Origin of the sequence: Funiculus sociatus GB2-C1, assembly GCF_039962115.1 — a bacterium.
GTDB classification, from domain to species: Bacteria; Cyanobacteriota; Cyanobacteriia; order Cyanobacteriales; family FACHB-T130; genus Funiculus; species Funiculus sociatus.
On sequence record NZ_JAMPKJ010000038.1, the window covers coordinates 1 to 57,671 of the forward strand.

A 57,671-nucleotide genomic window follows, 5' to 3' on the forward strand; every position below is an offset into this window, starting at 1 on the left:
TATTAGCGCTGTGGAACCACACCGACTCCATCCCGAACTCGGAGGTGAAACGCGGCTGCGGCGAAGATACTTGGTGGGTGACTGCCTGGGAAAATAGCTCAGTGCCAGGTTATATTTTCAACATAAAGGGTCGCTCCTAGGAGCGACCCTTTTATCATATTATTGAGCTTATGCACGCTGCTATCGCTGCTATATATTTTGTGGTGTCAGGTGTCACCTCCTGTCGCACTCTGGCAGTAGCAAGCTGGCTTGGTTAGTAAATGCTATTTTGGCTCTAATAGATAGCTGGGGTATGGGATATGGCAAATCACTCTTGCGTGGCAATTGGCATTAATCAATATCAGTTTTTTCAACCCCTTAGCTATGCCCAAGCCGATGCACAGGCGCTGTGGCAGTTTTTGCTTGAGGAAGCTGGATGGTCACCAGACCAGTGTTTGCTGTTAACCGATACCTCGCCGCCGATTGGCGATCGCTCAGCGTATCCTACGAGGGAAAACTTGCTGGACTGGATTGATGAATGGTGCCAAAGTCCAATAAGTGCTGATGATTCGCTTTGGTTGTTTTTCAGTGGCTATGGTGTAACGCTGGATGGAGAGGATTACTTGATGCCTAGTGAGGGTAATCCAGCGGAAATTGCTGAAACTGGAATATCCGTGCGATCGCTTTTTGCCTCTCTCAAAGAGTCCCGGTCTGAAAATATCTTGGTGTTGCTAGATATGAATCGCTCTCAAGGCGGTCAATCTGGTGCTAATGTGGGGACGCAGACTGTGGAATTGGCTAAAGAGATGGGCATTGCCACAGTGCTTTCCTGCCAACTTGACCAGTTTTCGCACGAAACTTCCTCTCTGGGTCACGGATTGTTTACAGCAGTGCTGCTGGAAGGACTGCGCTCTAGCCAAGGCAAGACATTCGAGAGCCTGGTAAGTTATCTGCGATCGCGTCTGCCAGAGTTGAGCCAACACCACTGGAAACCCGTTCAGTCACCCTTGATTGTGATGCCCTCCTTGGCTAGTCACCATCAGCTACCAACCCTGCCAGAACATGTTAGGAATTGGAATGGAGCAATAGCTTCTGATACGGTTCCAGCAGCTATTTATAACTCTGGTAGAGATAACGTCAAAGACAAAATAACTCGTCAGGAGGCTGCTCCTGATCGGGCAAGTTACAATAACGCACCAACGGCAGCCTCCTTTAGGAAGATGCCGAGTTCTACACCACCAGAAACAAACTTAAGCCGCGCTGCTCTTGTCCCCGTCACAGGTGGAAACACTACAGAGGTAGCAGATGAGACCCCAGGTTGGCTAAGTTGGCTTTTATTGGGCGGCGGTGCTGCACTGCTAGTGGCATTGATAGGGGGAGTGGTTCTCCGTAACCAAGCAGCATTTATGGGTCAGCAGGCACTGCTGACGCCAACAGATACCAATACTGTGGGTTCCATACCTCAAACTGTGAAGTTACAGTCGGCTCCTTATGGTTCTGAATCGCAGACTAAAACAGTAAGTCAAGAAACTCAACAACAGGCTAATCAAGCGGTGTTGGACAAGGCAAGAACTTTGATTGTACCGAATCAAGCTTCTCAGTTTAGTCAGGCGATCGCAGTTGCCCAACAAATTAAACCGGACGAACCGCTATACCAACAAGCGCAGGATGACATAGCACGCTGGAGTGGGGTAATTCTAGATTTAGCTGAGGGACGGGCAAAACAGGGGCAGTTTGATAAAGCGATCACTACGGCGCAACTGGTTCCCCAAGATAATCAGTCGATTTACAATCAGACTCAGCAAGCGATGGCTTCCTGGCGGGAAAAGGCACAGGTGCAGCGGACGAACAACATAATCATCCAGGGAGCTAAAGGATTGATTAAGCCCGGACAGGCTTCTTCTTACAATCTTGCCATCCGCGCCGCCCGCAAAGTACCGCCGAATCAGCCTGGCTTTGCTGAAGCTCAGCAGTTAATTTCCCAGTGGAGTCAAACAATTTATCAAACAGCTCAGTCTCGCGCATCTCAGGGTAGGCTTGATGATGCTATTCAGACGGCGGCCTTAGTTCCGGAAAATACACCAGCTTATACGCCAGCTCAAAAGGCAATTGTGCAGTGGAAAAAGAAGGCAGCCGGAACAAAGTAAAAGCCTTTACCATCCTTGCATTGCCACTAAATCAATACAAAGTTGATTGATAGGCTCTCTATCTACACTTCTCGGTAGGCTAGATTTAGCGTAAGCTTCATCGAGTCCTTTGTAGAGGGCATTAGCGATCGCCATCACTTCTTCATAGCTAAATTCGCCACTTTTAATAGCCAGCAATTCCTGTACATCACCTGTCTCTCGGCGATCCACGATCAATTTTTGTGTCTCTAAAATTTCGATTCCTGTTCTTAATAATCGGATAGCCTGCATAGCAAATTTAGAGTCATACCCTACTTTCGCTTCCATTACTGCTCGTTATGGATTACGATTTTTCTTCTATTGTTGATAGTTTTCATACTCTCTACGGCATTCTGATACTGCTGGCTTTTTTGCAATAGTTTAATAAAATCTGGCGAACTATTGCTAAGTTGGCGCGTATATTCTAACGTTTCTTCTGGTAACGTGTATTGCTTCAATATTCCCTTGAAATCAATATACCGCAGTCAGTAAATTATAAAGCTGCTGCGCTTCTTCTAAAAACTGAATCCTATCTCTAATCAACAGGTATAAATATTCTAAAAAGGAATTAATTTCCCCCACACTTAGCGGTTGATTTCGCTCCAATTCAAAATCTTCTGGCTCAGGTTTTCTTGTAGGTGGTTCCAGTAACCAGCGGCGGTGAGACTCTAATTTTTTGATTTGGGCATAACCGTATCCTGCATATGTATGTTTCACGTTTTTCGAGAGGAACATCTGCTTATACTCTTTCAATATTTTGCCGATTTGAGTTATATGAACGTAGTCTTTAAACCACAAAAGCTCTAGAATATTGGGGTTGTTGTCAGCAGATAGTTCTAAAAACTTTTTTAGCTCATAAATGCTAGTATCTTTGGTAAGATACGTAAAATTTCCTGGTTCTTCTGCCCAACCTTTGTCCTTTTGTTCTATTTGCGAAAAGCCCAAATAATACGGTTTGGTGGCGATAAAAATGCCGCGATAGTCATAATCAGAGGTTTCAGTTGATAATCCGTAACCTCTGGAACCAGTTAAGGCAATAATAATAGTTCTATTTTCAACTTCTTGACGATTCATAGATTAATTACCCCTGGCTGATTGTTAGTAATTATTGGAGACATCTTGTATGCGCTACGCCTAGTAAGGAAAATTGGTCGTGGTTGCATTGGTTTTGAGCAGGGATTGCGATCGCGCTAACCTGTTGAGCGTCGCTTCCATCACAGCTGTAGTTTGACCGGAAACAGTAAACACCAGCGCCTCGCGGTAGACTCGCTGCGCTGCATGGCGGCTGTAGTTTGCAGCACCACTGGAAACGGTTACAGCAGCATGGGCGCATCGCACTGCTATGTCAATTGCCCAAACTCGAATTTGCAAACGTTCTGTAAAAGGCTCAGGGGGATGCCTGATAGCAGTTCTACAGTCGTTAAGTTCCCGATCGAGGGCTGCTAAAGCTTCGGTAATAAAGGCATTTTGCTTGGATTGGGAGGCACTTTCCAAGATATCAAGGCCTGCTCTGGCGCATCCCAAAGCAAAAAATCCCTGGTAGAGGACATTCTTTTTGTCGTTTTCGTGTATCCAACCCGCAGGCTTGACAGAAACGATATGCGATCGCATCAAAAACCAACTTTTTAACGTTGCGGTGACAGTGTTGGTTGAAGTCATTGCTGCTAGTTCCATTGGCTTACTGAATGTTATTGAACCTCCAGATTCCTGATACATTTCCGCAAAAGGCAAAACGCCGAATACAGCACCACCATCGGGGAGTGTTGCAGCAACAATAAACTCTTGAAATAAATTCCAACCTGTTACCCAAGGCACTTGTCCATCTAACAGATATCCCCCTTCGACTTGCAAAGCTTTCACAGTTGCTTCGCCCTGACGACGCAGTTGCGAGAATCCGACACCCACTAGAATCTCACCGTTGCTCATGCGGGGAAGATACTCTTGTTTTAGGGAAGAGTTTTCACTGGCGACGAACATCCCAGCAGCACTTTGATGTTGAGTTTGTAAGAACGCCAAAGCCCCAGAATATCTTGCTACTAGCTCTTGGAAAGTCCGAAAAGTCTCTTCACTAATTTCCGCACCTCCCCACTGTTCGGGAACTCGCAACGCCAATAAGGAACGTTCGCCGAGTCCTTTTAATGCCTCTCGTAGTGCTTCCGGGTTGCTATCAATTTCTGCGGCTAATGGTGCAACTGATTTGTGCAGGTAAAACTCAGCAATGTCTAGAAGGTGTGGCTGTTTATCCATGCTTATAAGTTAGCAATGTGCCTACTTCGTCCACAATAATCTCAGGCGACTTTTAAAGCCACCACGTTCGGCGCGTCGTCTTTCTTGTTCTGCAATAATTGAAGAAGTATTTATCTGATATTCTGTACATAATGTATCAATGACTTCGTAGAGATCAGCTAGTTCTTTCACTAAGTCTTGAGGAGTGGCAATAGCTGCTTCTTGCGCTTCTTCGATAAGTTTATTTCGTAAAGCCTGAAGGTACTCTGTCTGTGACATCACCTCGACTTCGCACTGCTTCCCTGCTTGGTGGATAATTTCGGGAATACGGTCTCGCACTAGCTTATTGTACTCTTGACGCATACAGGGTAATGATAATTATGAAAAAAATCTTACTAGGAAAATATCTTACTCTAGATTATTTTTGCACTTGTACTCAGACTTATCAAAAATACGCCACGCAAATCAATCCTTTCCCTCAAAATAGTGAACAAACGCTTCCTGCACTGCAAAAATTAAATGAATTTATTTTAAATCCGATTATTGATTTTTTCGGTATTGATAATTTTCAGTTAACGTATGGTTTTTGCTCTAAAAATTTGAAAAAATATCTAGAAAGCAAAGATCCAGTTACAGGTCTGAAAAATGGGCGTGTTGCTCCTGAACTAGATCAGCACATGGCGCATGAAGTGAATAACAATGGTAAATATTATTGTAAACGGCCGGGTGCTGCTTGTGACTTTTTTATTTTGGGTTCACCTAGTAATGAAGTAGTAGATTGGATAGTCAGCGAAAAATTACCGTTTGATTCTTTATACTTTTATGGAGTAGATAGACCAATTCATATCAGTTATGGTTCTCAACACAAGAGAGACATAAGGACGTTCACGCCATCGGGACAACCGACACAAAAGGGAATTGAACATTGGGTTAAGGTAGCTAAGGAATTGCAAGGATAGCTTAAGAATCGTATAGAAATAAATGCTTGAGGAGAGGCCCCTGCTTCGCGTTTCTAATTCGTAAAGTTGATGACATATAACCTAGTTATGGGTTATACGTCACTCCATAAATGGAGGCGGTCGTCTTCAGAAAGACATTCCCAGGCAGTAGGTTCCCAACCCCCTTACCTAAAAAGAACTACGAGAAAATTTACTCCCCTCCCCTTGTAGGTGTTGGGTTGGGGGAGAGGTCAGATTGGATTAAATCTAAGATAGAACCGCTATAATTGGCTTTTGTCTTTTGTCTTTTTTTACGATAAGATTGTACTAATTTTATCTGATAGGGATCGGCATCTTTGCGCCAATAAAGACGATAATTCTTAATTTCCGCACAGTTTTTTTCTAGAATATGCTGCCAACCTTTAAGATTTTTAATCGCACTAGGATCGTCTAAAAGTCCCCAATTTTCTTCTTGCTGAGTAAGCCTGACAAATTTTTTGTAGTTTGGATAGTCGGGAGTGACTAAACTTTCTTTTCGGTGCAGAATTGGAGGGTCGTTGATTTTTTTATAATTCTTATGTCTGACGCTTAAATCTCTGAGATCAATCTGCATACTGGTGTGCAGAATTGGATGAGGTTCGGCGTCAAATTCCGGGTAAAATAAGTAAGATATTTTTGGTTGGTTGGTGTAAAACTTGATTAAGGTGGCTCCATCTAATCGGCCGATTGTGCGATTGGCGCAGCCTTCGTAGAGGCGCAACAAAGGGTCAAGTTCCGAAAAAGCTGATATGTGAACTAGAAAGGAACTGGGAAAAAGGGGAGCGTGTTTAAACCCGGTGGTACAGCCAACGGCGCTTTGTTGGCAACAGTTAGCAATTACACCAGGGTCGCCTAAACTAAATAGCATTTCTTCAGCCATTTCCCAAGCTTCTTCGTAGGTGTCAAATAAACCTTTTATGTCATTTCGGATTTCTGATGTAATGTGTTTGGATTTGTGCGATCGCGCAAATTTACTGAGTGCAAGATAAACTAGAAGGTCGAGGCGGCGTTTATGCGCGATTGCATCCCACTCTTTTTGGTCGGTAGCTTGTAAAATTACCTGAAATGCACGACGAAAATTACCAAATTCTGCCCTCAAATCTTCTAACTCTGCTACTTCACTTTTTACTGGCAAACGGCCGCGTTCAGTTACAAAAGTCATTAGCGGCGCTAACATTTCCTGGTAATCTTCAAATCGCTTGATGTTGGCGCGAACTCTGGGAGTAGTAGCGCGGGAACGAAAGCGCGAAGCGCGGTATGTTTCGGCAAGGCTTTCATCTCGAAAAACAAAGTAAATTCCCAGCGCAACTGGCACCGAATCGACACTAAGAACCTGGTCAATATAAGTTTTAAGTTCTTCCTGTTGGTAGTATTTCTGAAAAGTATGGCGGCGAGTTATCACTCCATCGCCATAAGCAACTTGTCCCGTTTCTCTATCATCAATTAAAACAAGTGCGGCAACAATTAAAACTTTTCCTGTTAGTTCCCACGCTTTTATTAACGCTTCTCGACGCTCATCTGTGCGTTCAATTACATTGATTACATAGCCGATATTGACGATATCTGCTGGGGTAAGAGGAGTATCAGGAGAATAATAAGGGTCCCAACCTGCGCTGATGTAGCCTTTTTCTGAGATGTACGTGATATCGCTACCATGACCACAACCATAATCAAAAAAAGTTGTATCTTGATTAAATAAGTCAGCTTCCATTGCGAGACGCACCGGACGGGAAATATTTTTGCGGATAATTGCGGCTTTGTGGCGTTCTATTTTTGGCAGTTGAAAGGGCGATATTGGCGCTAGGCGAATAATTTGATGTCCCTGAATTTCGACCCCATAATTTTCTAAACATTGCAACCAACCCCGAAGAGTTCCAATCGAAGAAGTTTTGTTTAAAAGCCGCAATTCTTCTTCCTGGCGGGTGAGGTTAGCGAATTCTTGGTAGTGGGGATAGTCTGGGGTAACGAAGGTTTCTTTACGGTGGAGAATGGGAGGATTATCGCTGGTGCTGTAGTCGCGATCGCTTATACTCCTATTTTGGATGTCAACCTGGATGCTGGCGTGTAAGGCGGGATGGGCATCAGTATCAAATTCAGGGTAGAACAGGTAAGATATTTTAGTCGGCTGCTCTATGTTGAACTTGATAATGTTAGCGCCATCAATACGATTAAAAGTACGCCTTGCATAGCCTTCGGAGAGTCTCAGCAGTGGATGAAGGTGCGAAAGTGCTGATACATGAACGTAGAGCGCTCCGGGCAAGAGTTTACCAATTTCACTGACTTGGCAACAGTAAGCAATGATACTGGATGCGATCGCATCCAACAAAATTTCAGCAGCAGTCTCTCCAACTTGCTCGTAATTGTCGCGCAAGGCATTAAGATCAGTTTCGACAGCGGCGGCGATGTTTTCGAGTTGGAAGCGATCGCTAAAATTGTGAAGGGCGAGGTAAATGAGGATGTATTCGCGCCAATGTGCTTGAGTCAAGCATAGAAACAGCAACGCATCCCACTTTTCAACAACTTTATTTCTCATGCTCTCACCATTTCCCCGAAAAACATGATACATACACTGTAAAATCAATGTGTTAATTAAGACGTTGAAGAATTATTAATTGCTCTTAAATAATCTTTTCAAATCGGAAATACGTAGAAAAGCTTATCAATTTATACTCCCTTACTTGCTCTCTTTCTCTACCAGTCACAGAGATCCTGATTCAAAGTATAGAATTCCATAAAACAATCAATCAGTATTTTCTTCCACAATTAGTAAAGAACTTTAAAATGCAAATTCAAGCATTAGCAGCCCAGCAGCAAGGGGCAACTCTCCAGCCCTACGAATTCGCCGTCGAACCCCCACAGGCGCACGATTGCGTCATCAAAGTGTTAGCGTGCGGCATCTGTCACTCAGACCTGCACATGATTGATAATGACTGGGAGACATCCAACTATCCCCTAGTGCCTGGTCACGAAGTCATTGGCGAAGTAGTGGAAATTGGTTCGCAGGTGAATCATATCAAAACGGGAGACAGAGTAGGTGTTGGCTGGCAACGTTCCTCCTGTCTGCAATGCCGCGATTGTCTCAGAGGAAATGAAAATCTGTGCGACGAAAATCAAGGATTAATTGTCACCGGGCCTGGTGGCTTTGCTGACTATCTGATGGTGGATTCTCGCTTCGCCTTCCCGATTCCAGCAGGCATTGAGACAAAATTAGCAGGGCCCTTATTGTGCGCCGGAATCACAGTCTACTCCGCTTTACGCAGTGCGGGAATGACCTCCGGGCAAGAAATTGGCGTGATTGGCGTTGGTGGTTTGGGTCATTTGGCGGTGCAGTTTGCTAGCCGTTTAGGTAACAGCGTCACCGTCTTTACTACCTCAGACGACAAAGCTGAATTTGCCCATCAGCTAGGGGCGCGTCACACAGTTGTTGTCCCTGCTGGAACGCCACCAGCACCCACCCAGAAGCTGAACATTCTGCTGAGTACGGTTCCTGCTTCTCTTGATTGGGCAGCTTATCTGGAACACCTTGATTCTGATGGAACTTTAGTTTTGGTGGGCGTTCCCTCTGAACCGCTAAATGTGCCTATCGGAGCAATGCTAAATAAGCGTCGCCGAATTATGGCATCTCCAATTGGGGGACGGGCAATGATGCTGGAAATGCTTTCTGTGGCGGAGAAATATGGGATTCAACCGCTGGTTGAAGTGTTTCCTTTTGAACAAGCTAATGAGGCAATGCAAAAGGTGCGCGATAACAAGGTGCGTTATCGAGCTGTGCTGGCGAAGTAATAGAATTTAGAAGAGTTATGAGTTATCGCAATTCTATTTGATTTCTAGAGACGTTGTATGCAACGTCTCTACCTTTTTTAAATGAACTGCCGAGGACCAGAGGAAGAGAAAGGAGAAGTTTACCAATGAGTTAGAATGGCTATAGGAGCTTTGAATTAATAGCTATTAAGTCCCTGTTTTAAGAATTTTCCAGTTATGTTGCTTTGAGCGTGTAGGGTTTTGTTCCTGTATTAAATTTTTAGTTACTAATTACCAATTACCTTGCCTTGAGTTACTATTGCCTACAGAAAAATATTTTTGCGCCTGAATATCTCAGCAAATTGCAGGGGCAGATTCTAGCTTCTCCGTATTTTGCGGTTAACAACTTAAACCGCGACTTTGTGGAAACTAAAGGATTTTCGATTGTATTTCAGCGCTCAGGTGTTGCGGAAGTTGAGAGACTTTTTCCCTTTTTTAAACCTTATTTAAGCGTGGCTTTGCATTCGACGTGCAACGCCTTTTATCTAAATCCTTTGATGCTTAAAGAGGGTTCTCGTGTAGATCCGCATATCGACCGCAGCCTGCGTTCTTATTGCAAGACTATCGAACCGCCAGATAGAGTAAGTGTACTTTATATCCAGGTGCCACCGGATCTTGTTGGAGGGGAGTTAGTGCTACGCTCTTCAAAGCGAAATGTAGGACAAATCCGCCCCCAAGTTAATACTTTAGTAGATTTTCAGGGCGATTTAACTCACTCAGTTAATCAAGTTACAAGTCCAGGGTTTCGCCTGAGTTTGGTTTGCGAACAGTATAGTTTGTCTGAGAAGGAACTTGAAGATATTCCTGAGTTTACGATTGAATCGAGGGCGAAAAAAATGAAAAAAGAGAAATTATGAAGCTGCTAATATACGCCCACACCCTGAAGGGTGGCGCTATACAAGCAAAGCCTGTCTGTATAGCCGCGACTTTAGTCGTCAGGCATTTTTACTAAACTCTAGAATTTGCTGGGCGGTAATTTGGGGTTGTTCAAGGTGGGGAACGTGACCGCAATTTTGGAGCCAGATTAGTTGAGATTGCGCGATCGCGTTCCTAAACTTCTCTGCATCTCCCGTCCCCAAAATCCTGTCAGAGTCGCCCCACAAAATCAGCGTTTGCTTGTCAATTTTGGCAATTTTATCGCCCAAAAAGTTGTAACCGCCACTCTTGGTAAAGGCAATTAAAGCATCGTGCCAACCAGCAGAATCTAGGTGCAAAGCGGCACACAGTTGGGCATCGAGGGAGGCAAGAGTTTGATCGTGGTAAGCATTGCGTGAAATGCGATCGCGTACTTTCGGATTCCGCAAAAATGAAGTAGCTAGATAGGCGATGGGCGGAACTAAGAACCTGCCAATATTGGGCGCACTGGCAAAACCAGCGCTATCAATCAGCACCAACTTTTGCACAGCTTCCGGGTAGGTAAGAGTAAAATCTATCGCCGCCGCGCCTCCCATAGAAGCACCCACCAAAATTATTGGCTCTTTGATCAGCGTTTTCCAAAAATAGTAGAGATGGGTTTTAATAGCAGATGGGCTAAAGGGTAATTTGGTCAAGCGTTCTGTAAACCCGAAACCCAATAAATCCAGCGCCCACGTCTCATTTTGAGCCGCCAGCAGCGGCAAGAGGCGGCGAAACTCGAATACAGAGCTATCGAAGCCGTGAAGTAGCAAGATCGGCGTGCCACCGCTACCCTGGTGGACGTAGGTAGTAGCGATCGCTTGTTGCCCAAGAGGAGTAGCGATCGCGTGACACTCGATGCTTTGAGCCAGCGCAATCGAGGTAGATTCAGAGAGTTGCGCGATCGCGGATGGTAGAGAACTGGTAAACATGAATTTTAGTTTACCGTGGAGAAGGGCGATCGAAAAGTCACCCTAGAAGAAATGGAGATCAAACCTTGAAAAATCAGTATTCGCAGAATTGGCAAACACTCGTAGCAGGGATTCTTGCAGCATTAGTGCTTCTCATTGGTCTCAATTCTTTTATTATCATCACCCCAGGCCAAGCCGGAGTAATCAGCATTCTCGGTAAAGCCCAAGATGGAGGTTTGTTAGAGGGAATCCACATCAAACCACCACTGATTTCAGTAGTAGACGTGTACGATCTGACAGTGCAAAAATTTGAAGTTCCGGCGCAAAGTTCCACCAAGGATCTTCAGGATTTATCCGCTAGATTCGCCATCAACTTCCGCCTCGACCCGATAAAGGTAGTTGAGGTAAGAAGGAAACAAGGAACCTTAGAGAATATCGTCTCGAAAATTATTGCGCCCCAGACTCAGGAATCCTTCAAAATTGCCGCCGCCCGGAGAACAGTTGAAGAAGCAATTACCAAAAGAAATGAACTGAAGGAAGACTTTGATACTGCCTTGGGGGAACGGTTAGATAAGTACGGGATTATTGTGCTAGATACCAGCGTAGTTGACCTAGCTTTCTCCCCAGAATTCTCTAGAGCAGTCGAAGAGAAACAAATCGCTGAACAGCGGGCGCAACGAGCCGTCTACGTAGCGCAGGAAGCTGAACAAGAAGCCCAAGCAGAAATCAATCGCGCCCAAGGTAAAGCGGAAGCTCAAAGACTCCTCGCTGAGACACTTAAGGCACAAGGGGGTGCATTAGTTCTTCAGAAAGAAGCAATTGAAGCTTGGAGACAGGGAGGTTCCCAAATGCCAAAAGTTTTGGTAACGGGTGGTAACTCTAATAGCAGTATTCCATTCCTTTTTAACCTGGGTAATCTTCAGGATACATCCGCCCCTCAGTAGATAGTGTTAAAAGATTTACACAATGTTTGACTTTTTCGATTCAGATCCCTCCTTTTAAAGGGGGACGAGGGGAGCTAGAGCCTATTCGCTTAACGTTTTGCTCCCCCCAACCCTCTTTTAAAGGGGGCTAAGAAAATTTGTAGGGTGGGAATTATCCACTCTGAAAAATGCTGAACAATTAAACTGAAATTATGAGCATCTTCACACTACAATCTGTTAAAAAAGACTTTGGCATCAAAGAAATCCTAAAAGATGCCAGTTTTAGCCTTGATCCCACAGATAAAGTTGGATTAATTGGCACCAACGGCTCTGGGAAATCTACGCTGTTGAAGATAATAGCTGGTTTAGAACCGATTGATGACGGTCAACTTTTAGTTAACTCTGGAGTGCGAATTGTTTACTTACCGCAACAACCAGATTTAAACGAAGATAATACAGTTTTAGAGCAGGTTTTTGCTGATAGCGGCGAACAAATGTCCCTCGTGCGGGAATATGAGGAGTTGTCAGATAAACTGGCTCACAATCCAGAGGATAGCCAGCAACTAATGTCTCGCTTCTCTGCTGTCATGCAACGCATGGATGCGACTGGTGCTTGGGAACTAGAAACGAATGCAAAAATCATCCTCACAAAACTAGGAATAGAAGATTTTAACGCTCAAGTTGGTAGTTTATCTGGCGGATATCGCAAACGCATTGCCTTAGCAGCCGCCTTGCTATCAGAACCCGATGTGTTGTTGATGGATGAACCGACAAACCATTTGGATGCTTTATCTGTTGAGTGGTTGCAGAGTTACTTAAATCGCTATCGAGGTGCAATTCTGTTAATTACTCACGATCGTTATTTTCTCGATCGCGTCACCAATCGTATCCTCGAAATCGATAGAGGAGAACTCTACACATACGCCGGTAACTATTCTTATTATCTGGAAAAAAAAGCTCTCAGTGAAGAATCTGCCATCAGCAGTCAACGCAAACATCAGGGCGTACTTCGCCGCGAATTAGAATGGCTGAAAAGAGGGCCAAAAGCGCGTAGCACCAAACAGAAAGCCCGGATAGATCGCGTCCACGATATGCAAAACTTGGAGTTTAAACAAGTTCAAGGAAAAGTTGATATTGCTACTCCTGGTCGTCGGATTGGCAAAAAAGTTATTCAGGTAAAAAATGTTTCTAAAGGCTACGATGGACGCACTCTAATTAAAGATTTTACCTACGAATTCAGTCCGGAAGACCGCATCGGCATTATTGGCGGCAATGGCGCAGGTAAATCTACTTTAATGGATATTATCACCGCCCGCATTCAACCGGATTCAGGCAGCGTTGAAATAGGCACAACAATTCACATCGGCTACTTTGACCAGCACTCTGAAGAACTACTCGAAGCTTTGAACGAAAATCAGCGAGTAATCGACTACATAAAAGAAGTGGGGGAATACGTCAAAATTGCCGACGGAACTCAGATTACAGCCTCGCAAATGTTGGAGCGTTTCTTATTTCCTGGTAATCAACAATATGCCCCAATCAATAAGCTTTCCGGTGGTGAAAAACGTCGCTTATTTCTGTTGCGCGTTTTGATGAGCGCTCCCAATGTTTTAATTTTGGACGAACCGACAAATGACTTAGATGTGCAAACCCTCGCAGTGCTGGAAGACTATCTAGAAGATTTCAACGGATGCGTAATTGCAGTATCCCACGATCGCTATTTTCTCGACCGTACTGTAGAGACTATTTTTTCTTTTGAACCAGGGGGAAACCTACGTTTATATCCGGGCAATTACTCTATATATCTGGAGTTCAAGCAAGCAGAAGAAGAACTTGAAAAGGCTGAAGCCACTGCTAATAATAAAGACAAGCAGAAAGATACTCAATCCAAAGATTGGAAGTCCCAGAGGCAAGCACCAGATAACGGCAAGCCGCGCAAGCTTTCATCAAAAGAGAAGCGCGAGTTTGAGATGCTTGAAGGTAAGATTGCCCAACTGGAATCCCAAAAATCTGAAGTAGAGAAAGAGCTTTATAATGCTCCTCCTGGCAAAATCACCCTGGTTCGGGAACTGTATGAAAAGGTGGAATCTTTAACTCAACAAATTGACGCTGCGACTGAACGTTGGATGGAATTAGCTGAGGTTGAGGCTTAACAGAATAGGAGAGGAATATTAACGTAACGCTAAACCTACACAGGATTTAGAATTAACTAACGAGCCGTTTTACGAACTATTCGGGAAAAGTGCGCTAATATTCACCACCTTCCTGAAACAGCACGCATTGTGAGAATCTATTAGCAGTTATATTACTCGCACACTGGAGGAACAATGACACCAGTAGAGATTCTTGTGTTACTGGTGATTGCCGCGATTTGCGGCAGCACTGGGCAAGCGTTGGTTGGTTACTCGGCAGGAGGTTGCCTACTTTCGATAGTAGTTGGAATTATCGGTGCATACATAGGACTCTGGGTTGCCAATGAGTTTGATCTTCCTGTGATATTTGCTCTCAATATTGGAGGTAAGCCCTTCCCCATTATCTGGTCAATTATTGGCTCAGCTATCTTTGCAGCCATTCTAGGTTTTGTAAATCGGTTAACTCAAAATAATCGGCGATGATTTGAGGAACTTAAAAACTTTTCTCAAAGAAGATTTAGATTAGCTGGTGCCGTAACTCTAAAAAAGCCTCCTGTGAAGTAGGCTTTTTTATAAAATATGCTTCCTATTAGTTCAAACTTTACTGTTGCGTTAGCAGTTAAATCAAGATAAAGTTTTAGTACAAGTCGGCTTTCTCTAATGCTCACTTAATTCTAAATCAAAAAATAAAATTGATATGACCTTGACTTGTCAACAACTTCTGCAAAAACATACTCAAGCGTGGCAAGAAGCTACGGTGCATCCCTTCCTCGTGCAATGCAAATTAGGAACTATTCAGCAGAAACAATTCAATACATGGTTGGTGCAAGATTATCTCTTTGTTGTGGATTTCACCCGAATGGTAGGGAGAATATTAGCTAACGCGCCTTCACAACATTTTGATGTAATTTTGGGCGGATTAGTAGCACTGAAAGATGAACTTAACTGGTTTAAGGAAAAAGCTGCTCTGCAAAAGCTAGATTTAGATACCCAAAAACAACTAACTTGCTCAGAATACTGTGACTACATGAACAGCCTTGCTGCAATGCCATACCCAGTTCAAGCGACTGCTTTTTGGGCAATTGAATTAGCATATAATCAAGGTTGGCAGTTGCCTGGGGTGATGCCAGAACCCTACACTGAATTTGCAGACAGATGGGGAAATCCTGGTTTTACAAACTATGTAAAACTTTTGGAACAGCAAGCTGATCAGGGGCTACAAACTGCATCAGAAAGCATTCAACATCAAGCAGAAGAAGCATTTCTAAAAGTAGCAAGATTGGAAAAAGATTTTTGGCAGATGGCGTTTAATGCAGCATAGGAAAATCCCCGACGGCGTAGGAGCGAGTTGTTTTTCCGCGCTCCTACCAGGCATTCACGGAGTTTGTTTGGCTTTGATAATATCTATAAAAATTAGATATAAAGCCTGCTGAGCCAGGCTTAGAAGGCAAAAGCGCCAAATAGCCTGAGCGCACTGAAGGCATTTTTGCTAATCGATATAATCGCTTGTAATATCAAGTTCGTCAGGGTTATTTGAAGCGATTGGGCGATCTCCAGCTATAGAAATCGTCTCATCAACGTGAAGATTAGTAGAGGCGATTGGGCGGTGTCCATCTACATCAATAGTGCCTTGAACCTGAATATCATCGGCAACAATTGGACGCTTCCCATCGATATCGACTGTTTCAAGAACCTGAAGATTACTAGGATCAACCGGACGGTGTCCATCAATGTCAATAGTGTTTTGATCCTGAATACTACTAGAGGCAATTGGGCGGTGTCCATCTATGTCGATGGTGTCTTTAACCTGCATATCATCAGAAGCAACTGGACGCTTCCCATCTATGTCAATTGTTTTAGGAGTTTGTTTGTCTTTGCCATCACTAGCAATATTTTTCTCCTCATGATTTGCAGTATTATCCGTACTCATTTTATGACTCCTTGTTTTCTTGTGTGCTAACGCTACAACTGGCTGAAAGCTGCTGAGCATTGATTGTATTATACAATTTGTACTGTAAGTATTAGTAAAAAATGATAGCTATGATTTTAGAAAGTCCTTTATATACTACAAACTATGGCGCTGCTTATATTGGCGATTCGCTGGAATTACTAGATTGCATTGAACCTGATTCAATTGACTTAGTAATTACTTCTCCCCCATTTGCGCTGCTACGCGAAAAGAGTTATGGCAATGTTGATCAAGAAGCTTATATAGATTGGCTGTTTGCTTTCTGTAAAAAGGTGTATTGCATTCTAGCACCGCAGGGAAGTTTTGTACTCGATCTTGGTGGAGCATACCAAAGTAAACGTCCAGTGCGATCGCTATATAACTATCGTATCTTAATTAAACTATGCGACGAGCTGGATTTTCGTCTAGCTGAAGAGTTTTTTTGGTACAATCCTTCCAAGTTGCCTTCGCCGATTGAATGGGTTAATAAACGTAAAATTCGAGCTAAAGATGCTGTTAATACTGTTTGGTGGTTGTCTAAAACTGACAATCCTAAAGCTAATGTGAGTAAGGTTCTGGTTCCTTACTCCGAACGAATGAAAAAGCTGCATGAAAATCCTGAAAAATATTACAAACCAAAAGAACGTCCATCAGGTCACGATATTGGAACAAGTTTTGCTACTAATAATGGTGGTGCTATACCTTCCAATTTGTTGCAAATTCCCAATACTGAAAGCAATTCTCGATACATTCAGCTATGTAAGGCGGTGGGAATTCCTGCACATCCGGCTCGCTTCCCTCAAAAACTACCGCTATTTTTTATCAACTTTTTAACAGAACTAGGAGATACAGTTTTGGATATTTTCGCCGGATCTAATACTACTGGATTTGCTGCTGAAACTGTGCAACGCCGCTGGATTGCCTTTGAGCAAAATCCCTCTTATTTAGCTGCTTCTGCTTTTCGATTTCTAGATGCTAACGAAAATAATGATGCAGCTGCAAAACTATTTGAAAAGCTTCTGAGAAGGCAAGAAAAAATCAAAATTACACCCTCTGAAACCCAGCTTCACCACAGTTTTATATAATGCTAAATTTTACAACTGAAAACCTCTACCGCACCTGCACCGAATTTCTTGAACAAAATCCTGAAAAACGGTTGCTGATACTCAAAGACCTTGGTATAGCGCGTTACGCCGATTTCTTAACCCAAATGCCATTAACTGAGGCAAATGTAGCTTGTGTAATGCGTTTTTTCAAAGATACAAGTCGGGTCAAATTTCCTAATCTTAGGGGAGCAGATTTATCTGGTTTAAATTTGGACGGCGTTAACTTTATCCGGGGAGATTTATCAGGAGCCAATTTAAGGGGAAGTCGTTTATTAGAAGCCGATTTGTTATTTGCCAATTTCGCTGGCGCAGACTTGAGAAATGCAGATTTGAGGGGTGCAACTCTGAATGAAACTATATGGACAAATGCTTTATTAGAGGGGTGCAACTTTGGCACAGGGATTGGGTTAACCAACGAACAGCGCAGATATTTAAAAATTTGCGGTGCTAATTTCAACGATTAAAGTAATGGGAAGGAAGGAAACTAAACTCGATATAAATATTTGTCTCCTAACGTTTAGTCGCCCGGCGCAACATATAATTATTCTTAACTGAAAGTACGCGATCGCGCTTATTGTCGCCTTAGCTTCAAATCAATTCTGCTTGTTCAAAAATCTGTCTTGTTGTTAGTTCTAACCCTGGAAGCAGTGTATCCACAATCGGCATAGTATCTGTGTAGGCTTGAATTCTTCCATCTGGTAAAAATACCCTAATATTCATAGGTTCAGGATCTACAACCCACACTCTGGAAATACCAGCCGCAAAATAATCTTTAGCCTTATCTTCAAATTGTTTGATAGTTTGCTCTGGCGAAATAATCTCTATTACCCATTCAGGAATGGCAGGACAAGCTTCATTACGCTTCCAACTTGCGGGTAAGCGTTCATAGGAAATGTACGTTAAATCGGGTACAGGTGCCCAATCCTGACCATTACGCTGCAACAGCACTGCCCATTCTAGAACGATTCGTCCGCGTCCTCTACACCACGCTCCGATGAGAACCCATAAAGCTGATTGTAAAGCCGAATGGAAATATTTTGGAGACACTTTAGGGACTGCTTGACCATCTACAAACTCATATATTACATCTCCTTCTGGTAAAGCCAAAAATTCCTGTAATGTGAGTTTGGTTCCCTTGCTTACATTGACCATCATCTACCTCGATTGGTGAGTAATAAATTTACGATACTAGAAGCTAATTCTGTAATTTATTTTTAAGTTATTTCGCTTTTAATACCTGTCTGTACTTTCCAAAGACTGGCATAAATTCCCCGTTTAGCTAATAGTTGTTCGTGTCGTCCTTGTTCTACTAATTTGCCGTATTCCATCACATAAATACAATCAGCATTGCGGACAGTGGAGAGACGATGAGCGATCGCGATCGTGGTGCGATTGGCGGTAATTCGTTCTAGCGATCGCTGAATGGCTGCTTCTGTCTCATTGTCTACGGCGGAGGTAGCCTCATCGAGAATCAGAATCGGTGGATTTTTCAACACCGCACGCGCGATCGCAATCCGCTGTCTTTGTCCGCCAGATAATTTCTGACCTCGCTCACCTACAATTGTGTCGTAGCTTTCGGGAAGCTGCATGATAAAATCGTGCGCCTCGGCAATTTTAGCAGCTTCTATTACTTCAGCTTCAGTAGCATCGGGACTACCGTAGGCGATATTTTCTGCTACTGTACCATGAAATAAGAAGACATCTTGGCTCACTAACCCGATGCAAGAGCGCAAATCTCTGAATTTTAAATCACGCAATTCAATCCCATCTAAGGTAATAGTTCCCGATTTAATTTCGTACAATCTCAGTAACAGTTTTACCAGGGTACTCTTACCCGAACCAGTAGAACCCACTATGGCAATTGTCTTTCCCGCCGGAATGTGTAAAGAGAGATTTTTAATAACTGGATTTCGCCCGTTATAAGCAAAAGTGACATTCTGTAATTCCACTTCGCCGCGCACTGAAGCAACGGGTAAGGAAACGTGTCCAGAATGAATCGCAATCGGTGTATCAAGCAGATTCATGACTCGGTTTGTGGAAGCCATTGCTCGTTGATACTGATCGAGAGTTTCACCCAATCTTGTTAAAGGCCAGAGCAACCGTTGTGTTAGGAATACTAATACACTGTAAGTACCTACAGAAAGTCTGCCATTTGCGGCATCCATACCTCCGATTAGCAACGTTGCTGTAAAGCCGATTAAGATAATAATGCGAATCAAAGGAACAAAGGCAGAACTGAGAGCGATCGCGCTCCTGTTACTTTGCCGATAAGCCTCACTTTCTTCTGCTATCCTGTTAGTTTCATATTTCTCTGTGACAAAACTTTTAATCGTTGTTATCCCGCTCAAATTATTCGATAAGCGACTGTTGAGCAGACTTACCTTTTCCCGAACATCAGCATAGCGAGGAGCAAGGCGATGCTGAAAAGCAATCGAACCCCAGAGAATAAATGGTATTGGCAACATTGCCATCCAAGCTACACTAGGAGCCAAAATAAAGAAGGCACCGCCAATAATTACAACTGTTGTGGCAACCTGGATCAGATCGTTAGCTCCAGCATCCAAAAAACGCTCTAATTGATTGATATCATCGCTGAGGATAGACATCAAACCGCCAGTGCTGCGTTCTTCAAAGTAGGCTAATTCCAGTTCCTGAATATGGCTGTAAGCATCAAGGCGTAAGTCATGCTGAATATTCTGAGCCAAATTGCGCCAAAGCAGAGCATAAGCATACTCAAAAATAGATTCCAGCCCCCAAATAATGAAGCTGAGAAAGGTAATTACTACAAGTTGCCCAAAGACATCTTTTATGCCGAATTTAGCAATCAGAGAAGTATCTTTTTGAACTACCACATCCACTGCTAAACCGATTAATGCGGGTGGTGCTAAGTCAAAAAGTTTATTGAGAATTGAACAGACAGTTGCTTGCCTAATAGCATCGCGATAGTTGTGTCCATATTCAAACAGACGCTTGAAGGGATGCGTCTTAGGCGACCGATTTAGGGATTGTTTACGAGCCAAGGTGATACTTCGCTAGATAGTTAAAGCTGACTTTAACCACTTTAGCAATTATCCAGCTGACAGCTTATGCAAAATGGCTGATAGGTATGAATACCAGTTGGGTTTATCGGCGCAACATTTGAATTGTTGAAACTGCCTATAGGCAAGTCTTTCAAAATCCAAAATCCGAAATGGTATAAGTCTTTACTCTTCTATTTGCGCGATCGCATCCGCTGGCGATACATCACTATAGATAACAGACATAATCCCTGGCAGGTATTCATCCATCATCGTCACGTTGGCATAAACCATCTGTTTGATTAGTGCTGAAGTGAGGCGATCGCCTTCAACATCTATACTTGTTTTGTAGCGAATTTCCCCATCGGCAAAGTCTAGCTCAAAGTTGCCAACTATCGTGCCAGAATTTGCTCTAGTGATGAACTCTGCGATCGCCATTCGCTTGTTTTCTGGGGCGTTTACTGGGCAAACTGAGTAAAAAACAAATTGCTCTTGTTTCTCTCTTACCTTGGCGTAGCAAGTCAATTTGCCATTTTCACCTTGGAAAGCCATCTGTAAAACTGGCTCTCCTTTAATCTGGTAAAAAGGCCATTCATCCTCTTTGAAGAAATTGACCATTTCCTCAAAGATTTCTCCGCTAGAAGTTGCAACTTGGGCGATCGCATCTATAGTAACATCAGCCATTTCTTGGAAGAAATCGACAATTCCCTCAAGGATGTCACTCGTGGCATTTTGAGTCATTTCCGACAGATTGGCTTCTGTCCACTCTTTGAAGAAGTTAGCGATCGCATTCCCAATTTCTTCGCTGGAAGTTTCACCATTTGCCAGAGCAGATGGATTAATATAAGCCCAGAATGTACTGTAGCCAGTTTCGCCTGATTCCTGTTGCTGCTTAACAGATAACCCCAACCAATTCTCGGTATATAGTAGCGGGTGGTCTGGCTGTTCCCCGCTAAGATTTAGGATATAGTTTGCCACTTCGTTAGCATCTGCGGCGTGTTCTACTAGATGCGGTAGTGAATCGGGTTTTAAACTAATTTCAATTTTGATATCTAGTTCGGGTTGGAATTTTCCAGCAGAGAAAGAGCCGCGTACTTCCGGCTTAAGATTAAATAGTGCCTCAGTGTCGATGCGTTGGTAGAGTTCTGGGTTGACTATTAAGGTGAAACGACACTCGATGAGTTGGTCGTCTTGTTTGGTTAGGGAAAGGGCGATCGCATGAAGGGTGAGGGGCGTAATAGTGCTAGCACGTAAAGTTAGTTCGTTGTTCAGTTGATATTTTTCTGTATTTGTCGTCATAAGCTAGTAGAATCTTAATCTCTGGCAATCGAACTCCTTTACAATCGTTCCTTTACAACCGTGATGTTTCAGCTAGGAGAAATATCAAATGGACTCACAATCTCTCCTGCTCGATTAATGTAAACTTGTTTTGCGCCTTTTCTTTTTTTTCCCTGCCCTGCAATCATCGCTGTAGTAAGTTTCCGAATCTCATGGTTGTGATAATGATCCGGAGGTGGAAGATATCCCACGAAGCTATCAATAAATAAAAATTCGGGAGAGAGTATCACCTCTCCTTGAGAGGTTAACAACCCCCATTTTTTATTTTGTCGAAAAGGAGCAATTCCATAATTAAATGAGCCGATCTCCTCGTACAATGGTTCAATTACCCATTCTCCTTTCGTATTGATGACCCCAAAGTTAGAACCCGTTTTCTTGACAATGCATAAACCTTCATGAAAACCCGAAGAATAGGCAAATCTTTCTTCAAAGGCGAGGTCTCCATTTGTTTTGATAAAACCTATTCGGTTATCTTCAGCTTCGTGGACTTCTGTAGGAAGAATAACCGGACAGAGTCCGTTTCTAAATCCATGAGTGTTGGCATTAATTTTACAGGGTACTGTTTCTAGCCGTTGACCATTTTTATCAATAAAGAAGAAACTTTCTGTTTGAGATGCTTTCAGGAGCTGACTAACCAAGGCATACCCCTCTTGGAAGCGTTTTGCTGTTTCAAATCGAACGTCAAACAGTTCTTCTCCCTCTTTATTGATGTAAGTCCATCCCTCTTCCGTCGCAACAGCAGCTACTCCTTCGCTAAATCCTAAGCTGACTTCTCCCTCGTAGTCTATGTTAAATTGAGGCGAAATTTTAAATTCTCCCGCTTGGTCGATAAAGCCAACTTTTTCACTGATATCCGCATACTGGGCAAGTCCCTCACTGAAAGATGAACAGAATGGAGTATGCCTTAAAGGAATAATTTCTTGACCGCTGGAGTTGATATACCCTTGGAGCCTAGTTGGAGATATAATTTCTTGACCATCGGAGTTGATATACTTTTGGATGCTGGATTCGATGTCTGTAGATATTTCCACTATGCAGCGATCTTCAGAGAAGCGTCCTACAAGATCATAAATAGGTTCTACTATCAATTCTCCGTCTGAATTAATAAATCCATATTTTAGGTCTTTGACTACTGGATAAAGCATAGTCTTATTTATTTTACAAAAAAAGGTGTGGTTTTATTGGATTTGATTTAGGTAATCCTGGATAATATTCCTGAATTTTTGAATGATTTGATTTTCGTTCTTCTTAGACTTGTTAGTATTATAGTAACTTTCTATTCTTTCATATAATTCACTATCATTTTTTACAATAGAAATCTGCCGTTCTCTAACCTTTTTAGGTACTGTCCCCTTTTTATTTGGATCTTTCTCGACATTTTTTGAACTGCGTGGATCTGTACCACCCGTGGTCATAGCCATAATGTTAAAAGCAGGCTGGCTAGCATTAGCCGGATTATTAAGCGCAATCAAATTAGTGATATGGGATGGGCTGTACCTGAAGGGTTCTGCTACTAGAGATGCTACTAGCATAGCTGTATTATTCGCTGGAGTAGTCCGGCTTTCATGAATATTTCTTAATAAATTTAATAAGCTGCCCACAGTCAGATTAAATTTACTATATTCATATCCCTTAACTTCTTTATCAGTAGTTATTTTTCCATCTTTTTTAGTAATCGTAGCAGCTTCTGCTGCATTATAAGGATAGACATAATTATTACGAACTGGATCTTGATCTACAAAGAATTTATTACCTCCTACTTCAATCGCATTGTTTTTGTCTGTAGTCGCACGTCCATAATCTCTTTGAATACTGGCAATTGTTCTTTGGATTCCTCTAGGTAGAGGATCACTCTCTTCATCTTCCTCACTTTTGCCTTTATAAAATTTATCGCTAACCGCTTCTAAAGCCCGTTCTATCAGATTATCAATGGGAGTATCAAGTTCTCCTTCTTTATGAAAAATTTCATAATCTTTTTCAGTATCATTAGGCTTGATTAGTACGTGAAGCTTTAATCCTGACTCCTGCTTATTGGTTTGTTTTATTTTTTCTATCTCAATAGTTAACTTAATGCCTTTCTTGAGCTGACTTGAATAGTATTTTTTGAGTTTTTTCGCTTGTTTTTGTTTCGACTTGAAGTATTGATTGAATCCCTCTGATGTTTCTTCGTCGAGTTTTAGTTCCTCATAAATCTTATTGGCAATAGCCTCATGCTTCTTGCTATCCGCCGCCTTAATCTCCCCTTCCTGCCCTTCCTCTTCCTTGCCTTTCTTGTCCCTCTTATCCTTGCCAAACCCAAGCTTACCGCCAATCTTCTTAGCAAACTTCACCGCCTGAGCAATCACCCAATCGATCGCCTTCTCAATCGGCTGGCGCACCTTCTGAACGATCGCCTGAATCTTCTCACTAATACCGCCCAAGCCCAACAGACTTGCCATAAAGCTGATTACTACGGGCAGTGCCTTAGATAGAGCATTCTCTACTAACTTCGCCGCACCACCCACAGCACCACTAGCGATCGCCGTCACCGACTCCATCACCGCATTCACCAACTCGGCAATCTGACTGCCACGCTCAATGAAGAACATGATGATGTCATAAATCGCCTTGCACGCTTTAACAAACGCACTAGCCGGGTTCAACAAACTCAGAATCCACATCACCCCACCCTTGATAATCCCATCCACAACAAAGTTCTGGATGTTATCAATCACCATCACCTTCAGGTCGCCAATCTGATCTTGAATGAACTGCCACAGGCCCGCAATTCCTTCGTTTTTCAAGATTACGAACATCTCGAAGTTTGCTTCCACGAAGTTGACGGCCTTCTCTCCCATTCTCTTCACAGCTCGTGGCCGGATATTCTCATAGACCGTCCCCAGAACCTGCGTCACCAGGCTAAAGATGCCCTTCATGTCTAAGCTTTCTGGCATCGTAATGCCCGCCCCAGCGATCGCGCCCGTCAGCCAGCCCAGCATACCCTTCTTGAGATGCTCCAGGATATTACCCATGAAGTTCTCAAAACCTTGCTTCAGCCCAGAAACTAGATTCCCCAAGAAACCAATCGGGTCTTTGATAATGTTCTCAATCGCACCCGCCGCTTTCGCCAAGACACCCATCAGCAGGTTCTTCAACTCCGCGATGGTCTTAATCACTCCACCCACAGCATCGAGCGCTTTGTCCATCCAAGTGCGATTGGATGCCTTCATCTCTGCTAGCTGGGCATCGAGTTGTTGGAGATTCTCGTTGTACTTCTGTGCCAAAGAATCAACCAACTCATTCTGCTTGTTATCGACACTACTCTCTAGCTCATCAAACTTACTTTGAATGTCCTGCGCCGCTTCCTGCCCCACTTGCCTGAGATTTTCCGGCAGTTTGGCGACGTAATCCTGAATTTGCAGCTTGCCGTCAGCGATTTTCTGTTTAGCCAGGTTTAACTGCGTTGCAACATGGTTGGCAATCTCGTTGATGGTTTTGTCCATCTCTGCGAGATACAATTCCCGCCCTTCTTTGAAGAAGGCCGTTACCTCCGACGGCACACCAAGCAATTTATCTTTTATCCAACGTCCAGCCCCAAACAAGCCGTCGTACCGTTCCTTGTAGTCTTCCATGTAGGGGGCCACGAAAGTCTCAAACTTTTGCTTAGCAGCAGCTGCACCCGCATCGAATTTACCGATGACCTCATTGTCCAAATTGTTGAGAATGGTTTCGACTTCTGACTTAGTTGTTTGGTAGAAACCATTAATCTTGGTGGCAACGTTAGCCCGTTCCTGCTCCTCCTTTGTTTTGGTTTCACCTTGAGAGCCAAGCACCTGAGCCAAAGCCTGCTCTTTGCTACCGTGCATTCCTTGCAGCTGCGTTTGCGCTGTCGTCTGTGCCTCAGCTTGCGCCTGCTTCAGTATTCCCTGCTCCTGCTGGCGATATTCTTGGGGCGCTGTAACAGCGTTAGTTTGGGCATCCTGCTTGGCTTTTAATGCCCCCTGGAATTGTGACTCATTTGACGAAGCCAGTTGTTCTTCAGTGACATTCGCCTCAATCATCTGCTGGTCGAGCGATTGACTACCCTCTTGCAAAGACACCTCTGATGCAGGCTTAGGCTTGGGTGCAGCCTTTTCTGCGCCAATATCAGACGGTGGGCTACCCGCCTTTTCGGGTGTTAGTGGCGTGACGGGTTTGGGCGCGATACCGCTAGTGTCGGGCTGTTCCTTGACTTTCTCTTCGATGGGGCTAGAAGCTTGCTTCTTCTCCTCTGTCACCTTCGACGACAATTCACCTTTTACAGAGTCGATTTTATTGTTGTTTTTGAAGTTGTCGGCTTCTTCCAGAGTTTGGGGAGTAACAGCAGCAATTTTTTCCATTAGCGCTGCTTTGAACGTAGCAGCGTTAAATTGACCTGGCTGCTCCAGGTTCATCTCCTGAACCTGCTTGTCCTGTGCTTCGCTTTCTACTTCGTTACCTGGAGGTACGGCAGCAGCTTGCGCCTCTGCTGATTTAGCCCCGGCTGGCTGATGCTGTTTTTGCTGTTGTGCGACACTCTTGGTGCGATTGGTGACTGCCTTAAAGCCAGGGTCGTTTTCGGGGGAAGTGGCAGAACTCCCCCCATCCATGCCCTCACTCGCGATCGCTCCACCGTCTGAAACTGCTTGCTTGATACCCTCTGGCGAGGCCACAGCACCGCCGCCACCCTCACTACTTCCGGCTGGTATCGCTTCACCGTCTGAAACTGGTTGCTTGATTCCCTCTGGCGAGGTCACAGCAGCGCCGCCCTCAGTGGAAGTGGCAAAACTCCCCCCATCCATGCCCGAACTCGCGATCGCTCCACCGTCTGAAGCTGCTTGCTTGATACCCTCTGGTGAGGCCACAGCAGCACCGCCCTCACTGGAAGTTGCAGAACTCCCCCCATCCATGCCCGAACTCGCGATCGCTCCACCGTCTGAAGCTGCTTGCTTGATACCCTCTGGCGAGGCTACAGCAGCGCCGCCCTCGCTGGAAGTGGTAGAACTCGCCCCATTCATGCCCGAACTCGCGATCGCTCCACCGTCTGAAACTGCTTGCTTGATACCCTCTGGCGAGGTCACAGCAACGCCGCCCTCACTACTTCCGGCTGGTATCGATGGCGCACCAGCACCGCCACCTAGTGGTTTCTCGATAGTCTTAGCTGGTATTGCAATGCTCTTAGCCTGTTGCCCTGCTAGTGTTACATCAGCCATAGGTGAGGAAGGGGCAGCCTGCGGTGCTGGTTCGGCTTCTTTACCTACTGGTTGTTCTTGCCGATTCTCCTTCAGATGTATCGATGGTTGGCTGAAGTCTACTTTGGCTTGCAGTTTGTTTCCCTTGTGCGGCTGGTTGCTGAAAGTCTTAACCGGAAGCCCACCACCCTGCTGAATAGTGTGAGTCAACTCATGCGCCGTCAACTCATCCTTACCAGGAGATTTCCCTTCGGCAAAGTAAATATTGCTACCGTGAGCAAATGCCTGCGCCCCTAGCTCCTTATTCATCTGGATAGCATTGCTATCGGTATGCGTCCGCACAGAACTAAAATCAGCTCCAAAGCGCGGCTCCATAAACGATCGCACTTCCTCCGATAACGGGCTACCTCCACCTTTACTACTGGACAGACGGCTTTCTAAGTGGCGGCTCGCGTCATTGCTGGCAGCTATTGACCGTTGCAGCAAGGAATTGGTTTGAATCGGTTGTTGCTGCTGCTGGCGTTTATCGGGAGCGGTGAATCTTTTAATTAAGGCGTTTGGTTCAGGAAACGCCGCTTGTGTCTGGGAGGAACGCTGAATGTTGCGATCGCTAACATTCCCGAAAAGCTTGCTTTGTACCTGTGGGACAGCAGGTTCCGGCATTGCCATCACTTGCGCTGCCATAGAGTCAGCTTCCTGCTCGTATTTATCCCCCGGTTTGCCAATAACCAGTTTCGGCTGCACAACGGGCGGCGCGCCGGATACCTTCACCCGGTTGAAGTCAAAACCGCAGCGTCTTTCTGTCTCCAGTTGGGATAAGTCTGGTGGTGGTGGCGGGTCGGGCGACTGCTGTACTGTGGCGACACCCGATGATGCTGTCGTCTGTGTGGTTTCCTCTGCAAACGGGCGCGATCGCATCAACTCAGGCTGCACCTCCCTGGCAGGGGGAAGTGTTGTTGATGCAGCTTTGCTCTGGGGTGGCGCTATTTCACTCATGGGTTTTGTTTTTGATGTACTGACGCGATCGCGCCAATATTACATCCAAGTATTGTTTTCTCTTCCCTTTGGTAGATCCCCTTTCCGCCTTTCACCACTTTCACTACTTAAAAAACTTTTGGCATCTCTATAAGGATATATTTTTCAGAGGATTGTGGAAGAATAACACAAGTTTTAAGCTGTCAACTTTTTAATAAACAAAAAGAAACGCAACACCCATTGTCTAAAATTAATGAGTTTCCCAACTAAATCGGTGATATATCAACCGCAGGAGCGATCGCTCTATGGATGGACTAGACGAACAGCTGCGAACCTTGGCCAAACAAGCCTGTGAACATCCTCCAGGTAGCCCAGAACGCCAGAAAAACTTAACGAAAGTCATTCGCCTAGCTACAAAAAAGCTTTGGAAAGAACATACACCTTACTATGAAGATGCTCTGCAACAAACATGGGTATATTTTTGCCACAATATCTGCGAAGCAACTACAGGGCAAGTTTATGACCCCAGCAAGGGCAGTGTCGTCACTTGGCTAAATACCTATCTAAAGCGGCGACTGCAAGATTTTTACATAGATACTCAAAAGCAGCAAGCCAGAACAGCTCCGGGTCAGATAAAATCAGCCAGATCCGGCGAAACTAACGATATTATTGACCCGGTAGACATCTTGGAAGCCGATCCAGATGTTCCTCCCATGCTGGACGATGTAAGAACATGGGCAGAGGCAGATCCCACAGGCGAACTGCGCCGCATTTGCATAGAAGGTTATCCTAAAATTACTGTCCAAATCTTAATATTGCGGCGTTTGCCCCCAGAAGCAAGCTGGAAAAAGCTTTCAGCAGAATTTGGTCTACCAGTTTCGACATTGAGTAGTTTTTACCAACGCCAGTGCATTCCTCGGTTGCGTAAATTTGGCGAATCGGAGGGATATATATGAAGGAGGGTTACAAATATGAGTTACATCAGCAAATAATATTATGAGTTACACCACTAATGAGAGAGAATTTGCTCTACCTCTGCCTATAACCCAAGCAGCACGTAGAACAGCGCAGCAGTTTGCTAATTCTATGCCAACACCTGATAAAGCAAAGCAAGTTCGTTTGAACACGCTTGCTGTGTGTGTGGTAAATGACTACTTACAAATGATGGGGATTTCTTGCGATCCAACAGCCAGTGATAGTTGGAACCCAGTTGTCCGAATGTGCGCTGATGTGGCAGATTTAGACGTGACAGGGGTAGGTCGCTTGGAATGTCGTCCTTTATCAATGCGATCGCTTACTTGCGATATTCCCCCCGAAGTTTGGTCAGACCGAATTGGCTATGTAGTAGTTGAGATAGATGAATCATTGCACTCAGCATCTGTGCTGGGATTTACCGAAACCGCAGATGTAGAGGAGTTACCTGTTAGCCAACTCCGACCAGTGGAAGATTTAATTGATCGCTTGAGTCAACTAACGCAACCCTCCGCCGCACCTGCTTCTGGCAAGATGGTGAAATTGAACCAGTGGCTTCAGAATGTTATTGATGCAGGTTGGGAAACGGTGGAATCTGTCTTACACCCACAACAATCGAGTTTAGCCTTTAGTTTTAGAAGCAGGGAGATTGCAGTAACTACCCAAGACGATCTAGATACTGGCATTAGACGAGCTAAGATGATTGACTTGGGGATGCAGTTAGCGGGGAATGCGATCGCGTTAGTTCTAGAACTCAGTCCAGAATCCGAAGGGAGATATGATATCCTCGTCCAGTTGCATCCTGCTGGCTCTTCAATTTATCTACCGCCATCAGTGCAACTGCTGATACTCGATGAATCTAAAGCAATTTTCTTAGAAGCAGAAGCTAGAAGTGCCGATAATTACATCCAATTAGAGTTTAGCGGAGAACTGGGCGAAAGGTTTAGCATTAAGGTAGCTCTGGGTGATGCGACGCAAGAGGAAAATTTTGTTATTTAGCTTAATGGCTAATTCTTCATTAGCCATTAGCAATGAAAAATGAACAATTAGCAATGAGCAAGTTAGTTGTCCTTAAGTTAGGGGATGGTAGCTTTGATAATGGATTTCCAGTCACATTGCAGATTGGAGACGACGGATCTCGCCCATTTACCGAAATCATCGGCAAACTACCTCCAGCACCAGAAATTCCCCAACATTACAATATCTGGAGATTAGCTTATCGTCGCTTGGGAGCTAATTATAGGTTAGAAGCCAAACCCGGACAACTGACCAATGTTTCCAAGATTGAGGACTGCACTCTGGCGGCAAATGTGTTGCGCCTCCGCTTGAATCTTTGGCTGAATTCCGAGTCATTTCGCGAGATTAGAGAGAAACTGTTAGAACAATTGATGCCCTCCGACAAAGTACGGGTGATTGTTCAAACTGAAGACTTATGCTTGCGGAGATTACCGTGGCATCTCTGGGATTTATGCGATCGCTATCCCAAAGCAGAAATTGCCTTAAGTGCGCCCGCCTACGAACGTGTAGAACACCAATCGCCACCCAAAAACGGAGTCAGAATCTTAGCAATTATCGGTAATAGTGCTGGAATTAATACCCAGGCAGATCGCAGATTATTAGAACATATACCCAACGTTCAAATTACCTTTCTTGTAGAACCGCAACCCGAAGAACTAACCGAACAGCTTTGGAAACAAGGCTGGGACATTCTCTTTTTCGCCGGACATAGTTGCAGTCAAGGCGATGGGGAAACAGGTCGAATGTATATTAATCAAACTGATAGTTTGACAATTGACCAACTAAAATATGCCTTGAAAAAAGCTGCTTATAGTGGCTTAAAAATTGCTATATTCAATTCTTGTGATGGATTAGGATTAGCACGAAATCTGGCATCATTGCAAATTCCGCAAATTATTGTAATGCGGGAACCAGTGCCAGACTTAGTAGCACAAGAATTTTTGAAATCTTTTATAGAAGCCTTTGCCCGTGGTGAATCATTCTATTTAGCCGTTCGGGAAGCACGGGAAAGATTGCAAGGACTAGAGGCAAAATTTCCTTGCGCTACCTGGTTGCCGCTAATTTGTCAAAATCCTGCTTTTGTGCCTCCTACTTGGGAAGAACTGTGCGGTCAAAACAAATCTGTTAAACCGAATTCCCAAATCTTAATAAACCTCCGTGCAGCGTTTCTTACCAGCATGGTAGTAACCTTATCCATAATGGGAATTCGGTATTTGGGAATACTTCAGAAACTAGAACTAAAAGCTTATGACCAAATACTGCGGCTGCAACCACAAGAAAAATCAGATCCGCGCCTGTTAGTAGTCACAGTTACGGAAGCAGATATTCAAGCTCAAGATCCAGCAAAAAGACGTGGTTCTTCCCTATCGGATGTCGCACTCAATAAACTTTTGCAAAAACTATCCGAGTATCAACCACGAGCAATTGGCTTAGATATTTATCGCGATTTTCCTGTAGATTCAACTCAGAAAGATTTAGCAACTCGTTTGGAGAAAAACGAGCGCTTGATAGCAATTTGCAAAGTTAGTGCGCCAGAAGTTGCTAACTTTGGAATTAAACCTCCGCCGGAAATTCCCCAAGAACGCTTAGGTTTTAGTGACTTTATAGTTGACGATGATGGCGTTGTCCGTCGCCATCTATTAATTATGAGTGCAGATCCGGCATCGCCGTGTACTACACCCTACGCTTTAAGCGTACAATTAGCATTCCGTTACCTAGACGCAGAAGGGATATCGCCTAAATTCACCCCAAAAGGAAACTTACAGATCGGCAATGTTGTTTTCAAGCCCTTAGAACCCCATACTGGCGGCTACCAACAAGTAGATGCTTGGGGGCATCAAGTGCTACTTAATTATCGCTCGCACCGCTCCCCCCAAGATATTGCCAAACAAGTCACGCTTACAGATGTCCTTAAAGGTCAGATAGATCCCAATTCAGTCAAAGATCGAATCGTGCTAATCGGTACTACCGCCCAAAGTTTTCCTGATGAATGGGCAACACCCTATAGTACAGGTCAGTGGTATGAGGGGAAAATGCCGGGAGTGCTGGTTCACGCGCAGATGGTGAGTCAAATCCTCAGCGCTGTTCTAGATAAGCGAACTCTATTATGGGTTTTGCCCCACTGGGGTGAAGTTTTGTGGATCTGGGGTTGGTCTGCAATTGGTGGAGTGCTGGCTTGGCGTATAAGGTTGGGACTAAATTTGGCGATCGCGATCGCAATCGCGATCGCGTGTTTATGCGGATTATGCTTTGCTTTGTTGGTAGAAACCACTTGTTGGTTGCCACTCGTTCCCCCAGCCTTAGCCTTGGTTGCAACGAGTGCAAGTGTGGCATACACAACATCTAAAACTCGACAACAGCAAAATACATCTAAATTTTAGTCATGAATCGCTTACAATTACCCCGCCAAAAACTAATACTGACGAGCGCATTTGCTCTTTTTCTCGTCAGTAATACCTTCTACATTACGCACTCACCAGCACAACCTCCGGTAAGATCATTGATTTCAGCAGTGCGCTTTGTCCCGCCCACAGTACCACCAGAAGGACAGCGAGATGCACCCAAAGGACGACCGCGAGGTGGGGGAACTCGTGGCGGCGACAGACTATCTCTGACTGCCTTGGTGCCTGTTACAGAGGAAACTTTGGCGGCTCGAATAGCCGGAAACCAAGCTAGACTTTCAAATGAGAAATCTGTTTTAGCATTAACAGTTGCTGAATATCCCGCTTTGTGGTTTTACGTTCCTTTTGCCTTAAGTGGCGATCGCCCGATAACGTTTGTGTTACAGGAATATCAGGGTAAAGAGCATCCGGGTAAAGAAATTTACAAAACCACTTTCAGCGTCTCCCAAGCCCAACCCGGTTTGGTACAATTTCGTCTTCCGGCGAATGCAGCACCTTTAGAAATTGGCAAAATGTACCATTGGTTCTTCGCAATTTCTAGTGATGCGGAGGAATCTGTCTATGTTGATGGGTTTATTCAAAGGATTGCACCTCCTGAGATGGCAACTGAGTTACAGCAAAGTACGCCACGCGATCGCGCGGCGCTTTATGCTGCTAATGGCATTTGGCATGATGCGCTAGATATACTCGCCCAACTCCGCAGTGCTAATCCCCAAGATGCCAAACTCACTACTGATTGGGAAAATCTATTTAAGGCTATTGGTTTAAATGCGATCGCTAAAGAACCCATCATTCAATGTTGTACGCCAAATTGAAGGGATTGGGGATTGGGGATTCGGGATTGGGAATTGGGAATTGGGGATTCGGGATTCGGGATTGGGAAGAATCTTAGCCAGTTCCTAGTCCCCAGTCCCTAGCCCCCAGCCCCTAGTCCCCAGTCCCTAGCCCCCAGTCCCCAGCCTCCTTAAATTACCGAATATCCTCATAGAATTTCTTCAGGTATGTTCCAGAAACACCAAATCCCCAGAGAAAGCCGATATAAAGATATATAGCTGTAGCCTTGAGCGATCCCCATTTTGCCACGCGGCGATCGCTACTTTGCACAACTCGGTTTACTTGACGAATTTTGCCGCGTTGCACCAGCTTCAGGCACAAGTCAGCTTCCTCTAAAATGGGTATGGCAGGATCAAACCCACCAGATTCTAAAAAATCAGCGTGACGACAAAACATCACCTGATCGCCAAATAATAATCGCAACCCTTTAAAAAACAAATGCGGTCGAAAAATGAGCGGCGCGTAGTAAGTTTTAAGGTAATTGTGCAGGGAAACTCCCCAACGTGTTGTTTGTTCGCCTGTCATCAGGGAAATAAACCCACCGCCAGCAACAGTTTTGTCTGCTAAAGTTTGTTCAATTACTGCTACCAGATCATCTGGTACAGAGGTATCTGCGTGTAGAAAGCAAAGAATATCCCCCGTTGCTGCTGCTGCGCCTTGGTTCATCTGCACCGAACGCCCGCGTGTGTCGGATGAGATGACACGTATTGTAGATGAACTGAAGCGATGCGCGATCGCAACTGTCTCATCTTCACTCCCGCCATCGACTATCAGCACTTCCTTTGCAGTCGGTTCCAATACACTCAACTGGCGCAAAGTGCGTTCTAGACACTTCGCCTCATTCAGAGTAGGAATAATAATCGAGACGCGAGACATTACCTAGCCGGAAAGAATAATTTTACTGAGACTTTCAAAGTTATACAGCTGCGATCGCATTCGCTTGCCGTCTTTGTTGAGCCAATTCTACCAGACGACGAATCCGCTCCTCAGTCGGCGGGTGACTACGAAAAAGAAACTGCACTCTCACTTTTTCGTCGTGTAGCTTTCACTTTCTCCTCCCAGTTTCTGACTGGGATGCTTATTGGGAGGTTCTTTTGCCTCAATGAATAAGAAAGCTCTCAAATTGAGACACCGCGCTTACGCGCCGCTTCGCTAACAAAAACAAGCATTCCCAGCCAGAGACTGGGAACGAGGAAAAACGAGGAAAAACCTAACCTACAATTTTTCTACCTGCGGATTATCGGCTGTTCAACAGCGTCTCGGTACTCTTGAACTTCTTCGGTGTAGGCGATGGGCAAAACGCATTCGACGTTTTCATGGGGACGGGGAATAATCACCCAGGATTCCAGCGCCCCACCATAAACCTTCTCTATTGCCGCAATACCAGCCTCCATAGAGGTTTTCACCTCAGAAACATCCCCGCGAATGTTGACTGTAAAGCGAGCGCTACCGACTCTTATATAGCCAACTAGGGTGACTCGTCCAGCTTTAACCATTGCATCTGCCGCTGCTAGTACAGCAGGAAAACCTTTGGTTTCTATCGATCCAACTGCCTGTGGCATTGGCAATCTCCTAACTATGAATTAATGAAGTTATCTGGCGTAAGTATTAATTGTACGAATTTTCGCTACACCTTTTGACGGAAATGCCCACTTTCTTTGCTTTCCAGCCTTTTGACTAGCATTTTGTGGGCATTGCCTAGCCTAATTTCAAGCCCTGCACGTAGCGGGGGGCGGGTTAAGTTTAAAAGATACCAACACCAGCAGATGCACCATAGATAAGAACAGTTAGATTAAATACCTGCCTTGATTAAGACCATTAACCGGATTTGATTTGGTTGGCGTTCTCCAGGCCTAAGCCTGGAGAACGAGTTTAATAATGGCTTCCAGATTTGCGGTGATGCACTGCTGTAACGCCTTCTTGCTGTAGCAGCTTGCCATTTTCTACTACGGAGTAGATTAACCAGTGGTCGCCACATTCCATGCGGTTTCTGACGGAACATTCCAGATAGGCGAGAGCATCGCTGAGAATAGGACAACCATTTTCCGCTTCTTGCGTGGCGACACCAGCAAATCTGTCTTCACCGGGGCCAAAAGGTTTAAGAAAATGCTTCATTAAACCCAGATGTTTGCCTTCTGGCAAGATATTTAAGACAAAGTTTCCGCCAGAGTGCATTAGCGATTCTATAGCTCGGTCTTTGGCGACAGCAACAGTTAAACCAGGTGGGTTGAAGGTTGCTTGAGAAACCCAAGAAGCTAACATTGCTCCACTGAGTTCGCCTTGTTTGGTGGTGACGACACAAACAGAACCAACCAAACGCCCTACCGCTTGTTCAATTCGAGCAGTTTGCGAGTCACCAGTTTGCTGTTTGGGTACTCTTGCTTTTTTAGCTTTTTTCAAAGCTTGAGCAAAGTCTGTACCAACTTCTTCGCAGTATTTGAGCGTTACATCTGTGGGCTTAAATTTGACGCGGATGGGGTCAAAGCCAAATTGATAACCAGCATCTTTTAATTTACCTTCAATTAAATCAATTGCTTCGCCGCTCCAACCAAAGGAACCAAAAACACCAGCGAGTTGAGTTTTGGTGGCGGTGGATAGGACAATTCCTAGTGCAGTTTGAATCGGGGTGGGAGCATGACCGCCGAGGGTGGGAGAACCCATGATAAACCCGGCGGATTTTTCCACAGCTTCTTGAATTTCAGCGGGTTCGGCAAATTCGCAGTTGATAGATTCGACAGCAACACCAGCTTTAGTGATACCAGTAGCGATCGCTTGCGCTACTGTCGCCGTATTCCCATAAGCTGAAGCATAGATTAGCGCTACGCTCGTTTCAGTAGCTCTTTGCTTCTCGCTCCATTGTCGATAAGCCTGAGTCAGGGGTATCAAACTGTAGCGTACCAAAGGGCCATGACCAGTAGCATAGAGTCTAGCGGGAAAATCTCTTAGTTTATCCAGTGCTGTCTCCACCTGACGAGCGTGGGGAGCCATGAGAGAATCGAAATAGTAGCGTCGATCCTCGCTAAACACAGTCCACCCTTCGTCAAACACTTGATCGCCGCAAATGTGCGCCCCGAATAACTTATCTGTGTATAGAATTTCCGTTTGCGGGTCGTGCGTGCAAAGCTCATCAGGCCAACGGGGGCTAGGCGTGGGGATAAATTGTAAGTGATGACCATTGCCTAAATCTAGGGTTTCTTCCCCTCGCATCACGGCAATTTTTAAACCGTGTTCTTGCAAGGTGTCATTGAAGGTGTTTTTGAACAATTCCCGTAAAAGTTTCGCCCCAGGATTTGAACAAACAAAGGTAATCTGAGGAGCTAGTTTTAGTAAAGCATTCAGGGTGACTAAGCGGTTGGGATTAACGTGTCCCAAAATTACATAATCCAGCTTTTTAACATCAATTCGCTGTTGTAAAGCTGAGAGAAAAATTTCTGTGAACGATTCTCCCGGCGGGTCAAAAAGCGCTGTTTTATCCGCTTGAATCAAATAGGAATTAGCTGTTGTGCCTCGTTGTAAGGCATATTCTACTTCAAACTTGAGTCTTTCCCAAGTGCGCGATCGCAACACGGTTGTATCTGCACCAATCGGGAGAACTTGAACATCGCGGGGTTTGGTGGTTGTCATGGGTTATGAGTTAAACGCAAAGGTTCGCAAAGGTTTACGCAAAGGTACGCAAAGAGATCCTCTGCGAACCTCTGCGATTACCTTTGCGTATCTTGGCGTTAATAATAATTTCCGACTTTGCGATGGTGAACTGCTGTGAGTGCGTCCGGTTTGGAAACGCGACCAGATTGCACGGTGCTGTACACTATCCAGTGATCGCTACAATCCATGCGGCTTGCAACTTCGCATTCCATGTAGGCTAATGCGTCCGTGAGAATTGGGGAACCGTTCTCGGCTGGTTGGGTTTTTATCCCCGCAAAGCGATCTGCACCGGGCGGGAAACGCTTGAGGAAGTGTTTCATTAGTCCCTGGTAATTGCCTTCTTCTAAGACGTTGAGAACGAAGCGATCGCCTACTTGCATCAATGACTCAATAGCACGATCTTTGGCTACGGCAATTGTAAAGCCGAGTGGTTGGAAACTGGCTTGCGATACCCAAGATGCCAGCATCGCCCCCGTTACTTCACTTTTTTTGGCGGTGATGATGTATAATCCACCGCTAATGCGTCCCAGTGCTTTTTCGAGGTCGTTATCGAGGGATTTTTTCTGCTTGATGTTGCGATCGCGTGTTAGTAATTGTCCTAAGTCTGTACCCGCTTCTTCGCACAGCTGGTAGGTGAGTTCGTTGGGTGTGTCTTTAATCCGAATCGCGGGAAAGGCTACTGTTAAGCCCAATTCTCTAAATTTACTCACTAGCGGATCGACTGGTTCATCATCTCCGCCGTAAGACTCGAAAATCCCGACAGTTTGTTTGTCTTTGGCGGCTGCTAAAACTGTACCGATAGCTGTTTGGGCGGTGGCGGATGCGGCTGGGGGTGTAGCAATAACTAAGCCAGAGGAACGTCCCACCAGTTCTTGCACTTCCTGCGGATCGGCTGATTTTAAATCTACCATCTCGACTGCGACACCAGTTTTGGTGATGCCTTTGGCAAGAGATTGGGAGAGGCGATCGCTATATCCGTAATCGGATACGTAAAATACAGCTACGGTGGTTTCGCCTTTGGTTTGGGCTTGACTCCACTGGCGATAACGTCTGGTCAGTTCTACAACATTATGGTGTAATAATGGGCCGTGTCCGGTGGCAATGGTGCTAATTTCCGGCAGTTCTCCCATCCGCTTTAGGGCAGATAGCACCGAACGGGCATTGGGAGCCATTAAACATTCGTAGTAAAACTGATAATCGGCTTCGATGGCTGCTAAGTCTTCGTCAAAAGTGCTATCTGAACAATAGTGCATCCCAAACGCATCGCAGGTATAGAGGGTTTGGGTTTTGTGGTCGAATGTGAATATGGTGTCAGGCCAGTGCAAGTTGGGCGCGATGACGAATTCTAATTCGTGTCCGTTGCCTAAGTCTAGCTTGTCTCCATTTTTGACGATGCGCCGTTCAAATGGCTGATGGATGAAATCTTCTAAAAATTGAATTGCGACTTTTGAACCGACGACGGTTGCTTGGGGTGCCAATGCCAACACATCTTTGACTAATCCGCTATGATCTGGCTCGGTGTGGCTGATAATTAGGTAATCAATTTCTTTGGGATCGATGATACCTGTCAGGGTGTCGAGATACAGTTGCCGGAATTTTTCGTGGGAGGTGTCAACTAAGGCTGTTTTCTCGCCCCGAATTATGAATGAATTGTAGGTGGTGCCGTTTTGCAGTCCAAATTCTATGTCGAAGCGATCGCGATCCCAGTCAAGCGATCGGATCGTTGTCGTATCGGTTGTGATTTCTTCTGTCTGTATGGTTAACCGCTTTTGGGTTCGGTCTGTGAGTAATACCATTCTCTGACCTCCTTATAAATAACCCATAGGTATTTTTTCTTCTTTCATTTTGACACGAGCCGCGTTGTAACGTTTTATTAAAAAACCTATGACTGAGCTAAAAAATATCAATACGTGGAACCGCAAAGACACAAAGAGAAGAATTGGCTAGGTTTGATGATTGGAAATTCACGGCTGCACTGGGCGCAGTTTGTGGGAGAGACGCTTGAGAAAGCTTGGGATACTGACCATCTATCGACAATTCCCGATTCCCAATTCCCAATTGCCAATTCCCAATCAATTTATCTGGCTTCGGTGGTTCCAGAGCAAACAGCACTTTTGCAAGCTTACACCGATGTTCGCGTGATTACGTTGGATCAATTGCCCCTAGAGGGAGTTTATCCCACATTGGGAATCGATAGAGCTTTAGCTGTGTTGGGTGCTGGTGAGGTTTGGGGTTTGCCAGTGTTGGTTATTGATGCTGGAACTGCGTTAACGTTCACAGGTGCAGATGCTAATCGTCGGCTGGTAGGTGGGGCAATTTTGCCAGGTTTGAGGTTGCAGCTAAATTCTCTGGCTCAAAAAACTGCCGCCTTGCCAAAAATTGAATTACCTGATAAGTTAGCGCCACGTTTTGCTCGGAATACACCCCAGGCGATTCAGAGTGGTGTGATTTACACCGTTTTGGCTGGGATAAAAGACTTTATCCAAGCTTGGTGGCAGGATTTCCCTGAAAGTAAGATTATTTTAACTGGAGGCGATCGCGCAATTCTCCTCTCCTACCTGCAAACCCAATTTCCAGAAATAGGGAATCATGTAATTACTGACCCCAATATAATTTTTTTAGGAATGCGGTCAGTAGTCAGTAGCTACTGACTACTAACAAAAGCTCGAATATACTGAGCTACCACATCTGGCAATGTTTGCGGCAAATCATGTCCAGCATTACTGATGATTTCCAGTTGAGCTTGTGGGGATAAATCAGCGTAGGCTTGACTTTGGGCGATGCGATCGCGTGAATCTTGTCCGCCTTGCAAAATCAAAACTGGAATTTTCAGCCAATCCAATCGTTCTTTTAATAATTCTGCTTGAATTTCAGCGCGGCGGCGTTGATACAACAACTTAGCAGCAATGGGAGACTGTAACGGCTGTTGCTGTCTTTGGATATTCTGCCCGGTTTTCTTACGCCTACCCAGCCGACTTGTGAGACGAGAAAGCGATCGCATACACCAAGATACCGCCCTCGACAACTTCGTTAACAACGGCGGAGTTATCTTATATTTCTCAGCTTCCACCCCAAAAGGCGCTATCAGCACCAAGCCGCGAACCTGCTCTAAATATTTCAGCGCAAAGCTTGCCGCAATCCATCCGCCCAGCGAGTGACCAACTAAATAAACCTCCCGCTGTTTTAACGCCTCCAATAAATCAGCCAGACATTCAACCTCTAAATCAATCGAGTAGTGAACATTAGGGCGTTCTGACTCACCAAAACCCAATAAATCTGGCGCGAAGCAGTGGTAATCTTCACTCAAATGCTCGATAACCGACAGCCATTGACTGCTATCGTCAGCTGAGCCATGTAAAAACACAATTGCCGTCCCTTGACCGACTTCATGCCAGAAAATTTGTCCTTGAGACAGTTTAATTCGAGAATTGCGTAACGGTATCATCCTATTTAGATTTTAGATTTTAGATATTAGATTTGGGATAGATTTAAAATCCGAAATCCCAAATCCCAAATCTAAAATTCTGTTAAGCGAGCGTTGTTAAGCCGTTCAAGTAGTCCTGTAACTGCTTATCGTGGTCATGGGAGAGTTTGCCTTCTGGCAAATTCTCCTTAGAGAAAGCTTCTACTTCACTAACTTCCAGCGTATCCTGAACCCGCATCGATCCCTGAACTTCTGCTTCAACTGCTACACAAATCGAATGAAGTCTAGGATCGCGGTCTGGTGCTGAATATACCCCAACTAAGCGGCGAATTTTCACTAACTCCAGTCCGGTTTCTTCAGTCAACTCTCGCCCTGCGGCTGTGGCAATGTCTTCACCCCAATCGACAATACCCCCAGGTAAACCCCATTGTCCCGTGTCTCGCCGCCGAATGAACACAATCCGACCATCCGGTAAAATCGGGATGATGGTGGTGCCGATGATGGGATGGCGGAAGATAATCCCCAGCACTGTTTGCACAAATCGCCATGACCGACGCATTGGTTAAGTTCTTAGCTTTGTTTATTGAGTTAGGGACAAGCAAAAAGCTTGAAAAGTTTCAAAGTACATAGATCCGGTTAATCAAGTGAGTTGCCCCTAGGTTGTAATTTTTGATGCTATAGCTGTGCCAGAATTTCCGCTGCGTGAGATTCCGGTTTGACTTTGAGATAAGTCTTCTCAATCGTACCATCTGGACTAATTACAAAGGTGCTGCGCTCAATTCCCATAAATTCTTTGCCCATGAACTTTTTTAGCTTATAGCACCCGTAAACGGTAGCAACTTTCCCTTCTGGGTCGCATAGCAACAAAAAAGGTAGCTTCAGCTTGGTGGCAAATTTGGTATGAGATTTAGCATCGTCTGTACTGATGCCCAAAACTACGATATCGCGTGCCTGGTAGTCTGAGTAAACGTCTCGAAAGCCACAAGCTTCTTTAGTGCAGCCGGGAGTATTATCGCGGGGATAAAAAAATAGCACGACTCGCCGCCCTCGGAAGTCTGAAAGATGTATAAGGTTGCCCATGCTATCCGACAAGTGAAAGTCAGGAGCAATATCACCAGGTTTGAGTGTCATTAAGGTTGTTTAGTTGGCTGCGTGGAGACTGTTATGATAGAGGATAAGGATGTAAGTTCGGTAACGTCAATCCGCAACCTGCCGCCTTTTGGCTAGCCTGTTTCGGTATTTATTCCACAGGTTTGAATGCAGAAACTTCCAAGACTAAAAAAATGGTGTTGGGGAATAAGCTGTCTTAATTCGCGTTGCCTTTGTACGTTATGAGATGTTTTTAGAAGCTTTTGTTTCTTAAGCATCTCTAGCTGAACGTTCCTGTAAGTCAACTGTTCGGATGGATTTTGTTGGATGACTATTTGCGTCGGGAACCTGTCTTACCAGGTCACTCAAGAAGACCTTAAAGAAGTCTTTGCGTATGGTTCGGTCAAAAGTTTGATCGTTCCTACTGACCGGGAGACAGGGAAAATACGGGGCTTTGCTTTCGTGGAGATGGTGGAAGTTCCTCAAGCAGATGCGGCTATCTCGAAGGGATGGGGCGTCAGATGCGAGTGAATAAAGCCAAACCGAAGGAAAATTCTCGACCCACACGCGATCGCGGCAGGTTGTAAGGTTATCATAGGTTGTTCATAGGTTGTTCGTTGTAAGTGCGGCAAGGTTTTTATTTAGCAAGCGGCAACGCAACCAAAGCAAATGACATAATGAATTGCCTTAAATAGGCGTTTAAGGCACTGTTTTAGTAGTTTATCAAAGAGGTGAACATGGCGAAGCGCCGTAACCCCAAGAAAGAAAAGGCGCAGCGTAATCAAGCATACGCCCGCAAGTTTCGTAAGCGTCAAACTACGGGTCGTTTCTCTAAATTCCGGCGTCAAAGAGCGCCTGGAGAGAGAAACAATGAAGAAGAGGATAGCGACAAAATGGGCGCTATGAGCGGAATGGGCGCTATGGGCGGTGGAATGGGCGCAATGTCCTAGCTTCGCTGCGTAGAGATGCTTGACAACTAAAGTCAAGGGGTATGCAGCTTAAGTCTGCCTACCTAGGCTAAAACAAAGACCGCTTGTGCGGTCTTTGGTTGTCTAGCATCAAAGCTAAGGCGCTGTGGGGTATTGTTTAGTCACCACTCAGCTGAGATTGGGCAGCTTGAAGTGCTTGTCGTACTTGGTCGAAGCCAGTACCGCCGTAACTATTGCGGGCAGCAACGACTTGAGAAGGTGCGATCGCATCATAGATGTCTGACTCAAAAGCTGGGTGCAATTCTTTCCACTCTTCTAAGCTCAAATCTTTGAGCAATTTCCCCGCTGCAAGGGAAGTTTTTACAACTTTGCCGACAAGGTTGTAAGCTTCCCGGAACGGGACACCCCGCGCCGCTAAGTAGTCGGCAACGTCTGTGGCGTTGGAGAAATCCTCAGCGACAGCTTGGGCAAGGCGGGAGATGCGAAACTCTAGTCCCTCGCTCAACAGAATGGTCATTGCTTCCAAGCAGCCTTTAACTGTCTTCACGCTGTCAAAAAGGGCTTCTTTGTCGTCTTGCAAATCTTTGTTGTAAGCCAAGGGTAGCCCCTTCATCAGCACCAGCATTCCTTGAAGATGCCCAAAAACACGACCTGTTTTACCCCGCACCAGTTCTGGTACGTCGGGGTTTTTCTTTTGGGGCATGATGCTGCTGCCAGTGGCGCAGGTATCTAGTAGGGTGACAAAGCCAAATTCCTGAGATGACCAAAGGATAATTTCCTCAGCGAGTCGGCTGAGGTGAACCATGATTATGCTGGAGGCAGACAAAAATTCAATGGCAAAGTCGCGATCGCTCACTCCATCCATGCTATTTGCATAGACACCATCAAAATTCAGCAGTTCGGCTGTATAGTGCCTGTCAATGGGGAAAGTAGTACCCGCTAAAGCGCCACTCCCCAGGGGTGAAATATTGACTCGCTTATAGATTTCTCCTAACCGCTCCCAGTCCCGCTGTAGCATCTGAAAATAAGCTAACAGGTGATGAGCTAAACTTACTGGTTGGGCGCGTTGTAGGTGCGTATAACCGGGAATCAGAGTTTCTACATTGTCTGCGGCCAGGTTGAAGAGGACTCCCTGAAATTCGCGCAACTGGCTGCGAATTTGGGTAATTTGGTCGCGCAAGTAGAGGCGCGTATCGGTGCCTACCTGGTCATTACGCGATCGCGCCGTATGCAGCTTTTTGCCAGCATCACCTACCAATTGGGTCAGGCGGTGTTCTACAGCGAAGTGGATATCCTCGGCATCAATGCCTGGGTTAAACTCTCCTAGCCTGTACTCTTGGCGGATCTGTTCTAAGCCAGCGACCAGTTGCTCTCCTTCTTGTTTGGAGATGATGCCAGTTTTGGCAAGCATTTTAGCGTGAGCGATAGAACCTGTAATGTCATATTCGATAAGTTCAATGTCAAAGCCGATACTGGCGTTAAAGCGAGCGATCGCGGGATGCAACGCTGATTCAAAACGCTGGCTCCAGGTTTTTTGTTGAGTCACGAGCTTGTTGTTTACCTTGGAAAGTAGACAAGACAGTTAGGAGACGAGGAGTGAGGAGTTGTTCTAGACACGATGTATCGCGTCTAGACTTTTGAGTTTTGAATTAATAACTCCTCACTCTTAACTCCTCACTCCTCACTCCCTAGAACAACCCGTAGAAGCAGGTTGCCAAAAAGTATGAAGGATGAAGCATGAAAGATGAAGTATGAAAGATTACTTTTTCATCCTGATCTAGAGCGGTATCAGCGCCCTTTCTTGCCTCTTTAAACCTTCACGCCGCGAATGACTAAGCTGTAATTCCTCGAATCACGTAGCCTAAAAACAGCCCAATCAACAGCGCCCACACTTGCCCTGACTTAATAAAGTAGTTAAAGGCACTTTGTATTTGACCCAAAACATTTGGATCTCTTATGTTCTGAGCTAAGAAGGGCGAATTTAGTGGTGAGTGCGAAAGCCACAATGATACAGCATCGTGTCCGTGGGCCAAATTCGGTAGCCAACTGATTATTTCTTGCATTCCGTAGAGTTCCATCACGCTGATTTCCTCACAACCAATGAATGTTGGCTGGTGTTGTTAAATATCTGTTCAGGATTTTATTAACATAAAGCGGATGACTTGGCTAGTCCGAAGGCGTGGGAACGTTCCCACGTTTCAACGTTTTAAGGTTTCAACTTGACAACTGAGTTTTGACCTGCATCACTACCAGAGTCATATCATCGCCGTTACGGTTGGATGAACCGATAAACTGCTGGACTCGCTCAAACAGGTAATCTAGAATTGCTTGGGGACTATTGCAATGCTGACAAGCCCACTGGAAGGCGCGACTGAGGTTTTCTTCGTCGAAGCGATCGCCATTTTGATTCGCCGCATCCGTAAACCCATCTGTGTAATAAATAATCGTGTCCCCAGGACACAGATGTACTTGGGCATCCTCGTACTGAGAATCGGCATCCAGTCCGATCAGCATTCCCCAGGTATCTAGGCGTTTGATGGTACGGGTTGATGCCTGCCACAACAGGGGAGGATTATGCGCGGCGTTACTGTAAGACAGGATGCGGGTTTGCGGGTCATACTCGGAATAAAATAGGGTGACAAACCGATGGGAATTTTCCAGATCGGCGTACATGACCCGATTTAAATGTTGCAGAATCTTGGCTGGTGTGTGCCTGTTTAGCACCTCAGTTCGCAGCATCCCCCGCGTCATGGTCATGATCAAGCCCGCTGGGACTCCTTTGCCCATGACATCGCCAATGACGACGCTCCACGGCACACAAAGCCCTTGGACGGTATCTATCTCGGAGTCGGTGTTCTTTTTTGGTCGCAGTTGGTCGTAGTTGGCGGGGATGAAGTCGTAGTAATCTCCACCGACTCGGCTAGCCGTTTGGCACTTTGCCGCTAATTCGACACCTTGGATATTAGGACATTGACGCGGTAGCAGGTGTCGTTGAATATCGGCACCAATTTCTAATTCTCGATCTAAGCGTTCTTTTTGGCGTAACTCGACGGTGAGTTCATCGTTAGCGATCGCTACTCCGGTTTGATCGGCTACTAACCGGACTAACTTCTGTCGCGTGTCTGTCCAAATGTATTTCGGATCGCGGCTGAACACATACAAACGTCCCCGTTCGGCATTCTTTACCAAAATGGGCGTGCCAAACAGTTTAATGTCTGACCCCAGGTAACGGCTCAGTTGTTCGTCTACAGATATCGGCACAGCAGCAAACTTGCCTGTGTCCTCACTTTGGGACATCGCTGCTTTTGCCAGCGAGTTACTGATCTGACGAGTTGCCAGCTGTAGGGTCTTGCGAATATCCTGACACGCTTGCCCCTCCTGGCAGTGTAGGCGCTCCAGGCGCACTTGACCGTTAGGCAGAAATCTGATCAGAATGCCGCCATCGGCATCTGTCACCCGTGTTGCCATCATTGGAATTAGCTCCAAAAACTGATTTAAGTTGTTGAAGCTACGCAGGGCAAAACCTAAAGACGAGAGCAAGTCTTGAATCTTGCGCTGTTCTTTATGCAAACGTGCCACCAGTTCTTTGAGGGCAAAAACTGGTGTTGTGTCGTTAGCGGCACCACTACTGGTGCTGTCGGTTGAGGGAGATGGCTGGCGGGGAAGAGGCACAGCAGTCATAGCGTCAGGCATTAAATATCATAGTTATTTAGTCATCAGTCATCAGTCATTAGCCATCAGTGAAAAGAAGAACAAAGGGTAATCTCATTTTTGATTTTTGATTGTAAAAACCTTACCTGTCGGCAATTTCAAAGCTTTAAATTTTGCCCCAATCCTCATCAAATAGTGTAAATCTACCTTTTGGTACAGCTTGTTTTTAAGAGAAATTCAACGCTCAAACACTTAGGGTAAAGGTAATTTGTTCTACCGTTCTAGAAAATCTTGGTTGCAGCTAGCTGTTCTGGCGCGACCTTTGAGGCAAAGGATAGTTATTGTTTGTACTTGAGCTGAGATGATAGCGCTTATTTGCTCTTGTGCCAATCACCTAAGGAGTTTATTTTAGATTTTCTAAAGATGAGGAAAATTTTTGGTTCTGGCGCTTTGTGATTGCTATTTTCAAGATAGACGCAGGGATTCGCCGTAGCTTTCGCCGTAGCAAACCTGCGCGATATCAAAGCGCCCACCATACCCTTTAAAAGGTTCTGAGGCATAGCCCAAGGGTACTATACAGCAAACATCTACCTCTGGGGGGATACTGAAAGCTTCTTTTACCTGATCTGCCATAAACCCTTCCATTGGACAGCTATCAATACCAAAGCTCTTGGCAACAATCAGAATATGCGCTACGGCTAACATGGTGTGGCGGTTTGTCCAAGTTTCCATGCTGCCAAAGGAGGGGTGATTTTCAAAGAAGGGGGGAATTTGCGATCGCATATAATTTGCGTAATCATCAGTCATGGCCCCGGCTTTGCTACCCAGTTCGATGACGGATTCGATGTTTTCTAGTTTAGCGACGCGGCGATCGCCACAACAAATCAATACTACTGGCGCTTCCCCAACTTGACGCTGATTAAAGGCGCACGCTTTCAGCTTTTCTTTATTTTCTTGCTGTTGGACAACAATAAACCGCCAAGGCTGCAAATTGTAGCCGGATGGGGCGCGTACTCCTAAACGCAAAATTTCTTCCAGAATAACTTCTGGAATCGGGTCGGGTCGGAAAGCTCTGGCTCCACGACGCTGCTCAATGGCATCTTTTAAACCTGTGGAGGGTTTCATGTCAATTGTCATTTTTTCTCCTGTTGTTTTTTGTCAATTTTAGATTAGGCGCTCCGAGAATCATTAATTGAAAATTGCTTACCCTAAACCTAGTTCGCGTTTAAGCAAGTTAATCGACTTGGTGCCGATGTAGTTTTCGCTGCAAAATAGCTGGGGTGGGCGGATAATATCTTCCCTAGCAGTTGCAACTGCCGCTTTCACTGTAGCGAAACTTGCCTGATCAGCCATAACTATTTGGGCGCTGCGGACGATGGCGTTAATTTTGTAGGCATCTTTTTCCTGCGCTGTCATTACCAGCAAATCATCTCCACGCAGGCTGTGGATAATAATTTCTACGACTCCCAGAATACCGGAGCTGAGGCTAACTACACCAAGACAGCTGTCTTTGGGGAGTTTTTGAATCAGCTGGAGTTCTTGGGCGTAGTCGTAGATATCAACGGGGATAACGCGCACTGACCGGGGGGCAGCGATCGCTTCCGCATCTCCGATAAAATAGCGACTTGTGACTACTGTACCGGAGTGGGTTTGATCCAGAGCTTGGGAAAGTTCTTCCATCGGCACCAGTTGCACTGGTATCCCTAAAGATTTTTCCAGTTCCTGAACCATCAACTCGCCAGCACCCATGTCTCGTGAAGGAACTGTCACCAGCACTCGCGCACCGGAACGCAAGCGCCAGTCAATTTCTGAGAGGAACAGTTCTCTAGCTTGGTTGAGCGAACAACCCTGGTTAAGCAACTCGTCGAGGCTTTGCTGCACCAGTTTGTAGGCTTGGGGGTATTGGGCGAGGATGGGCGATCGCAAGTTTGTCCCGCCCTCGTGACCTTGGGCGCGGACATAAATGCCCGATCCAGCTTGAGATTCCACCAGTCCGGTTTCTTCTAGCTGTCGGTATACTTTGCTGATGGTGTTGCGGTGCAACCCCGTCTGCATTGCTAGCTGTCGTGTGCTGGGCAACCGATGACCGGGAGGAAACTGCCGGGATGCGATCGCAAACTGCATTTGGTCAAACAGCTGTTTTGATGCTGGTATTTCACTGTCTGGTTGAATATGAAATTGTACCATTCCAGAGCCTCCAAAGACTCCGATAAAGAGGTTAGAGGGAGCATATCTGTAATAGCACAATTGCTACCCTTCTTATCCCTCTGGGTAGCTGTCTGAGTCAGTATAGCTCGTTGTAGCTGGGAAAAAATCTTTCTTTTGAGTCTACCAATGCCGAAGTCATCCCATCACACTTTTCTTACTTTTACCTAACTATTTATTCCAAACTACAACTATAAATTATTCATAAAAAGCTCGTGTCTTCAACAAGAGAATCTCATCTATCTCTCATAATAATTAAGAGAGTATTAAGTTTTAATCTATTTTAAATTTTTAATCAAATAATCAAGAAGATAAAGTTATTCTAAGAATATCTATAAGGTTAAAAAAAAGTTTAAAAATATTTAAAGTGCTTAAAAAGCTAAAAATAATGGGCAATGTACTGGTAGATAAGATATTAGCACCATCTGCTAGAAAAATGGCAGAATAAAGGAAGAAATTCTGATGGCAGACAGAGAGATTCGTACAGATACGGTCAAGATTCACAATGGAGATGTAGAAATTGCGGCTTACCTGGCGATGCCAGTGGAAGGGACTTTTCCCGGAGTCGTGGTGCTGCAAGAAATCTTTGGGGTAAATGTCCACATCCGGGAGGTGACAGAAAGGATAGCGAAACAGGGGTATGTAGCGATCGCGATCGCACTTTTCCAACGCCTTGCCCCGGATTTTGAAACAGGTTACACCCCCCAAGACATTGAAATCGGCAGAGAGTACGCGATGCAAACCACCGCACCGCAGCTACTAGGGGACATCCAAGCAACAATTAATTACCTCAAAACCAGGAGCAACGTGAAACCAGCCTTCGGCTGCATCGGCTTCTGCTTTGGCGGACACGTTGCCTACCTCGCCGCCACCCTACCCGATATCAAAGCCACTGCTTCCTTTTATGGTGCTGGCATTACCACTCGCACTCCCGGCGGCAGAGATCCTACCGTCACGCGGACAAAAGACATTTTTGGCACAATTTATGCCTTTTTTGGCATGGAAGATGCCAGCATCCCAGCCAAACAGGTAGACCAAATTGAAGCAGAACTAGAGAAACACAAAATTCCTCATCGCGTCTTCCGTTACGATGGAGCAGATCACGGCTTTTTCTGCGACCATCGCGCCAGTTACAATAACGCCACAGCAGCAGATGCCTGGAAGCAGGTGCAGCAGCTATTTGAGCAACAACTGAAATCGGAACAATCGAGTTAAAAAACTTTTACTCGATTGCTGATACTTTTACACTTCACACTTTATCGGTCATGAATTCCAAATCGACCCCTTCTCAAGATGCAAAACCGTCTTTTTCAATGGATGATTTTGCCAAAGCCCTCGAACAACACGACTACCAGTTTCAAAGAGGACAGGTAGTGCGCGGCAGGGTGGAAAACCACGAAAGCAATGGCGCGTATGTTGATATTGGCGGCAAGTCTCTAGCTTTTGTCCCCTTGGAAGAGGCTTCATTGAGACGGGTAACAGACTTATCTGTAGTGTTGCCGTTGCAAGAAGAAAGAGATTTTCTGATTATCCGAGAGCAAGATGCGGATGGTCAAATGACGCTTTCAGTGCGGCAGATGGAAATCAAGCAAGCGTGGGATAACCTTGCGGAAATGCTTGAAGGCGGCAAAACAGTGCAAGTACGAGTCAGTGGCGTGAATAAAGGGGGTATCACGGTAGATGTGCAGGGGTTGCGGGGATTTATTCCGCGATCGCACCTGATTGACCGTGATAATCTAGATGCCTTAATTGGGGAAAAACTGACAGCCAGCTTTTTAGAAGTTTCTCCCGACACCAACAAACTTGTACTTTCTCAACGGGAAGCTACTCGTTCTGCGAGCTTTAACCTACTAGAAGTAGGACAACTAATAGAAGGCAAAATCACTGGCATCAAGCCTTTTGGTGTGTTTGTTGATTTAGAGGGGGTAACAGGTTTACTGCACATCAAACAGGTAAGCCAAACTTTTGTAGAATCTCTTGAAAAAGTGTTTCAAGTCGGGCAGTTAATTAAGGCAATAATTATTGACCTGGATGAAGGAAAAGGTCGGGTTTCTTTGTCTACCAGAGTGTTAGAAAATCACCCCGGCGAAATGATGGAAAATATGACTGAGGTGATGGAATCAGCCGAAGCGCGTGCCGAACGTGCTAGGAAGAATCTCACGAGATAGGTCTTAGGAAGATAGGAGTGCGATCGCATTTTTGATAAAGAGTGCGATCGCATTTTTGTCCTCTTCTCTTTTGAAGGTAGGCTGGGGGGTCAGGTCACAATGCGATCGCATAATAATCCAAAGGCGTTTTCCCTGCACCCTGAAGCCAGCGTGCATCGGGCTTCCAAGCACCATTGACTTCTTCGCGGCGGCGGGTGTAAACGCTGAGTTGGTTGTCTTCAATTTTCAGCAGGTTGTACTGGAGGGGATAACCAGGCACCCACTCGCGTACAGGTGCGCCAAAGGTTTCGGCACAAATCCGGTCTAATTTTCGCCCGTTGGTATTCATGTCGTAGCGGAAGAGGCTGGTTTCGGCTTTGTGGATGTGTCCGTGCAGGAAAAAGCGGAAAACCACCGATCGCTGTACTGTCTGTGAACTTGTCAGCATTAATACAATTGCTTGAGTTAATGCTATCGAGGAATTTCAAAAGCTAGGACAGTTAGGAGCAGTTCGCGGTTCTTGTCTTCAGGATGGTGAAGTATAAATCGAAATCCGGTTTCTGATGGATAGGATAGTTCCCGTGTAAAGGTTGGATGGTTTTTCATGGCTTCTGATATCTGTTCCAAAACTGCCGAAAAATTTTTGTTCCGATTGAATATCAGCAGCGCCAGTTTAGTATCTCGCCACGTCGTATAGCCAAGCAGTTGGTCGAGGGTTTCTTTTAACTTTTTTTCTCCACCCCAAAATTTGCATTCTGCTATAAAAATATTTTTTCCCTCAACACGGATTAAAATATCTGTTTTTCCTTTTTTGTTAAAGGTTTCTCCAGTCGCTTGTCCTTTGTACTTTCCGTTAAGTTGAACTAAGAAGTGGTCTCTTAGAGCCTCTTCTTCAATTCCTCCAAAAGTTTTCGGGGTTCTCTCCATTACAGTAACCATGTTAGAAATCACAGATAGGGTTTCCTCATACTGTCGCATATCTGCATTTACCAAATGATTAGCAGTATTTTCTTGAGGCAGTGGAGAAGTTGCGATTACATAATTGTAGTATCCACAGCGTTTTTGAATTGCTTGAAGTGCTTCGGTGGCTTGGTCGAGTGTATATCCATCGTTAGCTGCAATAAAGTCTTCATCTTCTAGAGCTTGAACTAGAGCAGAAATTGCCACTTCTAAGCCAACTCTGTTCAGGGCATAAACCGCACGTCTAGGGACAGAAAAATCTTCTGCATCTTTCAGAGCCTTAATTAAGCTTGGAACTGCTGCTTCCGAGGCAAGTTTCCCAAGAGCAGAAACTGCACTATCACGAACCTGATAGTTTTCATCGTCTATAGCTTTAGTGAGATTGGGAATTACCTCCTCCGAACCAATTTCCCCTAAAGCATTTGCAGCTCTACTACGAACGCCAGGGTCTTCATCGCTTAGAGCTTGGATCAAACAAGGTATCGCTACTTTGGCTTTGATTTCACCTAGGGCATCTGCTGCTGTTCTACGAACATCACAGTCTTCGTCATCTAAAACTTTACTTAGATAGGGGATTGTGGCTTCTGCACGAATTTTACCCAGAGCATAAGCTGCTATTCTCCGAATATTAGAATCTTCATTTTTCAGGAGTTTCTTCAAACTATGAATTGCTGCCTCTGAACCAATCTTTCCTAGGGCCTCTGCTGCTCTCTTACTAAGAGCATAGTTTTTATCATCTAGGACTTTGATAAGACAGGGAACTGCGGCTTCTGCGCGAATTTTACCCAGAGCGTCTATTGCTCTCCTGCGAACCTCATGGTCTTGGTCATCTAGGGCTTTGATGAGACAGGGAACTGGGGCTTCTGCACGAATTTTACCCAGAGCGTCTATTGCTCTCTTGCGAACCTCATGGTCTTGGTCATCTAGGACTTTGATGAGACAGGGAACTGCGGCTTCTGCACGAATTTTACCCAGAGCATCTATTGCTCTCTTGCGAACCTCATGGTCTTGGCCATTTAAGACTTTAACCAGATAGGGAAATCCAGTTTTTGAGCCAATCTCGCCCAAGATATAAGCTGCTGCATCCCGAATGTTAGAATCTTCATCTTCCAGAGCTTTTATTAAACTAGGTATAGCGGCTTTTGATTCAATTTTTCTCAAAGCATAAGCAATCCAGTTGTAACTCTCACGATCCCCAATTCCTAAATTTATTACTAGACTAAGAGTTCTGGATTCTGATCCGAGATACTTCAAGGCATAAGCTGCACTTCCACGAGTATTATAATTTGGAGCTTCTAGGGCTTTAATGAGACTGAGAATTGCGGCTTCCGAGCCAATATTAACCAAAGCTTCTGCTGCCCTACTAGATACAGCAGAATGTTCATCTTCCAGAGATTTTGTAAGGCTAGGCACTGGGACTTCCGAACCAATTTTACCCAAGGAAGATGCCGCTCTATAACGAACGCCATAATTTCCATCTTTTAAAGCTTTAACTAGACTTGGAATTGCGTCTTTTGAACCGATATAACCTAGAGTAATAGCCGCCTTCTTCCGAATAGTAACGTCTTTATTTCCTATGTCTTTAATTAGCTTTGCAAGAGTCTCTTTAGAGTCAATTTTCATTAGGGCTTCAGCCGCCTTCTTCCGAACAGCAGTATCGTGATCTTCTAAGGCTTTATTTAGGCTGGAAATTGCCGTTATTGCTCCAATTTCTCCTAAGGCGGCTGCGGCGCTAGAACGAACTTCAGAATCTTCATCTTCTAAGGCTTTATTTAGACTGGAAACTGCGGCTTCCGAGCCAATTCTACCTAGAGCCTCAACCGCCTTAGCACGAATATCAGAGTTTCCATGTTCTAGAACTTTAATTAGACAGGGGATTGCCGCTTCCGAACCGATTTTACCCAGAGCATCCGCAACGCTTGAACGCACATAAGAGTCTTCATCTTCTAAGGCTTTAATTAAACTAGCTATTGCCGCTTCCGAGCCAATATTGCCCAAAGCATCAGCCGCTCTCCAACGCACATAAGAGTCTTCATCTTCTAGGGCTTTAATTAAACTAGCTGTTTCCGCTTCCGAACCAATATTCCCCAAGGCATCAACTACATTCGCTCGAATATAAGAGTATTCATGTTTTAGGGCTTTAATTAGGCTGGGAATTGCTTTCTCAGATTTCGTTAAGCACAAAAGCTGAAATTTGAGTAACTGAGGAATTTCTAACCCAGCCACTAAACCTACTGTTTGCCCCTGCCAATCTCGTTTTACCGCTCCCGCCAATCTTGCCCCCAGCCTCAAATCCACCTCTAAGGCTAACCTCACCACTCGCACTGCCTGCTCCTCATCCTCCACCAACTCCAGCATTAGTGCTAGGGGTTCTGTCCATTTCAGATAATTCAGATAGTCTCGTTTCAGTCTGTCGCCATCCTTAATCAGGTGCGGTAGCTGCTTGAACAAGCATTCTGCCGTGTAATATTCCTGAATCAGTTGGTGCCGAAACTCAATCTGATTATTTGCTCCCAGTTGAATCAGGTGATGGTTGAGTAAATCCTCCAGCCAACAGAGGACGCAATCCTCTGGATGAGCCACCTTACCTGCTAAAAATTCCGTCAGCACCGCTTCTGCTTCCTGCCTGGGAATGGCAACTTGCAACTCCGTTTTGGCTTTCCCAGAAGTCATCACCCAGGCTAACTGTTCCAATAGCCGAGGCAACCAACGGCGAGACTCCCCAGAAATTGGGATATCCTGTTTGAGTTTCTTGGTATAAATCTGAGTGAACCGACAAAACACCGAACCCAGGCTCGACGGTATTTTATTTCTGTTGTCTGCAAACACCGAACACAGCATCCATAACAGCAGAGGTGTTTCTCCCAACTCTCGCAACCGACTGCCCAACTGCCTCAACATCTGCTCTCCCTGCTGAGGCAGATAGGCGCAGACAAACTGCTGCATCTGCGCTTCACCCAGGGGTTGCATTTCCAGCTTCTTGGCAATGTCCAAGTCGCCCCCCAACCCCAAATCCCGCGTCGTGAAAATCATCGGCGTGGCAGCATTCGTCTGGCGAAAAGCCTTCAAATCCCGCCTAGCAGCTTCCGAGGGCAATTCATTGATGCCATCCACCAGCAGCAAAAATTGCTTGTCGAACAGCAGCCTTTCAATCTCGCAAGTGTTGAGAAACAATCCATGCTGTTTCAAGAAGTCCCGAATTAAGTCTAGGACGGAGGTTTGGTAGTAGCGCAATTCTACTAATACAGGGATGCGCGAATCCGCTAGGAAATTAATTTCCCGGCTGGCTTGGGCTTCTTCCAGCAATAACCGCGCCAGTGCCGTCGATTTCCCCAAACCAGGACGCCCCACCAACAACACATGATCTGCGGCATACTTCCGCAACCCTTCCAGCACCCCCAAACGCTCAGTTTTCTGCTGTGCTTCGCCGGGTTGTTCCTTGGCAGGTTGCACCGTCTCCACAATAAACTCAAGAAGTGGCGGTGATTCCACCTCAATTCGCTGGCGTCCGACTACATCCGTCAGCGTGTAGTCTTTCGACCATTGGGCGTATTTGTTGCAAAGGGCTTCTAGGTATGGCTTCCAGTCGATCATGCTGTGTGAAAATATAGCTTGGTTGAGGAGAATGCGATCGCCCCGATCCGTCTTTAATCAATTCGCTGGTTTAAACCTCTGGCAAAGATAGCGTGCTGCGTCTCTGGAAATAACCAGCAGGATATCGCCCCCGTAAAATTAGCCTCAAAGCATAGGTATAATTATGCTCAAATTGTATCAATTTTTCTCCTCTGGTAATTGTTACAAAATTCGTCTTTTATTGACACAACTAGAAATTCCCTTTGAGAGCGTAGAACTGAATATTCTCAAAGGTGAAAGTCGCACTCCAGAATTTTTAAGCAAAAATCCCAATGGGCGGATTCCAGTTTTAGAAACCCAATCAGGTCAATTTATTGCAGAATCTAACGCTATTCTGTTTTATCTGAGTGAAGGTACTAATTTTTTACCAAAAGACAATTTTGAAAGGGCAAAAGTGTTGCAATGGTTATTTTTTGAACAGTATAGCCACGAGCCTTTTATCGCTACCTCTAGATTTTGGATTTCTATTCTTGGCAAGGCAGAGGAATATCGGGATGCACTAAATCAAAAACGGGAACCTGGTTATGCAGCGTTAGATGTAATGGAAAGACATTTAACGAATCATACTTTTTTTGTAGGAGAACGTTACACTATTGCTGATATTGGATTGTTTGCTTATACTCATGTGGCTGATGAAGGCGGATTTGATTTGACAAAATTTCCGGCTATAAATGGTTGGATAGAAAGAGTTAAATCGCAACCTCGGCACATTAGTATTACGCATCTTAATTAGTAATTTCGGTAGTAAATCGCCCACAGGCTGGAAGTCTCGATGCTCCACAAACAAAGCCTACCAACCCAGTCCCAATTGAGTCCGCGCAGGCGGACTTCGTTTGTTTAGCCGCGATTTCCAATCGCCAGGTATTTTTACTGACATGCACCCTCGCGTTTTTTATCATTGGGCGACATATTTGAGCCAGAAATGAGTGTGAGGTCTGCCAACTTTGTGCCATTCTTTAAGTATGCGATCGCGTTCTCCGGCTCTTGCTAAAAATTCCAACCCAGCCGGGAAACCCAACACTTCTGCTTTCGCCAAATAATATTTACGCTGGCGGACAGCATAGCAGCCTTCCCAGCATTGCACTGCACCTTCATAATTCTTGGCGCGATAAAAGCAGGTTCCAGCACGATAAAGCATTTCTTGCGAGTCTTCTCCCAAGGCTTCTAGAACTTCGCCAAATCGTTGCCATTGGAGTCGGTGCAAGTTAGCTCCGCTGACTAAACTTCCAATTCCCTTAGCATACTCTTCTATCCCTGTTCTCCACTGGCGACTGTTGCGCGTACTCTCGTCTAACAGCTTATTCTTTATGCAGTTTTGAAGAAATTGGGTGAAGCTTTTTAGAGTATCAAGACTCGGCTGTCTTAGCATAAAAATGGCAAGTTGACGCTCCAATTCTTTACCCTTCGGGGGTTTGTCAAATTGCTGCACCAACTGTTTCCAGCACATCCCCTCTAAAAAGCACTCCCAAGCCTCATTTGCCATCCCAAGATCGAGAAAAGTTTGACCAGCTTCGGCAAATCTCTGTTCAAATTTTAGCGCCCTAGCTTCGCATATTTCTGCTTTTCTAGTTTCGCCGCGATCGCTATAACATTGTCTGGCACGTCGCATAAAATCTGGATCTTCGGAATTTATCCCCCTTGTCTCAAATTCCAGTGCAATAGAACGCCAGTCATCTTCCTCCAGATTCCGTGCGCTTTCACGAGTTCCCATGCTCACAGGTTGAACATTTTCTCGCCAAGCTGGTATTTGCGAGTGCTGTAAAAGCGCCTCTAAATTGTTTTCTATAAACCTCCAAAGTCGCTGATCTCCTACTTGAGAATCGACTATAAACAGCAGCTCTTTTGCTCTAGAAGCCGCCACGTAGAGCTTATTAAAGAAAAATTCAAATTCATACAAACGTTCTGATGGCAGCTTTTTAGCATCTTCCGGACTGCTGGCTAACTTCCAAACATCTCGGTAACATTCTTCGCCAAACTTGTAGAGAATTACTCGTTTAAATTCCAGCCCTTTAACGGCGCTGGCACTCAATACATTTTTTAGCGGTTCTGATTCCACTCCCTCTGCCAAAATCTGCGAAAGCACTTCATCATTTTGAGCATAGGAAAGCTCACCACCTTCTTCGCAAGGCACAATAATAATTGTGTCCCTTAGGTAACGTTTGAGTTCTTTTGTTGTAATATTTCGACCAATAATAAATTTTTGTGGTTCTGGAAAATGGTCTTTTTTCCATGCCGTTTGCGGTTGAAGTTGCGGAATTTTAAATAGAACCTGACGACACAACTGAATCAGGTTAATAACTTGTACCACACGAGCGCAAGAGCGATAATTAGATTTTAACTCTGGAAAATTCATTCGCAGATTTAATCTATGCGCCGGGTCGAGTGCTGTAATTACCTCGTTGTAAAAAGCTGCTTGGACGCTTTCCCAACGAAATCCTGTCGGGTTTAAAGTTTGAAAAGGATCTCCAGCAAAGGCAAAAGGTAAACACGGAGTTTGGTATCCCAAGTCATATTGGGAGAAGACAGACAGGCGCATAATTAACTGAAGCTCTAGTTTAGTGAAATCTTGAGCTTCGTCGCAGAAAATGGCAGTATATTCAGGACGGTAACACTTGAGTTCCAGAACTTTTCTGATCAAATCTTGATCGTCCCAGTAGCCTTCCTCTGTAGTTAATCTCTTATACCAACGCAACCAGATAGTTTTGTAAATTTCTTGAAACTGAGCAACTGGAATGGTGCGTTCTTGAACAGGTACTTCTTCCTGATAGTCTTCTGGGGCCATAAATCTGAGGCTATGACCTTTGATGAAGGTTCTGATGGCGTGCCAGCAAAGTTCTGGGGAATAAATCTGTGCTTGTGGTAGCTTTAAATCTCTGTAAAGCTGTCGAAAACGATGGAAGGAAATGTACTTTTGAGAATCGAAGCGATCGCGCAGCGTATTCCCAAAAGGCTGTTCCCGCTCCTCTTTTGGCAGTAAATTTAAAAGAAATGTCCCAAACTGTTGAAAGAAAGCACTCACATCAGGTAAATCGCCACCTGCCATTCTGTGTGACAAAAATCGGTGATGGAATGCGTGCAAACAGCGCACAAATTCTTTAGCAACTTCTAGTAAGCGCTTATTGTAAGTAAGAAACAGGGGATTTCCTGGCAGTTCTATTCCCCGTTCGTGGTAATATTTTCGA

The 57,671-nt window shown here is 45.0% G+C and carries 44 protein-coding genes, 1 rRNA gene and 2 pseudogenes (1 of these 47 running past the window's edge); 21 read left to right on the forward strand and 26 right to left on the reverse strand.

Features of this window, described 5'->3' with window-relative positions:
- Together rrf and NDI42_RS17580 are read left to right on the forward strand one after the other, a co-directional pair.
- Window positions 1-110, forward strand: a 5S ribosomal RNA gene (gene rrf / locus NDI42_RS17575); the annotation flags it as partial.
- 189 nt (window positions 111-299) lie between these two features.
- A complete protein-coding gene (locus NDI42_RS17580) occupies window positions 300-2,126 on the forward strand; it encodes a caspase family protein (protein WP_190458581.1) in 1,827 nt (608 codons plus the stop codon).
- Between the two features lie 6 nt (window positions 2,127-2,132).
- Here NDI42_RS17580 and NDI42_RS17585 read toward each other — a convergent pair.
- The 3 genes and pseudogenes from NDI42_RS17585 to NDI42_RS17595 all read right to left on the reverse strand — a co-directional run bounded on the left by NDI42_RS17585 (window position 2,133) and on the right by NDI42_RS17595 (window position 4,733).
- A pseudogene (locus NDI42_RS17585) lies at window positions 2,133-3,218 on the reverse strand (nucleotidyltransferase domain-containing protein).
- A 60-nt stretch (window positions 3,219-3,278) separates the two neighbouring features.
- Complete coding sequence (locus NDI42_RS17590) at window positions 3,279-4,391, reverse strand: acyl-CoA dehydrogenase family protein (RefSeq protein WP_190458583.1); 1,113 nt, start codon at window positions 4,389-4,391, stop codon at window positions 3,279-3,281.
- Window positions 4,392-4,412: 21 nt separating this feature from the next.
- Window positions 4,413-4,733, reverse strand: a complete 321-nt coding sequence (locus NDI42_RS17595) for a nucleoside triphosphate pyrophosphohydrolase (protein ID WP_190458585.1) — start codon at window positions 4,731-4,733, stop codon at window positions 4,413-4,415.
- Window positions 4,734-4,750: 17 nt separating this feature from the next.
- Here NDI42_RS17595 and NDI42_RS17600 point away from each other — a divergent pair, with 17 nt between their 5' ends.
- Window positions 4,751-5,329 (forward strand): hypothetical protein, encoded by a 579-nt coding sequence (locus NDI42_RS17600; protein WP_190458587.1) that lies wholly within the window; start codon window positions 4,751-4,753, stop codon window positions 5,327-5,329.
- A 190-nt stretch (window positions 5,330-5,519) separates the two neighbouring features.
- On the opposite strand, the gene NDI42_RS17605 is transcribed toward NDI42_RS17600, so the two are convergent.
- Window positions 5,520-7,880 (reverse strand): DNA phosphorothioation-associated putative methyltransferase, encoded by a 2,361-nt coding sequence (locus NDI42_RS17605; protein WP_190458589.1) that lies wholly within the window; start codon window positions 7,878-7,880, stop codon window positions 5,520-5,522.
- Window positions 7,881-8,128: 248 nt separating this feature from the next.
- Here NDI42_RS17605 and NDI42_RS17610 point away from each other — a divergent pair, with 248 nt between their 5' ends.
- Window positions 8,129-9,130, forward strand: coding sequence for an NAD(P)-dependent alcohol dehydrogenase (locus tag NDI42_RS17610; protein ID WP_190458591.1), 1,002 nt, complete (start codon window positions 8,129-8,131; stop codon window positions 9,128-9,130).
- A 266-nt stretch (window positions 9,131-9,396) separates the two neighbouring features.
- Window positions 9,397-10,005 carry a 2OG-Fe(II) oxygenase gene (locus tag NDI42_RS17615; protein ID WP_190458593.1) on the forward strand — a complete coding sequence of 203 codons (609 nt, stop codon included), beginning with the start codon at window positions 9,397-9,399 and terminating at the stop codon, window positions 10,003-10,005.
- A gap of 78 nt (window positions 10,006-10,083) precedes the next feature.
- On the opposite strand, the gene NDI42_RS17620 is transcribed toward NDI42_RS17615, so the two are convergent.
- On the reverse strand, window positions 10,084-10,974 hold the full coding sequence (locus NDI42_RS17620) for an alpha/beta fold hydrolase (protein ID WP_190458595.1): 891 nt from the start codon (window positions 10,972-10,974) through the stop codon (window positions 10,084-10,086).
- Window positions 10,975-11,039: 65 nt separating this feature from the next.
- Between NDI42_RS17620 and NDI42_RS17625 the strand changes: the two genes are divergently transcribed.
- The 4 genes from NDI42_RS17625 (at window position 11,040) to NDI42_RS17640 (ending at window position 15,329) form a co-directional block, all read left to right on the forward strand.
- Window positions 11,040-11,897, forward strand: a complete 858-nt coding sequence (locus tag NDI42_RS17625) for a prohibitin family protein (RefSeq protein WP_190426554.1) — start codon at window positions 11,040-11,042, stop codon at window positions 11,895-11,897.
- A 191-nt stretch (window positions 11,898-12,088) separates the two neighbouring features.
- Window positions 12,089-14,029, forward strand: a complete 1,941-nt coding sequence (locus NDI42_RS17630; RefSeq protein WP_190458597.1) for an ABC-F family ATP-binding cassette domain-containing protein — start codon at window positions 12,089-12,091, stop codon at window positions 14,027-14,029.
- Between the two features lie 174 nt (window positions 14,030-14,203).
- Complete coding sequence (locus tag NDI42_RS17635) at window positions 14,204-14,491, forward strand: GlsB/YeaQ/YmgE family stress response membrane protein (protein ID WP_190458599.1); 288 nt, start codon at window positions 14,204-14,206, stop codon at window positions 14,489-14,491.
- Window positions 14,492-14,705: 214 nt separating this feature from the next.
- Window positions 14,706-15,329, forward strand: a complete 624-nt coding sequence (locus NDI42_RS17640; protein ID WP_190458600.1) for a TenA family protein — start codon at window positions 14,706-14,708, stop codon at window positions 15,327-15,329.
- 168 nt (window positions 15,330-15,497) lie between these two features.
- Here NDI42_RS17640 and NDI42_RS17645 read toward each other — a convergent pair whose 3' ends face one another.
- Window positions 15,498-15,938 carry a hypothetical protein gene (locus tag NDI42_RS17645; RefSeq protein WP_190458602.1) on the reverse strand — a complete coding sequence of 147 codons (441 nt, stop codon included), beginning with the start codon at window positions 15,936-15,938 and terminating at the stop codon, window positions 15,498-15,500.
- Between the two features lie 110 nt (window positions 15,939-16,048).
- Here NDI42_RS17645 and NDI42_RS17650 point away from each other — a divergent pair, with 110 nt between their 5' ends.
- Window positions 16,049-17,041, forward strand: coding sequence for a DNA-methyltransferase (locus NDI42_RS17650; RefSeq protein ID WP_190458604.1), 993 nt, complete (start codon window positions 16,049-16,051; stop codon window positions 17,039-17,041).
- The gene (locus NDI42_RS17655) at window positions 17,041-17,526 is read left to right on the forward strand and encodes a pentapeptide repeat-containing protein (RefSeq protein WP_190458606.1); all 486 of its coding nucleotides are present in this window, start codon (window positions 17,041-17,043) and stop codon (window positions 17,524-17,526) included. The genes NDI42_RS17650 and NDI42_RS17655 overlap by 1 nt, the downstream gene beginning before the upstream one ends.
- Window positions 17,527-17,650: 124 nt before the next feature.
- On the opposite strand, the gene NDI42_RS17660 is transcribed toward NDI42_RS17655, so the two are convergent.
- From NDI42_RS17660 to NDI42_RS17680, 5 genes are all read right to left on the reverse strand, one after another.
- Window positions 17,651-18,217 carry a Uma2 family endonuclease gene (locus NDI42_RS17660; protein ID WP_199311357.1) on the reverse strand — a complete coding sequence of 189 codons (567 nt, stop codon included), beginning with the start codon at window positions 18,215-18,217 and terminating at the stop codon, window positions 17,651-17,653.
- A 59-nt stretch (window positions 18,218-18,276) separates the two neighbouring features.
- Entirely contained in the window at window positions 18,277-20,082 is a 1,806-nt protein-coding gene (locus NDI42_RS17665) for an ABC transporter transmembrane domain-containing protein (RefSeq protein ID WP_199311358.1), read from the reverse strand.
- A 183-nt stretch (window positions 20,083-20,265) separates the two neighbouring features.
- A complete protein-coding gene (locus tag NDI42_RS17670; RefSeq protein ID WP_190458608.1) occupies window positions 20,266-21,378 on the reverse strand; it encodes a type III secretion system chaperone family protein in 1,113 nt (370 codons plus the stop codon).
- Window positions 21,379-21,446: 68 nt separating this feature from the next.
- Window positions 21,447-22,562 (reverse strand): WG repeat-containing protein, encoded by a 1,116-nt coding sequence (locus tag NDI42_RS17675; protein ID WP_190458610.1) that lies wholly within the window; start codon window positions 22,560-22,562, stop codon window positions 21,447-21,449.
- Window positions 22,563-22,595: 33 nt separating this feature from the next.
- Complete coding sequence (locus NDI42_RS17680; protein WP_190458612.1) at window positions 22,596-27,602, reverse strand: eCIS core domain-containing protein; 5,007 nt, start codon at window positions 27,600-27,602, stop codon at window positions 22,596-22,598.
- 284 nt (window positions 27,603-27,886) lie between these two features.
- Here NDI42_RS17680 and NDI42_RS17685 point away from each other — a divergent pair, with 284 nt between their 5' ends.
- From NDI42_RS17685 to NDI42_RS17700, 4 genes are read left to right on the forward strand one after another with little or no spacing between them, the layout of a single operon-like run.
- On the forward strand, window positions 27,887-28,537 hold the full coding sequence (locus tag NDI42_RS17685; protein WP_190458614.1) for a sigma-70 family RNA polymerase sigma factor: 651 nt from the start codon (window positions 27,887-27,889) through the stop codon (window positions 28,535-28,537).
- 40 nt (window positions 28,538-28,577) lie between these two features.
- A complete protein-coding gene (locus tag NDI42_RS17690; protein ID WP_190458616.1) occupies window positions 28,578-29,552 on the forward strand; it encodes a DUF1822 family protein in 975 nt (324 codons plus the stop codon).
- Between the two features lie 32 nt (window positions 29,553-29,584).
- The gene (locus NDI42_RS17695) at window positions 29,585-31,951 is read left to right on the forward strand and encodes a CHASE2 domain-containing protein (protein WP_242017794.1); all 2,367 of its coding nucleotides are present in this window, start codon (window positions 29,585-29,587) and stop codon (window positions 31,949-31,951) included.
- Window positions 31,952-31,953: 2 nt separating this feature from the next.
- Window positions 31,954-32,787, forward strand: coding sequence for a DUF928 domain-containing protein (locus NDI42_RS17700; RefSeq protein WP_190458618.1), 834 nt, complete (start codon window positions 31,954-31,956; stop codon window positions 32,785-32,787).
- 154 nt (window positions 32,788-32,941) lie between these two features.
- On the opposite strand, the gene NDI42_RS17705 is transcribed toward NDI42_RS17700, so the two are convergent.
- The 4 genes from NDI42_RS17705 to NDI42_RS17720 form a co-directional block, all read right to left on the reverse strand.
- Window positions 32,942-33,682, reverse strand: coding sequence for a TIGR04283 family arsenosugar biosynthesis glycosyltransferase (locus NDI42_RS17705; RefSeq protein ID WP_190458621.1), 741 nt, complete (start codon window positions 33,680-33,682; stop codon window positions 32,942-32,944).
- 350 nt (window positions 33,683-34,032) lie between these two features.
- Window positions 34,033-34,368 (reverse strand): carbon dioxide-concentrating mechanism protein CcmK, encoded by a 336-nt coding sequence (locus NDI42_RS17710; protein ID WP_190458623.1) that lies wholly within the window; start codon window positions 34,366-34,368, stop codon window positions 34,033-34,035.
- 310 nt (window positions 34,369-34,678) lie between these two features.
- A complete protein-coding gene (locus NDI42_RS17715; protein ID WP_190458625.1) occupies window positions 34,679-36,430 on the reverse strand; it encodes a diflavin flavoprotein in 1,752 nt (583 codons plus the stop codon).
- A gap of 98 nt (window positions 36,431-36,528) precedes the next feature.
- Window positions 36,529-38,247: a diflavin flavoprotein gene (locus NDI42_RS17720; protein WP_190458627.1), complete on the reverse strand. Its 1,719-nt coding sequence runs from the start codon at window positions 38,245-38,247 to the stop codon at window positions 36,529-36,531.
- A gap of 114 nt (window positions 38,248-38,361) precedes the next feature.
- Here NDI42_RS17720 and NDI42_RS17725 point away from each other — a divergent pair, with 114 nt between their 5' ends.
- Entirely contained in the window at window positions 38,362-39,102 is a 741-nt protein-coding gene (locus NDI42_RS17725; RefSeq protein WP_190458628.1) for a pantothenate kinase, read from the forward strand.
- On the opposite strand, the gene NDI42_RS17730 is transcribed toward NDI42_RS17725, so the two are convergent.
- The 3 genes from NDI42_RS17730 to bcp all read right to left on the reverse strand — a co-directional run bounded on the left by NDI42_RS17730 (window position 39,096) and on the right by bcp (window position 41,006).
- A complete protein-coding gene (locus NDI42_RS17730; RefSeq protein ID WP_190458630.1) occupies window positions 39,096-39,896 on the reverse strand; it encodes an alpha/beta fold hydrolase in 801 nt (266 codons plus the stop codon). The genes NDI42_RS17725 and NDI42_RS17730 overlap by 7 nt on opposite strands.
- Window positions 39,897-39,978: 82 nt before the next feature.
- The gene (locus NDI42_RS17735) at window positions 39,979-40,434 is read right to left on the reverse strand and encodes an NUDIX domain-containing protein (RefSeq protein ID WP_190458631.1); all 456 of its coding nucleotides are present in this window, start codon (window positions 40,432-40,434) and stop codon (window positions 39,979-39,981) included.
- A gap of 116 nt (window positions 40,435-40,550) precedes the next feature.
- Window positions 40,551-41,006, reverse strand: coding sequence for a thioredoxin-dependent thiol peroxidase (gene bcp, locus NDI42_RS17740; RefSeq protein ID WP_190458634.1), 456 nt, complete (start codon window positions 41,004-41,006; stop codon window positions 40,551-40,553).
- Between the two features lie 285 nt (window positions 41,007-41,291).
- Here bcp and NDI42_RS17745 point away from each other — a divergent pair.
- Both NDI42_RS17745 and NDI42_RS17750 read left to right on the forward strand, forming a co-directional pair.
- Window positions 41,292-41,551, forward strand: a pseudogene (locus tag NDI42_RS17745) (RNA recognition motif domain-containing protein).
- A gap of 150 nt (window positions 41,552-41,701) precedes the next feature.
- On the forward strand, window positions 41,702-41,914 hold the full coding sequence (locus tag NDI42_RS17750; RefSeq protein WP_190426596.1) for a hypothetical protein: 213 nt from the start codon (window positions 41,702-41,704) through the stop codon (window positions 41,912-41,914).
- A gap of 136 nt (window positions 41,915-42,050) precedes the next feature.
- On the opposite strand, the gene argH is transcribed toward NDI42_RS17750, so the two are convergent.
- The 5 genes from argH to NDI42_RS17775 form a co-directional block, all read right to left on the reverse strand.
- Window positions 42,051-43,439, reverse strand: a complete 1,389-nt coding sequence (argH, locus tag NDI42_RS17755) for an argininosuccinate lyase (RefSeq protein WP_190458636.1) — start codon at window positions 43,437-43,439, stop codon at window positions 42,051-42,053.
- 286 nt (window positions 43,440-43,725) lie between these two features.
- Window positions 43,726-43,971, reverse strand: coding sequence for a hypothetical protein (locus NDI42_RS17760; RefSeq protein WP_242017796.1), 246 nt, complete (start codon window positions 43,969-43,971; stop codon window positions 43,726-43,728).
- A 136-nt stretch (window positions 43,972-44,107) separates the two neighbouring features.
- Window positions 44,108-45,574, reverse strand: coding sequence for a PP2C family protein-serine/threonine phosphatase (locus tag NDI42_RS17765; RefSeq protein WP_190458655.1), 1,467 nt, complete (start codon window positions 45,572-45,574; stop codon window positions 44,108-44,110).
- Between the two features lie 435 nt (window positions 45,575-46,009).
- Window positions 46,010-46,681: a nitroreductase family protein gene (locus tag NDI42_RS17770; RefSeq protein ID WP_190458638.1), complete on the reverse strand. Its 672-nt coding sequence runs from the start codon at window positions 46,679-46,681 to the stop codon at window positions 46,010-46,012.
- Window positions 46,682-46,747: 66 nt separating this feature from the next.
- Window positions 46,748-47,731, reverse strand: a complete 984-nt coding sequence (locus NDI42_RS17775; protein WP_190426494.1) for a GntR family transcriptional regulator — start codon at window positions 47,729-47,731, stop codon at window positions 46,748-46,750.
- A gap of 480 nt (window positions 47,732-48,211) precedes the next feature.
- On the opposite strand from NDI42_RS17775, the gene NDI42_RS17780 reads away from it, so the two are divergent.
- Both NDI42_RS17780 and NDI42_RS17785 read left to right on the forward strand, forming a co-directional pair.
- On the forward strand, window positions 48,212-48,964 hold the full coding sequence (locus tag NDI42_RS17780) for a dienelactone hydrolase family protein (protein WP_190458640.1): 753 nt from the start codon (window positions 48,212-48,214) through the stop codon (window positions 48,962-48,964).
- A 50-nt stretch (window positions 48,965-49,014) separates the two neighbouring features.
- Window positions 49,015-49,917: a S1 RNA-binding domain-containing protein gene (locus NDI42_RS17785; protein WP_190426489.1), complete on the forward strand. Its 903-nt coding sequence runs from the start codon at window positions 49,015-49,017 to the stop codon at window positions 49,915-49,917.
- A 94-nt stretch (window positions 49,918-50,011) separates the two neighbouring features.
- On the opposite strand, the gene NDI42_RS17790 is transcribed toward NDI42_RS17785, so the two are convergent.
- Together NDI42_RS17790 and NDI42_RS17795 are read right to left on the reverse strand one after the other, a co-directional pair.
- Window positions 50,012-50,344: a metallophosphoesterase gene (locus NDI42_RS17790; protein WP_190458642.1), complete on the reverse strand. Its 333-nt coding sequence runs from the start codon at window positions 50,342-50,344 to the stop codon at window positions 50,012-50,014.
- 23 nt (window positions 50,345-50,367) lie between these two features.
- On the reverse strand, window positions 50,368-54,450 hold the full coding sequence (locus NDI42_RS17795; RefSeq protein ID WP_199311360.1) for a HEAT repeat domain-containing protein: 4,083 nt from the start codon (window positions 54,448-54,450) through the stop codon (window positions 50,368-50,370).
- A 163-nt stretch (window positions 54,451-54,613) separates the two neighbouring features.
- On the opposite strand from NDI42_RS17795, the gene NDI42_RS17800 reads away from it, so the two are divergent.
- Window positions 54,614-55,222, forward strand: a complete 609-nt coding sequence (locus NDI42_RS17800) for a glutathione S-transferase family protein (protein WP_190458645.1) — start codon at window positions 54,614-54,616, stop codon at window positions 55,220-55,222.
- Window positions 55,223-55,384: 162 nt separating this feature from the next.
- Here NDI42_RS17800 and NDI42_RS17805 read toward each other — a convergent pair whose 3' ends face one another.
- Window positions 55,385-57,671 carry the 3' portion of a DEAD/DEAH box helicase gene (locus tag NDI42_RS17805; RefSeq protein ID WP_190458647.1) on the reverse strand. The gene runs 1,031 nt beyond the window's last position, so the window shows 2,287 of its 3,318 coding nt (coding positions 1,032-3,318); the start codon falls outside the window, past its right edge — the gene reads right to left on this strand; the stop codon is at window positions 55,385-55,387.

Excerpts from the sequence above, each read along its gene's own strand:
- NDI42_RS17580 (WP_190458581.1), top strand. The coding sequence starts at position 300 with ATGGCAAATCACTCTTGCGTGGCAATTGGCATTAATCAATATCAGTTT.
- NDI42_RS17590 (WP_190458583.1), bottom strand. The coding sequence starts at position 4,391 with ATGGATAAACAGCCACACCTTCTAGACATTGCTGAGTTTTACCTGCAC.
- NDI42_RS17595 (WP_190458585.1), bottom strand. The coding sequence starts at position 4,733 with ATGCGTCAAGAGTACAATAAGCTAGTGCGAGACCGTATTCCCGAAATT.
- NDI42_RS17600 (WP_190458587.1), top strand. The coding sequence starts at position 4,751 with ATGAAAAAAATCTTACTAGGAAAATATCTTACTCTAGATTATTTTTGC.
- NDI42_RS17605 (WP_190458589.1), bottom strand. The coding sequence starts at position 7,880 with ATGAGAAATAAAGTTGTTGAAAAGTGGGATGCGTTGCTGTTTCTATGC.
- NDI42_RS17610 (WP_190458591.1), top strand. The coding sequence starts at position 8,129 with ATGCAAATTCAAGCATTAGCAGCCCAGCAGCAAGGGGCAACTCTCCAG.
- NDI42_RS17620 (WP_190458595.1), bottom strand. The coding sequence starts at position 10,974 with ATGTTTACCAGTTCTCTACCATCCGCGATCGCGCAACTCTCTGAATCT.
- NDI42_RS17630 (WP_190458597.1), top strand. The coding sequence starts at position 12,089 with ATGAGCATCTTCACACTACAATCTGTTAAAAAAGACTTTGGCATCAAA.
- NDI42_RS17635 (WP_190458599.1), top strand. The coding sequence starts at position 14,204 with ATGACACCAGTAGAGATTCTTGTGTTACTGGTGATTGCCGCGATTTGC.
- NDI42_RS17640 (WP_190458600.1), top strand. The coding sequence starts at position 14,706 with ATGACCTTGACTTGTCAACAACTTCTGCAAAAACATACTCAAGCGTGG.
- NDI42_RS17645 (WP_190458602.1), bottom strand. The coding sequence starts at position 15,938 with ATGAGTACGGATAATACTGCAAATCATGAGGAGAAAAATATTGCTAGT.
- NDI42_RS17650 (WP_190458604.1), top strand. The coding sequence starts at position 16,049 with ATGATTTTAGAAAGTCCTTTATATACTACAAACTATGGCGCTGCTTAT.
- NDI42_RS17655 (WP_190458606.1), top strand. The coding sequence starts at position 17,041 with ATGCTAAATTTTACAACTGAAAACCTCTACCGCACCTGCACCGAATTT.
- NDI42_RS17660 (WP_199311357.1), bottom strand. The coding sequence starts at position 18,217 with ATGATGGTCAATGTAAGCAAGGGAACCAAACTCACATTACAGGAATTT.
- NDI42_RS17670 (WP_190458608.1), bottom strand. The coding sequence starts at position 21,378 with ATGACGACAAATACAGAAAAATATCAACTGAACAACGAACTAACTTTA.
- NDI42_RS17675 (WP_190458610.1), bottom strand. The coding sequence starts at position 22,562 with ATGCTTTATCCAGTAGTCAAAGACCTAAAATATGGATTTATTAATTCA.
- NDI42_RS17680 (WP_190458612.1), bottom strand. The coding sequence starts at position 27,602 with ATGAGTGAAATAGCGCCACCCCAGAGCAAAGCTGCATCAACAACACTT.
- NDI42_RS17685 (WP_190458614.1), top strand. The coding sequence starts at position 27,887 with ATGGATGGACTAGACGAACAGCTGCGAACCTTGGCCAAACAAGCCTGT.
- NDI42_RS17690 (WP_190458616.1), top strand. The coding sequence starts at position 28,578 with ATGAGTTACACCACTAATGAGAGAGAATTTGCTCTACCTCTGCCTATA.
- NDI42_RS17695 (WP_242017794.1), top strand. The coding sequence starts at position 29,585 with ATGAAAAATGAACAATTAGCAATGAGCAAGTTAGTTGTCCTTAAGTTA.
- NDI42_RS17700 (WP_190458618.1), top strand. The coding sequence starts at position 31,954 with ATGAATCGCTTACAATTACCCCGCCAAAAACTAATACTGACGAGCGCA.
- NDI42_RS17705 (WP_190458621.1), bottom strand. The coding sequence starts at position 33,682 with ATGTCTCGCGTCTCGATTATTATTCCTACTCTGAATGAGGCGAAGTGT.
- NDI42_RS17710 (WP_190458623.1), bottom strand. The coding sequence starts at position 34,368 with ATGCCACAGGCAGTTGGATCGATAGAAACCAAAGGTTTTCCTGCTGTA.
- NDI42_RS17715 (WP_190458625.1), bottom strand. The coding sequence starts at position 36,430 with ATGACAACCACCAAACCCCGCGATGTTCAAGTTCTCCCGATTGGTGCA.
- NDI42_RS17720 (WP_190458627.1), bottom strand. The coding sequence starts at position 38,247 with ATGGTATTACTCACAGACCGAACCCAAAAGCGGTTAACCATACAGACA.
- NDI42_RS17730 (WP_190458630.1), bottom strand. The coding sequence starts at position 39,896 with ATGATACCGTTACGCAATTCTCGAATTAAACTGTCTCAAGGACAAATT.
- NDI42_RS17735 (WP_190458631.1), bottom strand. The coding sequence starts at position 40,434 with ATGCGTCGGTCATGGCGATTTGTGCAAACAGTGCTGGGGATTATCTTC.
- bcp (WP_190458634.1), bottom strand. The coding sequence starts at position 41,006 with ATGACACTCAAACCTGGTGATATTGCTCCTGACTTTCACTTGTCGGAT.
- NDI42_RS17750 (WP_190426596.1), top strand. The coding sequence starts at position 41,702 with ATGGCGAAGCGCCGTAACCCCAAGAAAGAAAAGGCGCAGCGTAATCAA.
- NDI42_RS17760 (WP_242017796.1), bottom strand. The coding sequence starts at position 43,971 with ATGGAACTCTACGGAATGCAAGAAATAATCAGTTGGCTACCGAATTTG.
- NDI42_RS17765 (WP_190458655.1), bottom strand. The coding sequence starts at position 45,574 with ATGACTGCTGTGCCTCTTCCCCGCCAGCCATCTCCCTCAACCGACAGC.
- NDI42_RS17770 (WP_190458638.1), bottom strand. The coding sequence starts at position 46,681 with ATGACAATTGACATGAAACCCTCCACAGGTTTAAAAGATGCCATTGAG.
- NDI42_RS17775 (WP_190426494.1), bottom strand. The coding sequence starts at position 47,731 with ATGGTACAATTTCATATTCAACCAGACAGTGAAATACCAGCATCAAAA.
- NDI42_RS17780 (WP_190458640.1), top strand. The coding sequence starts at position 48,212 with ATGGCAGACAGAGAGATTCGTACAGATACGGTCAAGATTCACAATGGA.
- NDI42_RS17785 (WP_190426489.1), top strand. The coding sequence starts at position 49,015 with ATGAATTCCAAATCGACCCCTTCTCAAGATGCAAAACCGTCTTTTTCA.
- NDI42_RS17790 (WP_190458642.1), bottom strand. The coding sequence starts at position 50,344 with ATGCTGACAAGTTCACAGACAGTACAGCGATCGGTGGTTTTCCGCTTT.
- NDI42_RS17795 (WP_199311360.1), bottom strand. The coding sequence starts at position 54,450 with ATGATCGACTGGAAGCCATACCTAGAAGCCCTTTGCAACAAATACGCC.
- NDI42_RS17800 (WP_190458645.1), top strand. The coding sequence starts at position 54,614 with ATGCTCAAATTGTATCAATTTTTCTCCTCTGGTAATTGTTACAAAATT.